At 69.2% G+C, this 55,594-nt stretch carries 54 protein-coding genes, 1 tRNA gene and 1 pseudogene (1 of these 56 cut by a window edge); 28 read left to right on the top strand and 28 right to left on the bottom strand.

All coding sequences use genetic code 11. The features are described 5' to 3' along the window. On the top strand, positions 1-841 hold the 3' portion of the coding sequence (dinB, locus tag ACFVV0_RS11430; protein ID WP_387062674.1) for a DNA polymerase IV. Its footprint begins 356 nt before the window's first position; 841 of the gene's 1,197 nt are visible here — the last part of the coding sequence; its start codon lies off the left edge, out of view; it ends in the stop codon at positions 839-841. A gap of 43 nt (positions 842-884) precedes the next feature. Here dinB and ACFVV0_RS11425 read toward each other — a convergent pair whose 3' ends face one another. The 6 genes from ACFVV0_RS11425 to ACFVV0_RS11400 form a co-directional block, all read right to left on the bottom strand. Continuing rightward, positions 885-1,706, bottom strand: coding sequence for an SDR family oxidoreductase (locus ACFVV0_RS11425; RefSeq protein WP_387062672.1), 822 nt, complete (start codon positions 1,704-1,706; stop codon positions 885-887). 41 nt (positions 1,707-1,747) lie between these two features. Beyond that, positions 1,748-3,466, bottom strand: a complete 1,719-nt coding sequence (locus ACFVV0_RS11420) for a SulP family inorganic anion transporter (RefSeq protein WP_387062669.1) — start codon at positions 3,464-3,466, stop codon at positions 1,748-1,750. Between the two features lie 109 nt (positions 3,467-3,575). Next, positions 3,576-3,641 (bottom strand) — tRNA-Arg (locus tag ACFVV0_RS11415). Positions 3,642-3,722: 81 nt separating this feature from the next. Then, positions 3,723-4,220: an HNH endonuclease gene (locus ACFVV0_RS11410; RefSeq protein WP_387062667.1), complete on the bottom strand. Its 498-nt coding sequence runs from the start codon at positions 4,218-4,220 to the stop codon at positions 3,723-3,725. Between the two features lie 391 nt (positions 4,221-4,611). Continuing rightward, a complete protein-coding gene (locus tag ACFVV0_RS11405) occupies positions 4,612-5,364 on the bottom strand; it encodes a C40 family peptidase (protein ID WP_387062664.1) in 753 nt (250 codons plus the stop codon). 444 nt (positions 5,365-5,808) lie between these two features. Beyond that, positions 5,809-6,501 carry a metal-dependent transcriptional regulator gene (locus tag ACFVV0_RS11400; RefSeq protein WP_387062661.1) on the bottom strand — a complete coding sequence of 231 codons (693 nt, stop codon included), beginning with the start codon at positions 6,499-6,501 and terminating at the stop codon, positions 5,809-5,811. Positions 6,502-6,621: 120 nt separating this feature from the next. Here ACFVV0_RS11400 and serC point away from each other — a divergent pair, with 120 nt between their 5' ends. Both serC and ACFVV0_RS11390 read left to right on the top strand, forming a co-directional pair. Further along, complete coding sequence (serC, locus tag ACFVV0_RS11395) at positions 6,622-7,740, top strand: phosphoserine transaminase (protein ID WP_387062658.1); 1,119 nt, start codon at positions 6,622-6,624, stop codon at positions 7,738-7,740. Positions 7,741-7,764: 24 nt separating this feature from the next. Then, positions 7,765-7,998 (top strand): DUF2530 domain-containing protein, encoded by a 234-nt coding sequence (locus ACFVV0_RS11390; protein WP_387062655.1) that lies wholly within the window; start codon positions 7,765-7,767, stop codon positions 7,996-7,998. A gap of 345 nt (positions 7,999-8,343) precedes the next feature. On the opposite strand, the pseudogene ACFVV0_RS11385 reads toward ACFVV0_RS11390, so the two are convergent. Together ACFVV0_RS11385 and ACFVV0_RS11380 are read right to left on the bottom strand one after the other, a co-directional pair. Next, positions 8,344-8,736: pseudogene (locus ACFVV0_RS11385) on the bottom strand (DUF3027 domain-containing protein); the annotation flags it as partial. Between the two features lie 58 nt (positions 8,737-8,794). Then, the gene (locus ACFVV0_RS11380; protein WP_387062652.1) at positions 8,795-9,175 is read right to left on the bottom strand and encodes a cold-shock protein; all 381 of its coding nucleotides are present in this window, start codon (positions 9,173-9,175) and stop codon (positions 8,795-8,797) included. Positions 9,176-9,231: 56 nt separating this feature from the next. Here ACFVV0_RS11380 and ACFVV0_RS11375 point away from each other — a divergent pair, with 56 nt between their 5' ends. The 4 genes from ACFVV0_RS11375 to ACFVV0_RS11360 all read left to right on the top strand — a co-directional run bounded on the left by ACFVV0_RS11375 (position 9,232) and on the right by ACFVV0_RS11360 (position 14,769). Then, a complete protein-coding gene (locus ACFVV0_RS11375; protein WP_387062649.1) occupies positions 9,232-9,534 on the top strand; it encodes a hypothetical protein in 303 nt (100 codons plus the stop codon). A 35-nt stretch (positions 9,535-9,569) separates the two neighbouring features. After that, complete coding sequence (locus ACFVV0_RS11370) at positions 9,570-11,459, top strand: helicase-associated domain-containing protein (protein WP_387062647.1); 1,890 nt, start codon at positions 9,570-9,572, stop codon at positions 11,457-11,459. Between the two features lie 119 nt (positions 11,460-11,578). Beyond that, positions 11,579-12,961, top strand: coding sequence for a DUF222 domain-containing protein (locus tag ACFVV0_RS11365; protein ID WP_387062644.1), 1,383 nt, complete (start codon positions 11,579-11,581; stop codon positions 12,959-12,961). Positions 12,962-13,125: 164 nt separating this feature from the next. Continuing rightward, positions 13,126-14,769, top strand: coding sequence for a DNA repair helicase XPB (locus tag ACFVV0_RS11360; protein ID WP_387062641.1), 1,644 nt, complete (start codon positions 13,126-13,128; stop codon positions 14,767-14,769). On the opposite strand, the gene ACFVV0_RS11355 is transcribed toward ACFVV0_RS11360, so the two are convergent. Genes ACFVV0_RS11355 through ACFVV0_RS11340 form a run of 4 tightly spaced genes read right to left on the bottom strand, consistent with a single transcriptional unit; the run spans position 14,766 to position 18,566 of the window. Next, a complete protein-coding gene (locus ACFVV0_RS11355) occupies positions 14,766-15,698 on the bottom strand; it encodes an aminoglycoside phosphotransferase family protein (protein WP_387062638.1) in 933 nt (310 codons plus the stop codon). The genes ACFVV0_RS11360 and ACFVV0_RS11355 overlap by 4 nt on opposite strands. Further along, complete coding sequence (locus tag ACFVV0_RS11350; RefSeq protein ID WP_387062636.1) at positions 15,685-16,440, bottom strand: pyrimidine reductase family protein; 756 nt, start codon at positions 16,438-16,440, stop codon at positions 15,685-15,687. The genes ACFVV0_RS11355 and ACFVV0_RS11350 overlap by 14 nt, the downstream gene beginning before the upstream one ends. Beyond that, positions 16,433-17,353: a dihydropteroate synthase gene (folP, locus tag ACFVV0_RS11345; protein ID WP_387062634.1), complete on the bottom strand. Its 921-nt coding sequence runs from the start codon at positions 17,351-17,353 to the stop codon at positions 16,433-16,435. Before folP ends, ACFVV0_RS11350 begins: the two co-directional genes overlap by 8 nt. Beyond that, positions 17,340-18,566 (bottom strand): NAD(P)/FAD-dependent oxidoreductase, encoded by a 1,227-nt coding sequence (locus ACFVV0_RS11340; protein ID WP_387062631.1) that lies wholly within the window; start codon positions 18,564-18,566, stop codon positions 17,340-17,342. The genes folP and ACFVV0_RS11340 overlap by 14 nt, the downstream gene beginning before the upstream one ends. A 146-nt stretch (positions 18,567-18,712) precedes the next feature. Between ACFVV0_RS11340 and ACFVV0_RS11335 the strand changes: the two genes are divergently transcribed. Both ACFVV0_RS11335 and ACFVV0_RS11330 read left to right on the top strand, forming a co-directional pair. After that, a complete protein-coding gene (locus ACFVV0_RS11335; RefSeq protein WP_301211982.1) occupies positions 18,713-19,405 on the top strand; it encodes a response regulator transcription factor in 693 nt (230 codons plus the stop codon). 44 nt (positions 19,406-19,449) lie between these two features. Beyond that, on the top strand, positions 19,450-21,159 hold the full coding sequence (locus ACFVV0_RS11330) for a sensor histidine kinase (RefSeq protein ID WP_387062628.1): 1,710 nt from the start codon (positions 19,450-19,452) through the stop codon (positions 21,157-21,159). 8 nt (positions 21,160-21,167) lie between these two features. Here the strand turns inward: ACFVV0_RS11330 and ACFVV0_RS11325 are convergent, their stop codons facing one another. The 6 genes from ACFVV0_RS11325 to ACFVV0_RS11300 all read right to left on the bottom strand — a co-directional run bounded on the left by ACFVV0_RS11325 (position 21,168) and on the right by ACFVV0_RS11300 (position 26,512). Beyond that, positions 21,168-22,259 (bottom strand): hypothetical protein, encoded by a 1,092-nt coding sequence (locus ACFVV0_RS11325; protein WP_387062625.1) that lies wholly within the window; start codon positions 22,257-22,259, stop codon positions 21,168-21,170. Then, positions 22,252-23,295, bottom strand: a complete 1,044-nt coding sequence (locus ACFVV0_RS11320) for a hypothetical protein (RefSeq protein ID WP_387062623.1) — start codon at positions 23,293-23,295, stop codon at positions 22,252-22,254. The genes ACFVV0_RS11325 and ACFVV0_RS11320 overlap by 8 nt, the downstream gene beginning before the upstream one ends. A gap of 154 nt (positions 23,296-23,449) precedes the next feature. Beyond that, positions 23,450-25,069 (bottom strand): chaperonin GroEL, encoded by a 1,620-nt coding sequence (gene groL, locus ACFVV0_RS11315; protein WP_387062622.1) that lies wholly within the window; start codon positions 25,067-25,069, stop codon positions 23,450-23,452. Between the two features lie 179 nt (positions 25,070-25,248). Next, positions 25,249-25,452 (bottom strand): cold-shock protein, encoded by a 204-nt coding sequence (locus tag ACFVV0_RS11310; RefSeq protein ID WP_387062619.1) that lies wholly within the window; start codon positions 25,450-25,452, stop codon positions 25,249-25,251. A gap of 206 nt (positions 25,453-25,658) precedes the next feature. Then, positions 25,659-26,201: a LytR C-terminal domain-containing protein gene (locus ACFVV0_RS11305; protein ID WP_387062616.1), complete on the bottom strand. Its 543-nt coding sequence runs from the start codon at positions 26,199-26,201 to the stop codon at positions 25,659-25,661. 14 nt (positions 26,202-26,215) lie between these two features. Further along, a complete protein-coding gene (locus ACFVV0_RS11300) occupies positions 26,216-26,512 on the bottom strand; it encodes a DUF3263 domain-containing protein (protein ID WP_387062614.1) in 297 nt (98 codons plus the stop codon). Between the two features lie 201 nt (positions 26,513-26,713). Here ACFVV0_RS11300 and msrB point away from each other — a divergent pair, with 201 nt between their 5' ends. Together msrB and ACFVV0_RS11290 are read left to right on the top strand one after the other, a co-directional pair. Continuing rightward, a complete protein-coding gene (msrB, locus tag ACFVV0_RS11295; protein ID WP_387062612.1) occupies positions 26,714-27,115 on the top strand; it encodes a peptide-methionine (R)-S-oxide reductase MsrB in 402 nt (133 codons plus the stop codon). 1 nt (position 27,116) lies between these two features. Continuing rightward, positions 27,117-27,668: a nitroreductase family protein gene (locus tag ACFVV0_RS11290; protein WP_387062610.1), complete on the top strand. Its 552-nt coding sequence runs from the start codon at positions 27,117-27,119 to the stop codon at positions 27,666-27,668. On the opposite strand, the gene ACFVV0_RS11285 is transcribed toward ACFVV0_RS11290, so the two are convergent. Genes ACFVV0_RS11285 through pdhA form a run of 5 tightly spaced genes read right to left on the bottom strand, consistent with a single transcriptional unit; the run spans position 27,652 to position 32,289 of the window. Then, on the bottom strand, positions 27,652-28,617 hold the full coding sequence (locus tag ACFVV0_RS11285; RefSeq protein ID WP_387062608.1) for a DMT family transporter: 966 nt from the start codon (positions 28,615-28,617) through the stop codon (positions 27,652-27,654). The two genes, ACFVV0_RS11290 and ACFVV0_RS11285, sit on opposite strands and share 17 nt — an antisense overlap. A gap of 52 nt (positions 28,618-28,669) precedes the next feature. Further along, positions 28,670-28,801, bottom strand: a complete 132-nt coding sequence (locus ACFVV0_RS11280) for a hypothetical protein (protein ID WP_387062605.1) — start codon at positions 28,799-28,801, stop codon at positions 28,670-28,672. Positions 28,802-28,817: 16 nt separating this feature from the next. Then, the gene (locus tag ACFVV0_RS11275; RefSeq protein WP_387062602.1) at positions 28,818-30,152 is read right to left on the bottom strand and encodes a dihydrolipoamide acetyltransferase family protein; all 1,335 of its coding nucleotides are present in this window, start codon (positions 30,150-30,152) and stop codon (positions 28,818-28,820) included. Further along, complete coding sequence (locus ACFVV0_RS11270) at positions 30,149-31,192, bottom strand: alpha-ketoacid dehydrogenase subunit beta (protein ID WP_387062599.1); 1,044 nt, start codon at positions 31,190-31,192, stop codon at positions 30,149-30,151. The genes ACFVV0_RS11275 and ACFVV0_RS11270 overlap by 4 nt, the downstream gene beginning before the upstream one ends. Next, positions 31,189-32,289: a pyruvate dehydrogenase (acetyl-transferring) E1 component subunit alpha gene (gene pdhA / locus ACFVV0_RS11265; RefSeq protein ID WP_387062597.1), complete on the bottom strand. Its 1,101-nt coding sequence runs from the start codon at positions 32,287-32,289 to the stop codon at positions 31,189-31,191. Before pdhA ends, ACFVV0_RS11270 begins: the two co-directional genes overlap by 4 nt. A 127-nt stretch (positions 32,290-32,416) precedes the next feature. Between pdhA and ACFVV0_RS11260 the strand changes: the two genes are divergently transcribed. The 4 genes from ACFVV0_RS11260 to ACFVV0_RS11245 all read left to right on the top strand — a co-directional run bounded on the left by ACFVV0_RS11260 (position 32,417) and on the right by ACFVV0_RS11245 (position 35,827). Then, positions 32,417-32,845 (top strand): Lrp/AsnC family transcriptional regulator, encoded by a 429-nt coding sequence (locus ACFVV0_RS11260; protein ID WP_387062594.1) that lies wholly within the window; start codon positions 32,417-32,419, stop codon positions 32,843-32,845. 137 nt (positions 32,846-32,982) lie between these two features. Beyond that, positions 32,983-34,167: a thiolase family protein gene (locus tag ACFVV0_RS11255; RefSeq protein ID WP_387062591.1), complete on the top strand. Its 1,185-nt coding sequence runs from the start codon at positions 32,983-32,985 to the stop codon at positions 34,165-34,167. Beyond that, positions 34,167-34,904 (top strand): enoyl-CoA hydratase/isomerase family protein, encoded by a 738-nt coding sequence (locus ACFVV0_RS11250; RefSeq protein WP_387062588.1) that lies wholly within the window; start codon positions 34,167-34,169, stop codon positions 34,902-34,904. Before ACFVV0_RS11255 ends, ACFVV0_RS11250 begins: the two co-directional genes overlap by 1 nt. Further along, the gene (locus ACFVV0_RS11245; protein ID WP_387062585.1) at positions 34,901-35,827 is read left to right on the top strand and encodes a 3-hydroxyacyl-CoA dehydrogenase family protein; all 927 of its coding nucleotides are present in this window, start codon (positions 34,901-34,903) and stop codon (positions 35,825-35,827) included. Before ACFVV0_RS11250 ends, ACFVV0_RS11245 begins: the two co-directional genes overlap by 4 nt. Here ACFVV0_RS11245 and ACFVV0_RS11240 read toward each other — a convergent pair. Beyond that, positions 35,805-36,206, bottom strand: a complete 402-nt coding sequence (locus ACFVV0_RS11240; RefSeq protein ID WP_387062583.1) for a PaaI family thioesterase — start codon at positions 36,204-36,206, stop codon at positions 35,805-35,807. The two genes, ACFVV0_RS11245 and ACFVV0_RS11240, sit on opposite strands and share 23 nt — an antisense overlap. 39 nt (positions 36,207-36,245) lie before the next feature. Here ACFVV0_RS11240 and paaZ point away from each other — a divergent pair, with 39 nt between their 5' ends. Then, positions 36,246-38,309: a phenylacetic acid degradation bifunctional protein PaaZ gene (gene paaZ / locus ACFVV0_RS11235; protein ID WP_387062581.1), complete on the top strand. Its 2,064-nt coding sequence runs from the start codon at positions 36,246-36,248 to the stop codon at positions 38,307-38,309. Between the two features lie 29 nt (positions 38,310-38,338). Here the strand turns inward: paaZ and ACFVV0_RS11230 are convergent, their stop codons facing one another. Continuing rightward, a complete protein-coding gene (locus ACFVV0_RS11230) occupies positions 38,339-38,983 on the bottom strand; it encodes a TetR/AcrR family transcriptional regulator (protein WP_387062578.1) in 645 nt (214 codons plus the stop codon). 81 nt (positions 38,984-39,064) lie between these two features. On the opposite strand from ACFVV0_RS11230, the gene paaA reads away from it, so the two are divergent. From paaA to ACFVV0_RS11195, 7 genes are all read left to right on the top strand, one after another. After that, positions 39,065-40,069: a 1,2-phenylacetyl-CoA epoxidase subunit PaaA gene (gene paaA, locus ACFVV0_RS11225; protein ID WP_387062575.1), complete on the top strand. Its 1,005-nt coding sequence runs from the start codon at positions 39,065-39,067 to the stop codon at positions 40,067-40,069. After that, a complete protein-coding gene (gene paaB, locus ACFVV0_RS11220; protein WP_387062571.1) occupies positions 40,069-40,383 on the top strand; it encodes a 1,2-phenylacetyl-CoA epoxidase subunit PaaB in 315 nt (104 codons plus the stop codon). Before paaA ends, paaB begins: the two co-directional genes overlap by 1 nt. A 14-nt stretch (positions 40,384-40,397) precedes the next feature. Next, positions 40,398-41,222, top strand: a complete 825-nt coding sequence (paaC, locus tag ACFVV0_RS11215) for a 1,2-phenylacetyl-CoA epoxidase subunit PaaC (RefSeq protein ID WP_387063551.1) — start codon at positions 40,398-40,400, stop codon at positions 41,220-41,222. Then, complete coding sequence (paaD, locus tag ACFVV0_RS11210; protein WP_387062568.1) at positions 41,219-41,713, top strand: 1,2-phenylacetyl-CoA epoxidase subunit PaaD; 495 nt, start codon at positions 41,219-41,221, stop codon at positions 41,711-41,713. The genes paaC and paaD overlap by 4 nt, the downstream gene beginning before the upstream one ends. A gap of 16 nt (positions 41,714-41,729) precedes the next feature. Further along, positions 41,730-42,818 carry a 1,2-phenylacetyl-CoA epoxidase subunit PaaE gene (gene paaE / locus ACFVV0_RS11205; RefSeq protein WP_387062565.1) on the top strand — a complete coding sequence of 363 codons (1,089 nt, stop codon included), beginning with the start codon at positions 41,730-41,732 and terminating at the stop codon, positions 42,816-42,818. 34 nt (positions 42,819-42,852) lie between these two features. Continuing rightward, positions 42,853-43,623 (top strand): enoyl-CoA hydratase/isomerase family protein, encoded by a 771-nt coding sequence (locus ACFVV0_RS11200; protein WP_387063548.1) that lies wholly within the window; start codon positions 42,853-42,855, stop codon positions 43,621-43,623. A gap of 78 nt (positions 43,624-43,701) precedes the next feature. Beyond that, positions 43,702-45,117, top strand: coding sequence for an LLM class flavin-dependent oxidoreductase (locus ACFVV0_RS11195; RefSeq protein WP_387062563.1), 1,416 nt, complete (start codon positions 43,702-43,704; stop codon positions 45,115-45,117). Between the two features lie 455 nt (positions 45,118-45,572). On the opposite strand, the gene ACFVV0_RS11190 is transcribed toward ACFVV0_RS11195, so the two are convergent. Beyond that, entirely contained in the window at positions 45,573-46,913 is a 1,341-nt protein-coding gene (locus tag ACFVV0_RS11190; protein WP_387062560.1) for a hypothetical protein, read from the bottom strand. 77 nt (positions 46,914-46,990) lie between these two features. After that, a complete protein-coding gene (locus tag ACFVV0_RS11185; protein ID WP_387062557.1) occupies positions 46,991-48,391 on the bottom strand; it encodes a peptidoglycan DD-metalloendopeptidase family protein in 1,401 nt (466 codons plus the stop codon). 229 nt (positions 48,392-48,620) lie between these two features. Here ACFVV0_RS11185 and lepB point away from each other — a divergent pair, with 229 nt between their 5' ends. Further along, positions 48,621-49,283, top strand: coding sequence for a signal peptidase I (gene lepB, locus ACFVV0_RS11180; protein ID WP_387063545.1), 663 nt, complete (start codon positions 48,621-48,623; stop codon positions 49,281-49,283). Between the two features lie 18 nt (positions 49,284-49,301). Here the strand turns inward: lepB and ACFVV0_RS11175 are convergent, their stop codons facing one another. Next, a complete protein-coding gene (locus tag ACFVV0_RS11175; RefSeq protein WP_387062554.1) occupies positions 49,302-50,255 on the bottom strand; it encodes a siderophore-interacting protein in 954 nt (317 codons plus the stop codon). 97 nt (positions 50,256-50,352) lie between these two features. Here ACFVV0_RS11175 and ACFVV0_RS11170 point away from each other — a divergent pair, with 97 nt between their 5' ends. From ACFVV0_RS11170 to araA, 4 genes are all read left to right on the top strand, one after another. Continuing rightward, positions 50,353-51,363 carry a LacI family DNA-binding transcriptional regulator gene (locus ACFVV0_RS11170; protein WP_387062551.1) on the top strand — a complete coding sequence of 337 codons (1,011 nt, stop codon included), beginning with the start codon at positions 50,353-50,355 and terminating at the stop codon, positions 51,361-51,363. Between the two features lie 164 nt (positions 51,364-51,527). Further along, positions 51,528-53,174, top strand: coding sequence for a xylulokinase (locus ACFVV0_RS11165; RefSeq protein ID WP_387062548.1), 1,647 nt, complete (start codon positions 51,528-51,530; stop codon positions 53,172-53,174). After that, the gene (locus ACFVV0_RS11160) at positions 53,171-53,875 is read left to right on the top strand and encodes an L-ribulose-5-phosphate 4-epimerase (RefSeq protein ID WP_387062545.1); all 705 of its coding nucleotides are present in this window, start codon (positions 53,171-53,173) and stop codon (positions 53,873-53,875) included. Before ACFVV0_RS11165 ends, ACFVV0_RS11160 begins: the two co-directional genes overlap by 4 nt. Next, on the top strand, positions 53,875-55,392 hold the full coding sequence (araA, locus tag ACFVV0_RS11155; RefSeq protein ID WP_387062542.1) for an L-arabinose isomerase: 1,518 nt from the start codon (positions 53,875-53,877) through the stop codon (positions 55,390-55,392). Before ACFVV0_RS11160 ends, araA begins: the two co-directional genes overlap by 1 nt. Positions 55,393-55,594: the final 202 nt, after the last annotated feature.

The following is a 55,594-nucleotide window of genomic DNA, read 5'->3' as shown; positions in this document are numbered from 1 at the left end:
GATCGCCATGCGATTGCGGGAGCGGGTTCGCGCAGAGGTCGGGCTCGCCATCTCGGTCGGGATCGCGCGGACCAAGTTCCTCGCGAAGGTGGCCAGTGCCGTGAGCAAACCCGACGGGCTGCTCGTGGTCGAACCCGACCGGGAACAGGAGTTCCTGCTCCCGCTCCCGGTGGAACGGCTGTGGGGGGTCGGCGCCGTCACCGCGGAGAAGCTGCACCGGCTCGGCATCCGCACCGTCGGTCAGCTCGCCGAGCTCGAAGAGGCAACGGCAGAGAGACTGCTCGGCAAGGCGACCGGCGCGCACCTGCACGCGCTCGCCCGGCTACGTGATCCGCGCCCCGTCGACACGACGCGGCGACGCGGGTCCATCGGCTCTCAGCGTGCGCTCGGAAGCCGTCCGCGCACGGGCGAGGAACTCGACGTCATCCTCACTCAGCTCGTCGATCGGCTCGCTCGCCGGCTCCGCGACGGCGACCGCACGTGCCGCACGATCGTGCTGCGGCTCCGCTACGGCGACTTCGCCAAAGCCACACGGTCACGTACCCTCGGCTTCCCGTCGGACCGCACATCCGTGCTGCTCACCATCGCCCGAGGGCTGCTCGCTACCGCTCAGCCGGAGATCGCGGAGCGCGGCATCACCCTCATCGGCGTCTCGCTGTCTCAGCTGGGGCGGTCCGACACCTTCCAGCCCGAACTGCCGATCGACTGGGGCGACGGGTCGCGCCTCGACACCGCGCTCGACGCCGTTCGCGATCGCTTCGGCGCAACGTCGGTCGCTCGTGCAGCGCAACTCGGACGCGATCCAGGCTGGTCGACTCCGCTACTGCCGGAACACGAATGACCCGAGCGACGAACTCGGACCGATCTGTCGTCGCCGTCGCGGCTCAGCCCTGTGATTCAACCGACAGGTGGTTCCACTTCTCCCAGGTCTCAATCCTGCTCGCGTAGTCGGCCTTGGCGATCGCGATCGGTCCTGTGCCGAAGAACACGCGCAACGGCGGTTCCGCAGCATCCACGAGCTCCAGCACCGCTCGACCGGTCGCGCCCGGATCGCCCGGGGACGAGACCCGCGCCTTCCGCGCTTCGGCCGCTTTCGCGCGATAGGTGTCGTACGCGGCCAGCGGGGTTGCGTGCTTCGCCGAGTCCCCTCCCCAGTCGGTCGAGAACGCCGCCGGTTCGATCAGTGTGACCTTGATTCCGAAGTCCGCGACCTCCTGCGCCAGTGCTTGAGTGAACCCCTCGAGCGCCCACTTCGCGCCGTTGTAGATGCCGATGTTCGGGAAGGCGCTGATGCCACCGATCGAGGAGACCTGCAGGATGTGCCCGTGGCCCTGCTCGCGCAGGAATGGCAGAGCGGCCTGAGTGATCCAGAGTGCACCGAAGACGTTCGTCTCGAACTGGTCGCGTGCTTCGCGCTCCGAGAGTTCTTCGATCATTCCGAACTGGCCGTACCCCGCGTTGTTGATGACGACGTCAAGGCTGCCGAACGTGTCATGCGCTCGCGCGACAGCGGCGAAGTCCGCATCCCGATCGTTGACATCCAACTCGATCGGAAGGAGGTTGTCGCCGTATTTCTCGGACAGGTCGTTGAGCGTCTCGAGCCTGCGCGCCGTCGCCGCCACCTTGTCGCCGCGGTCAAGCGCTGCGATCGCCCACTCCCTGCCGAAACCGCGGGAAGTTCCAGTGATGAACCAGTTTTTAGCCATGCTCCGAGCCTAAGACGTTCATCGGCGGTCTCGCCTGATGACTAGGTGTGGTCCCTGCGACGCCGTTCAGCGTCGGCCTGCTCCGCCTCGACCGCCCGGTGGATGTTGCCGTGGATGTGGTCGGCCCCGATCTGGTCGATCACACCGTCGCGTTCGAGCACGGCCCGGGGCGCCGGCTTCAGCCGGGTGAGACGGAGATCGACGCCGGCGTCTCGGGCGAGGGTGACGAGATCCGCCATCTTGGCCGCACCCTGGGAGTCGATGAAGTTGATCCCCCCGCAGTCGATCACGATCCCGGTCAGTTCGGGGTTGGCGTGGATGACCTCGCGCACGTGGTCCTCCAGGGCGTCGGCGGTGGCGAAGAAGAGGCCGCCGTCGAACCGGACCACGGCCACGCCGGGCAGAATCTCGTCGCCCGGGTGCGTGTCGACCTCGCGGAAGACCTGAGTTCCCCGCTCGCGACCGAGGGTCGGCATCTCCGGATGCGTGGCCACAGCGACCAGCCACACCAGCGAGAGGACGATCCCGATGATGACCCCCGCGAGCACACCGAACACCAGAGTTCCGAGAAGTGCGACGATCGCGATCCAGAAATCGACCTTCTTCACCCGGAAGAGCCGCCGCATCTCCGGAAAGTCCATCATCCCCATGACGACGGCCTCGATGATCAGCGCCCCGAGCACCGCCTTGGGCAGGTTCGAGAAGAGCGGCGCCAGGAACAGCAGAGTGAGCAGCACCGTGACACCCGAGGTCAGAGAGGCCAGCCCGGTCTTCGCACCGGAGCGGTCGTTCAACGAGCTCGCGGACAGGCTGGTGGAAACGGGCATCCCCTTGAACAGTCCCGAGCCGATGTTGGCCAGCGACTGTGCAACGGACTCCTGGTTGATGTCGATCTGGTAGCGGTGCTTCGCGGCGAACGTGCGCGCATCCCCCGCCGTCTGCGAGAAGCCGATCATGACCAGCGCCACCGCAGCGAGGGCAACGGTGCCGGCGTGATCCCACATCAGCTGGAGGTTCGGAACCTCCAGCGAGGGCAGCCCCCGCGGCACATCCCCGACCAGCCCCACACCCTTGGCCCCGAGGTCGAACAGGGCCGACGCCACCAGCCCACCCACCACCAGCACCAGCGCGCCGGGAACCCGTGGAGCGATCGCCCGGAGCCCGAACACAACGACCAGCGAGATGATGCCGACAAGCACCGTCGTGCGGTGCGCTTCGTTCAGGCTGCCGATCCAGGACCACAGTTCCTGGATCGGGTTGGAGCCGGTGACCTCGGTTCCGGTGAGCTTGGGGAGCTCCCCGATCACGACGTCGATCGCCGCGCCGAAGAGGAAGCCGGTGACCACGGCGCGGGAGAGGAACTGCGCGATCCAGCCCATCTTGAAGACGGCAAGAAGCAGAAACAGGATGCCCGAAGCGAGCGTGATCCCGGCGACGAACGAGGCGACATCCTGCTCCCCCGTGATGTTCGCCGCGAGCACGGCGCTCGCTGCCACCGCCGCCAAACCGGAGCTGGGGCCCATCGAGATCTGACGGGAGGTTCCGAAGACCGCGTACAGGATCGCGCCGGCCGCGGCCGCGTACAGACCGTTCTGCAGCGGAATCCCCGCGATGCCGGCGTACCCAAGGTTCTTCGGGACGATGAGGGCGGCGACAGTGACACCGGCGATCAGATCGCCGCGCAGCCACGAGCGGTCATAGGAACGGAGCTGGCCGAGGATCGGAACCCGAGTGGGGCCTCGTCGCTTCGCCTTGGTCATGCGCCAGTCTTGCGCAGGTCGCGGGGTTGCGCCAGGGGCGGGTGGACTCGAGGGCGGCTCGTGGCCGGATCCGTTGACTCGTTCGAACAGCGCTGCGCGTGAGTCCCGGTTCCCTGGAGGGACTCGAACCCCCAACCCTTTCCTTAGGACGGAACTGCTCTTCCATTGAGCTACAGAGGCTGACCCCGCCTACTCTACCGAACCTTCCGTGGGCGCACGGCGGCACACGGCACCGCAACGCCCCGCAAAACGCGGCCTACGCAGCGGGCGCCAGAAAGTCCTGCCACTCGGGCTGCGCCGACTCCACGCCACGCACGACCCACGACGCGTCGTGCGGCACGCGCGGGGTCAGGCGCAGGGACCAGCCCATCTCGGCCGGGGTGCGGTCGCCCTTCACGTTGTTGCAGCGGAGGCAGCAGGCGACCAGGTTCTCCCAACTGTCCGCGCCGCCGCGGGAGCGGGGCTGCACGTGGTCGATAGTGGTCGCCGTCTTGCCGCAGTATCCACAGCGGTGGGAGTCACGGCGCAGCACCCCACGGCGGCTGACCGGAACGGTGCGGCCGCGGGGCAGGCGCACGTAGCGGGTGAGGAGGATGACGGACGGTCTCTCGTAGCTGTCGCTGATGCCCCACACGGGGTGGTCCGGGTCGATGGCCACGACGGTGGCCTTCTGATTCATCACCAGCACGAGCGCTCGCTTGAACGAGACGACCGCGAGCGGTTCGTAGCCGGCGTTGAGGACCAGAGTTCTCATCTCAGACCTTCCTGCGGAAGCGACGGGGAAAGAAAAAGGGCACTGTCCGTGTGGACAGCGCCCTGCGAAGAGACGGCATGGAAGTGGCAGGCCACGAAATGGTGGCGGCAGGCAAGAAAGTCTTGACGGCGGGAGGCGAAAAGGCCGCGCTCGGTCGCGGCGGTCACCCTGGTGACCGTCGGGGTGACGCTGGGTGGTGTACCCATCGGTTCTCCCGGAACATCGAACGGTTCAGTAGGGCACGGTGCCGTATCTCACCGTGTCAAGGCATCAGAGTAACGCAGAATCGGCGCGCCACATATTCGAGGCGCGCCGAACGCGGTGGTGGGTGGGCAGAGTTCACGTGCTGTTCGCCGGATGCTGGGCCGGCTCACAGCGTGACGATCCCGACTCAGATCCCCAGACGGACGACGTAGAAGTCGCTGGTCCAGATCGGACGGATCGAGACGCTTCGACCGGTGACAGGCGCATCCATGATGTTGCCGTTGCCGGCGTAGAAGCCGTCGTGGCCGTTCATGATGATGACGTCACCGGGGACGGCGTCGTTGATCGAGATGCGCTTGCCCATCGCGGCCTGGCCCGACACGGAGTGCGGCAGGGAGATCCCGAACTGGGCGTACACGAACATGATGTAGCCCGAGCAGTCGAAACCGGCCGGAGTCGAACCGCCGAAGACGTACGGCGTTCCGATGTACTGCTGGGCGACCGAGAACACCTGCGCGAGGCTGAAGTTCGGGTACGGCGGGTTCGCCAGGAAGTCGGAGACGGAGGGGCCGGAGTAGCCCTTCGCATAGCTGGTGAGCGAGACGGCGGCGCGCTGGCGAGCGGCTTCGGCTGTCTTCTGCAGTGCGAGCTGCGCCTCGGTGGTCGCGCTGGCGGCGTCGCGGGCGACGGCGGCGGCGGCCACGGTCTGCGGCACCTCGACGCTCTGCGACTGGGCCTTCTTCATGCCGTCGATCGCGGAGGACTTGAACTGTGCCGCGTCGGCGCCCGTCGGGTTGAACGCGTAGGCGGGGATCGCCATGGTGGCGATGAGTCCGGCGGCGAGGGTCATGACTGCGACGTTGATCACGCCGCCCTTGACCTTCTTCTTGCTACCGGGAGCTTTCGGCGCTGAGGCCTTCGCCGCTGAGGCCTTCGTCACCGACTGCGTGCGCTCACTGACCGCACTGCTGGAGGACGAGCCTTCAGCACCGGATGCGGTGGCTGAGACACGCGATACCTTCGACGGCGCGCGGCGCGACTCCTCGGCCTCGCGCGCGGCGCGGAGCGAACGTCGGGAGACGATGTCGCTGCTCGGGGTCGAATGTGGGGTCTGGGGGGTGTTCGGGGCGCTCTCTTTAGAGCCGGGAGTACCTAATGGGGCCAAGGTGTAAACCTCCTGCGCTCCAACAGCACTAGGTAGCTGCCCCGTCCTGGATGCTTATAGCTTCGGCTTCGCGAGTCAAGAGACGGAGGTGGGGGGTGGAGCGTCTCGACTCGGGTTCTGTGGGCCGGCTTCTGGCCCGACGAACTCGTTAGAGACTACGGGACACCCTTCGGTTTGTCACATCCCTTTTCGGGTTACTTAACAAATCGGTAACGGAATTCAGACGGCGACGAAGATGTGCGCCGCGAGCTCGTTGGGCAGTTCGAGGCCGGTTTCGTAGCCGTCGATCTGCACGATCACATAGGATCCCGCCGAGGAGAAAGTGCCGGTCGATCCGGGAAAAACACCGGCCTGCTTGAGCTGGAGCAGCAGCTCGGGATCGACCTGCGCCGGCTCGCCGAGTCGACGGATGCTGGCAGTCACCCCAGAGTCGCGACCTTCAACCAGGTCTACAAGGTTGACGAGCCCCTCGGTGGTGGGTGTCGTGTCAACCTCGCCCAGTTCGTCCAGACCCGGGATGGGGTTGCCGTACGGCGACACCGTCGGGTGCCCGAGCATGGTGAGCAGTTTGCGCTCGACCTGCTCGCTCATGACGTGCTCCCAGCGGCAGGCCTCCTCGTGCACGTACTCCCACTCGAGCTCGATGACGTCGCTGAGGAGTCGCTCCGCCAGGCGGTGCTTGCGCATGACGTGGACGGCCTTGCGACGGCCGTCGCCGGTGAGCTCGAGGTGCCGGTCGCCGGAGACGACGACGAGACCGTCCCGCTCCATCCGCCCGACCGTCTGGGAGACGGTGGGACCGGAGTGACCGAGTCGCTCGGAGATGCGCGCACGCAGGGGGACGATGTTGTCCTCCTCCAGCTCCAAAATGGTGCGAAGGTACATCTCGGTCGTGTCGATCAGATCGGTCATGGACCCCTCCACTTTGCGTGCGCGCGATACGTCGTAGAGCCTACTTGCTGGCGATGACAGCGCGGTGCAGGCCCGCTGGGCCGAACGGCCCCCTGGTGTAACAGCCAATAGACTCTCGATATGCCGGATGTGACCATTCCCACTGACCTGTTGCCCGCCGACGGACGATTCGGCTGCGGGCCGTCCAAGGTCCGTCCCGAGCAGTTGGCCTACCTCGCCGGGGCCGGTGCGGAGCTCCTCGGCACCTCGCACCGCCAGGCGCCGGTGAAGAACCTGGTCGGCCGCGTTCGTGCCGGACTCGGCGACCTGTTCCGCCTCCCCGACGGCTACGAGGTCGTGATCGGCAACGGCGGCTCCACCGCGTTCTGGGATGCCGCAGCCTTCTCCATCATCGAGAACCGCAGCGAGAACCTCGTCTTCGGCGAGTTCGGCGGCAAGTTCGCCGCGGCGGCCAAGGCCCCGTGGCTCGAGGCCCCACACGTCATCGAGGCACCGGCGGGGTCACGCAGCGAGCCCGAGGCGGTCGCCGGCGTCGACGTGTACGCCTGGCCGCACAACGAGACGTCGACCGGCGTCATGGCTCCGGTCCGCCGCGTCCATGGCGACGACGGTGCCCTCACCGTGATCGACGCGACCAGCGCGGCCGGTGGCGCCGACTTCGACGTGACCGAGTCCGACATCTACTACTTCGCCCCGCAGAAGAACTTCGCTTCCGACGGGGGCCTCTGGCTGGCGCTGTTCTCGCCGGCCGCCATCGAGCGGGTCGAGCGCATCGCCGCGAGCGGGCGCTACATCCCCGAGTTCCTGAGCGTGAAGAACGCGATCGACAACTCGCGACTCGACCAGACCCTCAACACGCCTGCCGTCGCCACTCTGGTGCTTTTGGAGAACCAACTCGAGTGGATGAACGCCAACGGCGGACTCGCCTGGGCCTCCGCGCGCACGGCCGAGTCGTCGAACGCGCTGTACACCTGGGCCGAGGGCGTCGACTATGCGACGCCGTTCGTCACGAATCCGGAGCACCGGTCGCAGGTCGTGGTCACGATCGACTTCGACGACCGGATCGACGCCGCCGCGGTCGCCAAGACCCTTCGCGCGAACGGCATCGTCGACACCGAGCCGTACCGCAAGCTCGGCCGCAACCAGCTGCGCGTCGCGACCTTCACCGCGATCGAGCCGGATGACGTGCGAGCCCTCATCGGCTGCATCGATTACGTCGTGGAGCGTCTCGGGTCCTAGAACCCGAACCGACAGGAGCGACGGATGCGACTCTGGCTGCGCGACAGCGAGCGACGGCCCGACCCGGTGCCCGCGAAGACGGACGACCGGAAGGCCGTGCTCGTCGGGCTAGGCCTGTGGGTGGTCGCCCTCGTCGTCGTGCTCGTCTTCGGACGCCAGCTCGCCGACGCCGGTGACGGCTGGTGGCTCTGGACGGTCATCATCGGACTCGTCCTCGGCCTGGTCGGCCTCGTCTACCTCAGCGTCAAGCGCCGCTGACTCGTCGTCGGTGTCGTCGCTGACGTCGTCGAACTCGTCGTCGATCGCTGCCGCCTCTTCGGCCGGCAGGTCGAGCGAGAGGTCGTCGTCGGTCTCGTCGTCGTAGGACGCGTCCGCGGACTCGATGTCGACACCGTCGATGTCACCGGCGTGAAGCGCGTGCACCTCGTCGTCATCGTCGTCATCATCGTCGTCGTCATCGTCGTCCGACTCGTCGTCATCGGACTCGTCGTCGTCCGATTCCTCCGACTCGTCGTCGAAGTCGTCGTCCGACTCCTCGTCGTCGTAGTCGTCCGCATCCTCGTCGTCCGACTCGGCCTCGGCGGCTTCCGCCGCGTGCAGGAGCTCCTGCGACGCCTGGTAGTCGGCGAGCCGCTCCGACCACGGGGTCCAGTCGGGCGCGAGCAGGGAGCGGTCGCCGGGCATCAGCTCAGCTTCGAGCACGGTCGGCGCCGACTCGTCGTCGATGCGGGACACGGTGACGGTCCAGTTCCAGCCCGGGTAGCCGGGCAGCGTGCACTCGAAGAGCAGCGAGAGCACGTGCTCGCCCTCGACGAAGTAGCCCGCGGGCTGTCCCACCGTCGAAGCGGGCGTGATCTCGAGCAAGGCTTCACGAGCGAGGCCCACCGACGCGAGCAGCACGTCGTCGGGCACGGCTGCGACGGCCGGCTCGGCCGCAGCGTCGGGCTCTGTCGCAGCATCAGGCTCGGCCGCAGCGTCGATCTCAGCCGCGACCATCGTCGCGCTCTCGTCTTCAGCGCCCTCGGCGGGCGCCGTCGGGTCAGTGGATGCGGTGTCAGGCATCCAGATCGTCCGCGACCCGGCGCAGCACAGCGGCGATCTTGGCGCCGTGCGCCTTGTCCGGGTACTTGCCCCGCTTGAGGTTGCCGCCGATGCCGTCGAGGAGCTTCACCAGGTCTTCGATGATGATCGACATGTCGTCGGCCGACTTGCGGCTCATCTTCGCCAGGCTGGGCGGCGTGTCGAGCACGCGCACCGAGAGGGCCTGCGCACCGCGCTTGCCGTCGGCGATGCCGAACTCCAGTCGGGTGCCCGCTTTTACCACGGTGCCGGCAGGCAGTGCCGAGGCGTGCAGAAAGACTTCCTGGCCGTCATCGGAGCTGATGAAGCCGAAACCTTTCTCGTCGTCGTAGAACTTGACCTTGCCGGTTGGCATGGGAACCTCGTTTCACATGGGGGATCGTGTGACCAACCTCAATTATCCTTGATTTCGTGACCCAGCAGACCCCACCGGCGACAAGCCGCATCCAGCGCATCCTCTCTTACATCATCGCCGCGCTCGTCGTGGTCTCTCTAGCGTGCATCGCAGCCATCCTGATCGGCACCGCGCTCGGCGGTTTCGCGGCTCAGGGTTCGGGTCAGGGGCTCTGGCCGGCCGTGTTCCTGCTGCCGTTCCTGGCACTCCCGATCGCCATCGTCCTGATGATCGTCCTCTTCGTCATCACGGCCCGCCAGCGCACCAGGGCGGCGAAGGAGGGCGGTCCCGTCACACCTCCGGCCAAGGGCAAGCGCTAGGAGCCGGACGCCGTCGAGGCGCCGGTGACGCCGTCATGACCAACACACTCGCACTGGCCGCACGCCTGCGCGCGATGCCCGACGACGCTCTCATCGCCGCGCTCCGCTCCCGCACCTATCGTCGATCCGGCATCACCGACTTCTTCGACCTCGCCGACGCTCTGCTCGACCACGACTCGATCCAGCGTGCGCTGTCGGGGCTGGACCGCCCCACGCTCGCCGTTCTCGTGGTGCTGGGTCGCGCATCCGGGAGCCCTGCTTCAGGGTCGGACGCCGACGCCGTCGCCGCCCTTCTCGCAGGTTCGCCGGCGACTCCCCGATTCGAACGCGCGGATGCCACGGCCGCGCTGGATCGCCTGGCGTCGGCGTTGCTCGTGCATCCGGACGACGGCGGATTCTCCGTCTACGATGCCGTGAGCGATCAGCTGGCGGCCTGGCCGTCGTCGGGGCTGCCGGCTCCGGATGCGATCGTCGCCACTCCTGCGCCGCCCGCTCTGGCCTCGGTGCCCGACACCGAACGCCGGTTCACCGACCGCCTCGCCGCCGAGCGCGCGTTCGAGGCCGTCGCCGCTGTCTCCGAGCTGCTCGCAGAACTCGTGCGCGAGGGAGCTCGGGAACTGCAGAAGGGCGGCCTCGCGCTCCCCGCGACCAAGCGGATCGCCGGAGCGCTCGCCCTGGACGTCTCGGCGGTTCCGACCGTGGTCTCCGTCGCGGCCCGCGCTGGGCTCATCGCTCAGGACGACTCCGTGTGGCTGCCGACCGAGGAGTCGTCCGCCTGGCTGCACTCGGCGACCATCGACCGCTGGCGCGCACTGGCCGCCTCCTGGCGGAGCACGCTGCCGGAGGACCTTCGCGGCATCCTCTCCGACAGGTCCCGCGCGGCCTGGGGCGAGAGCCTGCGCGAGTACGTCGCCTGGCTCTACCCGGCCGGGCAGGAGTCGGCCCAGCAGCGCGTGCTCGCATTCACGCGCGACGCCGACTGGCTCGGCATCACCGCCCACCACGCACCGAGCACGGCGGGCACCGCCCTCGTCGAACGCGGAGCGGATGCGGCTGCTCAGACGATCGGCGGGCACTTCCCCGCCGAGGTCGACAAGGTCTACCTGCAGCACGACCTGACCGTGGTCTCCCCCGGACCGCTCGAGCCCGAGATCGACGCACGGCTCCGGAGCATGGCGGACGTCGAGAGTCGGGCGCTGGCATCCACCTTCAGAGTGTCGGCCGCGAGCATCGGCCGGGCGATCGCGGCCGGCGAGACGGCGGAGAGCATCCGGAGCTTTCTGGCCTCGATCTCGCTCACCGGAGTCCCCCAGCCGCTCGACTACCTGATCACCGATGCGGCCGAGCGGTACGGACGTGTACGCGTGCGTGATCTCGCCGAACTCGGCGAGCCGGACACCCGGATGCGCGCAGCCGTCGTCTCCGCCGACCCGGTCCTCCTCACCACCATCGCAGTCGACCAGGCGCTCAGCTCGCTGGGACTCACCAAAGTCGCGCCCGACCGGCTCGAGAGCCGCTTCGGTCGCGACGTCGTCTTCTGGGCTCTCAGCGACGCGCGGTACCCGGTAGCGGCCGAGGATGCGGGAGGGGACGTCGTCAGCCTGCGCCGGCACCGTGTCGCGCGGCTCACCCGCGAGCGCTCCGCCGATCCCGCCGTCGACCTGATCGCCCGCCTGCGCGAGGCGGAAGTCGTCGAAGACGGCACCACCCAGGAGCAGTGGCTGGCGCGCCAGCTCGACCTGGCGATCCGCGCCAAGCAGACGGTGTTCGTGGAGGTCGCCATGCCGGACGGCCGCACGGTCGAGTACCTGCTGGAACCGACGGGCGTCGGCGGCGGACGGCTGCGCGGGAGGGACAGAGCAGCCGACATCGAGCGGACGCTGCCGCTGTCGAGTGTGCAAGGGTTGCGGCCCGGCGAGGAGTGACGCGGGCGAGTGACGTTCCTCCACAGGTGGGATGATTTGAGAGTTCTCCACAGGTAAATGGCTGGTCAGGGGTCGTTTTGTCGGGTTGGAATGTCGGTGGGTCGTGGTGGACTTGAGTCATGACCACCACTCCTGCCACCCCCGCTGACCCGGTTGCGGTGTTGCGGGATGCGCTGGCCCCGTTCACCACACCCGCTCGGTTGGGGAGGGACGAACTCCTCGCCCTGCTGACCGTGCTCGGTGATGTGCAGGCGGTGTTGGATGCGGTGAAGCTGCGGGCCGCCGGGGAGTTGGTGGCCCGGTCGGTGCTGGCCGGGGAGGAGAACCCGGTGACCCGGTGCGGGCACTCCTCGCCGGCGGTGTTACTGGCGGAACGGTGGCAGATCCCGGTCCCCGCCGCCCGACAGTACTGCCTGGTCGGGGACGCCACCGCGCCCCGGATGAGTCTGGCGGGCGAGGTGCTGCCGGCGACGTTCCCAGTGTTGGCGGCCGCGGTGTCCGCACCCGTCGACACTCCCCCTGTCGGGTGGGTGAGTGTGGAGCAGGCGGCCGTGATCGTCCGCGAACTCCAGAAAGCCGCACCCGGATGCACAGTTAGTGACCTTGCCTGTGGTGAACGAGTTCTCGTGGAGCACGCGCCGAGTCTGACCGTCACCGACCTCCGTACCCTCGCCGGGCAAGTCCGGGACCGGCTGGACCAAGACGGAATCCTGCCCCGGGAGCACCGACAACGACAACGCCGATCGTTGACGATCAGCACCACGAGTGATGGGATGACCCACCTCGACTGGTATCTGGACCCGGAATCCGCCGGGTACGTGATCACCGCCATCGACACCCTCGTCGGACACGAACTCCGAAAAGTACGCTTCCACGATGCAGGCGCCGCCACCGACACCGTTGGTGGTGACGTGCCGGAGTCTCGGAGTATGGCCCAGATCCGGTCCGACACTGCCGTCGACGTATTCCGCCACCTTGCCACCTGCACCGCAACCGGATTGAACAGCAAGCCACCGGTCACGGTGATCGTGCGCATCCCCCTGGACACGTTGCAGTCGGGAATCGGTGCCGGCGAGATCGACGGGATCCGTACCCCGGTTAGCGCCGGCACGGTGCGGCGGATGGCCGCCGACGCCCACCTCATCCCCACCATCCTCGGCACCGACAGTGAGGTCCTCGACCTCGGCCGCAGCCATCGCCTCTTCACCCGGGCACAGAAACTCGCCCTGGCCGAACGCGACGGGGGTTGTGCCTGGAGCGGCTGCCCCCACCCGCCCAGCTACACCGAAGCGCACCACATCAGGTGGTGGGACAACCACCACGGCCGCACCGACCTGAGCAACGGGATCCTGTTATGCAGCCGCCACCACCATCGCATCCACCACGACAACTGGGATATCCACGTGGACGACAACATCCCCTACTTCACGCCACCACCACACATCGACCCCCACCAAACACCACGACCCGGCGGACGAATACGAATACCCCACGCCGCATGACTGACGAACGCCCGGGGAGGATCCGAAGGCCTGTGCTGAAAGGACCGGGGCGCTCCCGCGCCGTATTCGAGTACTCGTCGGCGAAAGCGCCGCCCGTGCAGAAGGGGTCGCGCGGGTTCACGGTCACAGGGGTTGGCCTCGTGCTGGGCGTAGACTCAACGGTTATGTCTGATGGCCCCCTGATCGTCCAGAGCGACCGCACCGTACTCCTCGAGGTCGCGCATCCGGCGGCAGAGGATGCTCGCCACGACCTGGCGGTGTTCGCGGAGCTCGAGCGCGCGCCCGAACACATCCACACGTACCGCATCACACGGCTCGGACTGTGGAACGCGAGAGCAGCCGGACACACGGCGGAGGACATGCTCGCGACTCTGGAGCGGTACTCGAAGTTCCCGATCCCGCAGACGGTCTCGGTGGACATGACGGAGACGGTCGCGCGCTACGGCCGCCTGGTCATCGAACGCGACGACGAGGGCGCACTGGTGCTCCGCTCGCAGGATCTCGCGGTGCTCACGGAGGTGGCCGGAGCGAAACGGATCTCGCCGCTGCTGCTGGAGCGACGCGACGACACGACTTTCGCGGTGGAAGCGTGGGCTCGCGGTCAGCTCAAGCAGGAGCTGGTGAAGCTGGGCTGGCCTGCGGAGGACCTCGCCGGCTACACGCCCGGGACTCCGCATCCGATCGACCTGGTCGAAGACACGTGGAAGCTGCGCGACTACCAGCACAAGGCGGTCGACAATTTCTTCGACGGCGGCTCGGGCGTGGTGGTACTGCCGTGCGGTGCGGGCAAGACGCTCGTGGGGGCGGGTGCGATGGCGACGGCGAAGACGACGACGCTGATCCTGGTGACCAACACGGTCTCGGCGAGGCAGTGGCGCGACGAGCTGATCAAGCGCACGACGCTCACTGCGGAGGAGATCGGCGAGTACTCGGGACAGGTGAAGGAGGTCAGGCCGGTCACGATCGCGACCTACCAGATCCTCACGGCCAAGCGAAAAGGCGAGTATGCACACCTCGCGCTGCTGGATGCGATGGACTGGGGCCTCGTGGTCTACGACGAGGTCCACCTCCTGCCGGCGCCGGTGTTCAAGCTCACGGCCGAACTGCAGGCCAGACGCCGGCTCGGCCTGACGGCGACACTGGTGCGCGAGGACGGCCGGGAAGGCGATGTGTTCAGCCTGATCGGACCGAAGCGCTTCGACGCGCCGTGGAAGGAGATCGAGGCCCAGGGCTTCATCTCCCCCGCGGCCTGCTACGAGGTGCGCATCGACCTGCCCCAGTCCGACCGGCTCAGCTACGCGGCCGCGGCCGACGACGAGCGTTACCGGCTGGCGGCGACGGCTCCGGCGAAACTGGATGTGGTGCGACAGCTGGTCGCACGGCACGCGGGCGAGCGCATCCTCGTGATCGGCCAGTACCTCGACCAGATCGGCGAACTCGCGGAGGCGTTGAACGCGCCGTCGCTCACGGGGGCGACCCCGGTCGACGAGCGTGAACGGCTCTACCAGGAGTTCCGCGTGGGGACGACGCCGGTGCTGGTGGTGAGCAAGGTGGCCAACTTCTCCGTCGACCTCCCCGAGGCGACGGTGGCCATCCAGGTCTCCGGATCGTTCGGGTCACGTCAGGAGGAGGCGCAGCGTCTCGGCCGACTCCTGCGACCCAAGGAGTCGGGCCTGTCGGCGAACTTCTACACGCTCGTGTCGCGTGACACGGTCGACCAGGACTTCGCACAGAACCGCCAGCGCTTCCTCGCGGAGCAGGGCTACAGCTACACGATCCTCGACGCTCACGCGCTGGCGGCGGCCTAGGCCAGCCCTGCCCCGGCGCCACCGCCAGTTGCCGTCCCGTCGCCGCCGACCCCGCGGGCTTCGGCGAAGAGGCGATCGAGGGTGCGACGCGACTCGGTCCCGACCGCCGCGGCAGGATCATCCGGCAGGGTGATGAGGGCCTTCCACAGTGCCCAGCCGCGAGCGCGGTCCCAGGTGTCGTCGTCGAGGTCGACGGCACGGCGGAAGGCGTCCCGCACGGGCCGGTCGAAGAGGGTCCACGCCAGCACGAGGTCGCACGCGGGATCGCCGACACCGGAGGTGCCGAAGTCGATCACGGCGGAGAGCCGGCCGTCGCGCACGAGAAGGTTGCCGACGGCGATGTCCCCGTGGAACCAGACCGGGTCCGTCGCCCAAAGCGACGAGACGGCCCGTGCCCAGATCCGTCGGGCAAGGGGGCCGTCGATCGCGTCGCCGAGCCGCTCGATCGCCTGCACGGTCTCGTCCTCGTAGACCCGGGGCGGCGCGCCGCGGAAGAAGTTGTGCTCGCCGGGCGCCGGACCGTCGACAGCATCCGCCCCTCTCAAGGCCACCAGGAAGGCACCGACGTCGTAGGCGAAGGTGACCGCGTCCCCGATGCCCGCCGTCGCCGCGGGGCGTCCGTCGAGCCAGCGATACACCGACCAGGGAAATGGGAAGTCGGACGAGGGGGCGCCGAGCGCGACGGGCTCGGGGATGGGCAGTGGAAGCTGCGGGGCGAGCACGGGCAGCCAGCGCTGCTCTTTCTCGACCTGCTGGGCGTACCAGGCGCCGGTCGGCAGGCGCACGCTCAGCGCATCCCCGAGCCGGAAGGTGCTGTTGTCCCAGCCGTTCAGCTCGACCGGCCGGATGGGCAGCTCCCGCCACTCGGGAAACTGGTCGTCGACGAGACGCCGAGCAAGCGCGGCGTCGATCTGGTCACGCGCGAACATAGCGCAGCAGCAGGGTGTCACCGGCGACGAGCGTGTGAGCGAGGTGCAGATCAACCGGGTTGATCGGCGACGCGCCCGCGGCGATACGAGTGGCGGGACCCGACTCCAGTCGCGGACTCACGGTCAGGCAGAGCTCGTCGACCTCCCGTGCGGCGATGAGGTCGCCGAAGGTGTGCGGTCCGCCCTCGCAGTGGATGCGGCCGAGACCGCGGTCGGCGAGCGCCCGCACCAGCACCCCGGCCTCCACTCTCTCGCGGCCGCAGACGAGCACGTCGGCGACCTCGGCGAGCGCCTCCCGGGCCAGCGGCTGCGACAGCTCGGTGGTCAGCACGATGGGGCGCTCGGGGGCCTCGGTGAAGATCGGGCTGGCCGGGTCGAGGTCGAGGCTCGCCGAGACGATGGCGAACGCCGGATGCGGGGTGAGCCCGTGCGCGGTGCGCGAGCGCTCGGCGGCCGCATCCACCCGCATGGCGCTGTACCCCTCAGCGCGGACGGTGCCCGCACCGACGACGACGACGTCACAGAGGCGCCGCAGAATGCCGAACACCCGCTTGTCCGCTGCGTCCGACAGTCCGCCCGACAGCCCCTGATGGGTGGCTGCGCCGTCGGCACTGGTCACGAAGTTGACCCGCACCCAGGGCAGGTCGTCCGCACCGTGGGAGTATAGGGCCTCGATCTCGGCGTCGCCGAGCCCCTCCTGCGCGGGCAGCGGGTAGAGCTTGGTGATGGCGGGGTCAGTCATTGACGTCTCCCATGTTGTGCCGCAGGTGCGCGGGCTCGCGCAGCCCGAGGATGGCCTCGGTCATCCGGGTGGCCGCGACGGAGGCCGCGACGTCGTGCATCCGGATGATGCGGGCGCCGTTGACGATGGAGATCACGGCCGCGGCGATGGACCCCTCGAGTCGGTCGCTGCGCTCCGCGTCCAGGGTCTCGCCGATGAAGTCCTTGTTCGACACGGCGGCGAGAGTCGGGTAGCCCAGGTCGGCGACGACGCGCAGACGCCTGGTCAGCTCGAGCGAGTGCAGGGTGTTCTTGTTCAGGTCGTGGCCCGGGTCGACGATGATGCGCTCCTCCGGGATGCCCGCGGCGATCGCCCGCTCGGCGCGCTCGGCGAGGAAGGCGGCCACTTCGGCGGCGACGTCGGTGTACTGCGGGCGCGGATACGGCGTGCGCGGCGCTGCGAGGCTGTGCGTGATCACGAGTGTCGCCTCGCTGTCCGCGACGACGGGCAGCAGGTCCGGGTCGCTGAGGCCGGTGGTGTCGTTGACGACGGTCGCTCCCGCTTCGATGGCGAGCCGCGCGACGGCGGAGTGGAACGTGTCGACGGAGATGACCACATCCGACCCGGCCCGCAGTTCGGCGATCACGGGCACGACGCGGTCGGCCTCTTCGTCGACCGGGATGGGGGAACCCGGTGCGAACGGCGCACCCCCGATGTCCACCCAGTCGGCACCGGCATCGACGGCCTCGAACGAGGCGGCAACCGCCCGGTCGAGGGCGAACGTCCTGCCCCGATCGAAGAACGAGTCCGGCGTGCGGTTCACGACGGCCATGACCGCGACGCGACGCGAGAAGTCGAAGGTGCGGGCGCCGATGGTGCGAACGGGGATGCGGAGGGGCGGCAGGTACGGCAGAGACGGTTCAGAGGCTGTCAAGGCTCACACTCTCGTCGCTGAGCCGGGCGCGGTCGACACGAACGCCCTCGCGGATCAGCCGCTGCACCTTGTCGTTCACGTCCCAGACGTTCACATTCATGCCGGCGACCACACGGTCGCCGCGCAGCCAGAATGCGATGAATTCGCGCGCATCCTTGTCGCCCCGGAAGACGACGTCGGCTTCCTCCGCGAGCGGCGCATAACCCGAATACTCCATGCCCAGATCGTATTGGTCGGAGTAGAAGTACGGGATCTCGGTGTACACGGCCCGCTCGCCGAGGATCGCCCGCGCGGCGACCTGTCCGCCCGCGATGGCATTCGCCCAGTGCTCGTTGCGCAGGTGCCGTTCGATCGCCGGCAGATAGGGGTCGGCGACGTCGCCGACCGCGTAGACGTCTTCGATGCTCGTGCGCATGCCGGCGTCGACGAGGATGCCGTTGCCCAGCGTGAGACGCGACCGCTCGGCGACCGCGGTGTTCGGCGTCGCGCCGATCCCGACGACCACGATGTCGGCCGGCAGGCGCTCGCCGGCGCCGGTCACCACCTCGCGTGGACCGTCGTCCGTGCCGTCGATCGCGACCACCGAAGCCCTGTTGCGGAACTCGACACCGTTGTCGCGGTGCAGCTTCTCGAACACCCCGCCGAGTTCGGTCCCGATCGCCTTGGACAGCGGGACCGCCGAGCTCCCCACCACGGTCACCTCGTTGCCGTAGCCACGGGCGGCGGCGGCGACCTCGAGTCCGATCCAACCGGAGCCGACGACGACGACGCGGCGGCCCCCGATGGCCAGAGCGGCCCGCAGCCATTCGCTGTCGCCGAGGGTTCGCAGGGTGTAGACGGCGCCGTGTCCCGCACCGGGAACGGTCAGCCGACGCGGCGAGGCGCCGGTCGCGAGCACGAGACTGTCGTAGGTGATCCGCGCACCGCCCGCGACGAACAGCTCGTGCGCGCCGGGGTCGAACGAGCCGGCGACGGTCTCGGGCAGGAACTCGACCGCGTTCTCGGCGTACCAGGCTTCCGGATGCACGAACGCAGCATCCCGGTCGGCCTCGCCCTTCAGGTACTCCTTCGACAGTGGCGGCCGGATGTACGGGTGATGGGGCTCGGCGCCGAGCAGCAGGATGCGCCCCTCGAATCCGCGCTCGCGCAGTTCGGTGGCGGTCGTCGCCCCGGCGAGACCCGCTCCGACGATGACGACGGTGGGCTTGGTCATGGCGTCCTCCTGAGCGTGGTTCGCGCCGACGTGTGCGGCTGCTCTCCCAGCATCCACTCTTCGCACGGCGGGCGCCAGATCCTCACACCAACTGCACACCGATCACTCACAGAAAAGATTCAGCCGACGCGCAGATACTGGTCTGCATGAACGCCGGACCTCGCATTCTCATCGTCGACGACGAGCCCAACATCCGCGACCTCCTCACCACCAGCCTCCGCTTCGCCGGCTTCGCCGTGCGTGCCGTCGGCAACGGTGCCCAGGCGATCTCAGCGGTCCTCGAAGAGGAACCCGACCTGATCATCCTCGACGTCATGCTGCCGGACATGAACGGCTTCGGTGTCACCAAGCGCCTCCGTGGCGCCGGATACACCGCACCGATCCTGTTCCTCACGGCGAAAGACGACACCGAAGACAAGATCACAGGTCTCACGGTCGGCGGCGACGACTACGTCACCAAGCCGTTCAGCCTCGACGAGATCGTCGCCCGAATCAAGGCCATCCTGCGCCGCACGATGCAGGCGGACGAAGACGCGGTCATCCGCGCCGGCGAGCTCACGATGGACCAGGACACCCACGAGGTCTTCGTCGGCGACACCGCCATCGAGCTCAGCCCGACCGAGTTCAAGCTGCTGCGCTACCTGATGCTCAACCCGAACCGCGTGCTGAGCAAGGCGCAGATCCTCGACCACGTGTGGGAGTACGACTTCAACGGCGATGCCGGAATCGTCGAGTCGTACATCTCGTATCTGCGCCGCAAGGTGGATGCGCACTCGAGCGAGCCGCTCATCCAGACAAAGCGCGGGTTCGGGTACATGCTCAAGGCCGCCAAGGCCTGAGTCCACATCCCCGCCCCAGCTAGCTTCCGTAAACTGACGGCCTGATGCACGCACGCCTACTCGATCGTTGGAACGCGATCTCCCTGCGCACCAAGATCACCGGGGTGACGGTGCTGATGCTGACCCTCGGTCTGCTCGTGACCGGGATCGGCACGATGACCATGCTGAAGCCGGTGCTCCTCAGCCAGCTCGACGCACAGCTGAATGCGGCATCGCAGCCGAACAACCTGAACTCGTACCTGTACTCGTCGACGTCCAGCGGGGACAAGATCGCGTCCGACGGCAGCGCCTCGCCGTACTTCGCGGTGCTCTACGACTCCGACGGAACGATGATCCGGTCGAACTGGGGCAACATGCCCGAGGCGCGACGGCCCAACGTGCCCGAGGAACTCACCCTGGTGAAGGGCAAAGAGCTCAGCCAGAAGGCGTTCGACCTCTGGAGCGTCGACAAGCACACGCAGTACCGCGCGCTCGCGCAGACGGTCACGCTGACCACGCCCGCAGGTTCGCTCGGAACCGCGATCGTCGCGACCTCGACCGGTCAGATCGACACGGTGATGGCGAGCTTCCTCGCGATCTTCCTCGGGTTCGGCGTGATCGTCGTCATCGTCGGCGCCGGGCTGACCAGGATGCTGGTGACCACGACCTTCGCGCCGTTGCGCGGTGTGGAGGAGACGGCCGCCGCGATCGCCGACGGCGACTTCAGCCAGCGCCTCGGCGGCGCGACCCCGAACACGGAGGTCGGACGCCTCAACCGCTCCCTCAACACGATGCTGAACCGCATCGATCGAGCCTTCAACGACCGCGCCAAGACGATCGAGCAGATGCGACGATTCGTGGGCGACGCCAGCCACGAACTGCGCACCCCGCTCGTCTCGGTGCGCGGCTATGCCGAGCTGTACCGGATGGGCGCCCTGCAGAGCCCCGAAGACGTCGCCCAGGCGATGGACCGCATCGAGAAGGAAGCGATCCGGATGGGCGTCCTCGTCGAGGACCTCCTCGAACTCGCGCGGCTCGATGAGACGAAACCCCTCGACCTCAAGCCGGTGGACCTCGTCCCGATCGCGCGCGACGCAGCGATGGATGCGATGGCCGGCTCCCCGGGACGCGAGGTGTCGGTGGTCGTGCCCGACCCCATCCTGAGCGCCCACCAGGAGACCGACGAGCTCAGCCTCGACACGGTGCCCATGCAGCTCAGCGACCAGCCGTCCCGCGCGGCCAACGCCACGGGCCCGATCGCGTTCGCCGGGGCAACGCTCGCCCGCTTCCGCGGGCGACGCCCTCGCCGCGGAACGACCGCAGCGCCCGTTCTGACCGAAGAGAAGGTGCTGCTGCCGGCGGTGCCCGCTGCCGACCCCGCGATCGTGATGGCGGAGGAGAACAAGATCCGTCAGGTCGTCACCAACCTGATGGGCAACGCACTCCGCTTCACCGCCAACGACAGTCCCATCGAGATCGTCGTGCAGGTCAACCACGAGACCGAGCGGGCGGTCCTCGAAGTTCGCGACCACGGTGAGGGCATCCCCCCGCAGATCCGCGAGAAGATCTTCCAGCGCTTCTGGCGTGCGGACACCTCCCGCACCCGGGAGACCGGCGGCAGCGGACTCGGCCTCGCCATCGTCTCCTCGATCATCGCCGCCCACAACGGCACCGTCGAGGTCGTCGAGACCGAGGGCGGCGGGGCGACCTTCCGCATCGCACTCCCCCTGGCCGAGTCGACGTCAGCGCCGAAGCCGGTCAACCCGCAGGCGTAGGTCGCGCGTCAGGCGTAGGTCGCGCGCAGCCACTCGACGAACGCTCTGCAGTGCCGCTCGGCGTCCGGAGCGGCGTGGGCGGTGACTGTTACCCAGTCGTTCCCGACCAGCGCGTAGAGCTCGAACCACGGGTACTCGGATTCAGGGTTCGGCGTGCGACCGAATTCGGTGACGGACGGATTCTGGCGCGCGAGCTTCGCCAGTTCGCCGAAGAGGCGTTTCCCGTCAGGGATCACGACCGCCCACGTCATCCCGAAATACGGCTTGAGCGACGACTCGTAGCTGCATCCGCTGCTAGCAGTCGTGAACCGCACCGCAGATTGGAGGCCGAACCCTACTTCTCCCGCCCAGAAGACTGCTTCAGGAACTTCGAAGCTCCGCGCCACCGCCGATGCGTATGCCTCCGTGGAACAAGCGTCCACGATGGCATTGTGCACGGAAACGGCTGTTGGCTCCGGGAGTGCGGCAAGCGCAGTCACTGCATTCTGAACTGCGTCGTGAAAAGCGCGCTCGGTCATGGCACCGCTCGGACTGCTGGCATCAGCTGTTAGCCACCAGTTTCCGACGAGGACATTGGTGCTGCAGGAATCGCCGAGACAGCGTCCTTCGAGCGACTCGCCGCCGACGTACGCTGCTCCTGGCGTCGCCGACCTCGGGCGAAGGCTGTTCCACGCCGCCTGGGCGAGCGGCAACACTGAGAGCCCGAACACCGGCTTCGTTTCGCCGCCCCCGATCCCCGTCCATTCCGTGCCCGGCTGACCCCAGACACAGGTGGCGCCATGGGCGGCCTGGATCGCGAAATTCGTCAACCAGCCGTCCAGCGTGCCCGCTGCAGCCGCGAGGTTCGGATCGACAGTGCCGACCGTCGAGCCGAGGAGCGTGCTGACGTCGTCGACGGAGAGGAGTGCGGAACAGTCCACGCCCGACAGCGGCGGGAGCGGCGAAGGTGTCGCTGCGGGAGCGGGCACCCCGGTGTTCGGTCCCGCCTCAGGCGTGCTGACCGGAGCTGTGCATGCGCTCAGCAGGACCAGCGCCGCCGCCGAGGCCAACACAGCCAGGTACGCCTTCGTGTTGATTCTTCGTCCCTCTGATTCAGGCATAGGTCGCGCGCAGCCACTCGACGAACTCTCTTGACTGCCGCTCCGCGTCCGGACTGGGATAGCTGAAGATCGTGACCCAGTCGTTCCCGACGAGCGCGTAGAACTCGTTCGAGAGGTTGTCGGAATTGTCGTTGCCAGTGACCCGATTGAACTCGGTCACGGTCGGCTTCTGGCCGGCAAGCCGTGCGAACTCGCCGAAGGTGCGCTTCGCATCCGGGACCACCCACGCGGACATCAGGAATCCGCCTGACCCGTCGAGCGACGGCTGGAAGGCGCACCCTCCCGTCACCGTGGCGTACCAGACCGCGGATGCCATGCCGAACTGATACTCGCGCCCCATGAACGATGCCTGCGGTACATCGAAGCTCTGTGTCACTGCTGCGGCGTACTCGTCGGACACGCAGGCATCCACGATGGCGTTGTGGACCGACACCGCTGCCGGCTCCGGCAGGGCGAGCAGCGCGGTCACCGCCTTCTGCACCTGATCGTGGAAGGCGCGCTCGGTCATGACCCCCTTCGCGCTGGACGCGTCTGCGGACAGCCACCAGTTTCCGGCGAGGACATCGGTGTGACACGTGCCGTCGGCGCAGCTGCCGCCGAACGATTCACCGCCGACGTACGCTGCACCGGGAGCGCCGCCTTCTGGCCGGAGTTCGGCCCAGGCCGCCTGCGCATGCGGCAGAGCATGGAGGGCGAACACCGGCTCTTGCTGGCTGCCGTAGTGCCAGGTCCACTCCGTGCCCGGCTCACCCCAGACACAGTTCGCGCCCTGCACGGCTTCGATGGCGTAGCCCGCCAGCCATCCGACGCTTTTGCCGGTCGCAGCCGCGAGGTTCGGATCGACCGTGCCGACCGTCGAGCCGAGGAGCGCGCTGACGTCGTCGTCCGAGAGGAGCGCAGAGCAGTCGACACCCGACGGAGTCGCCGAAGGGGTGGGAGTCGCGCTCACCGACGGCGGTTGCGCAGCCGGCGCACCGCCTCCCGCCGAGCATCCGCTCACGGCTAAAAGTGTTACCGCCGCCCCCACGACAGCCATGTATGCCTTCTTGTGCATATTTCCCCCCGATGTGTGATTGCAGGCTCAGCATATCCATCGCGTGCCCCCGCAATTACAACGAATTACAACGAAAAGAGGGCGCCTCCCGAAGGAGACGCCCTCTTGTGAATCGCTAGGACTCAGCAGGCAGTGCCTAGAAGTCCATGCCACCGGTCGGGTCGCCGACCGGAGCCGGGTTCTTCTCCGGCTTGTCGGCGACGACGGCCTCGGTGGTGAGGAACAGACCGGCGATCGACGCTGCGTTCTGCAGAGCCGAGCGGGTGACCTTCACCGGGTCGTTGATGCCGGCAGCGAGCATGTCGACGTACTCGCCCGTGGCGGCGTTGAGGCCGTGGCCCACCGGGAGGTTGCGGACCTTCTCGACCACGACGCCGGCCTCGAGGCCTGCGTTGATGGCGATCTGCTTGAGCGGAGCCTCGATGGCGACACGAACGATGTTCGCGCCCGTAGCCTCGTCGCCCTCGAGCGACAGCTTCTCGAAGGCGGTCTTGCCGGCCTGGATGAGGGCGACGCCACCACCGGCGACGATGCCCTCTTCGACGGCGGCCTTCGCGTTGCGCACGGCGTCTTCGATGCGGTGCTTGCGCTCCTTGAGCTCCACCTCGGTCGCGGCGCCGGCCTTGATGACCGCAACACCGCCGGCGAGCTTCGCCAGGCGCTCCTGCAGCTTCTCACGGTCGTAGTCGCTGTCGGTGTTCTCGATCTCCTTGCGGATCTGCGAGACGCGGGCTGCGATCTGCTCGGGCTCTCCGCCGCCTTCGACGATGGTGGTCTCATCCTTGGTGATGACGACCTTGCGAGCCGTGCCGAGCAGGTCGAGGGTGACGTTCTCGAGCTTGAGACCGACCTCCTCGGAGATGACCTGGCCGCCGGTGAGGATCGCGATGTCCTGCAGCATGGCCTTGCGGCGGTCGCCGAAGCCCGGAGCCTTGACGGCGACGGACTTGAAGATGCCGCGGATCTTGTTGACGATCAGCGTGGCCAGGGCCTCGCCGTCGACATCCTCGGCGATGATGACGAGCTGCTTGTTGGCCTGGATCACCTTGTCGACGATCGGCAGCAGGTCTTTGATGCTGGAGATCTTCTGGTTGGCGATGAGCACGTAGGCGTCTTCGAAGACGACTTCCTGGCGCTCGGGGTCGGTGACGAAGTACTGCGACAGGTAGCCCTTGTCGAAGCGCATGCCCTCGGTCAGCTCGAGCTCGGTGCCGAAGGTGTTCGACTCCTCGACGGTGACGACACCCTCCTTGCCGACCTTGTCGATCGCCTCGGCGATGATCTCGCCGATGGTGGTGTCGCCGGCGGAGATGGATGCAGTTGCAGCGATCTCCTCCTTGGTCTCGACCTCCTTGGCGTTCGCGATGAGCTCGTCGGTGACGGCCTTGACGGCCTTCTCGATGCCGCGCTTCAGCGTGATGGGGTCGGCGCCGGCGGCCACGTTGCGGAGGCCCTCCTTGACGAGCGCCTGAGCGAGAACGGTCGCGGTGGTGGTTCCGTCACCCGCGACGTCGTCGGTCTTCTTGGCGACCTCCTTGACGAGCTCGGCACCGATCTTCTCGTACGGGTCGTCGAGCTCGATCTCCTTGGCGATCGACACGCCGTCGTTGGTGATCGTGGGGGCGCCCCACTTCTTCTCGAGGACGACGTTGCGGCCGCGCGGGCCAAGCGTCACCTTCACGGTGTCGGCCAGGATGTTCAGGCCACGCTCGAGGCCGCGGCGCGCTTCCTCGTTGAAAGCAATGATCTTTGCCATGGTTGTTTCTCGTCCCTCCCGGACGTCTGCGAAAGATGCGAATAATTAGCACTCGATCAGATGGAGTGCTAAAGAGATTCTGGCACTCGTGGCAGCCGAGTGCAAGGCGAGCGCATCCTGGACGCAGACGAGCGCCGCCCCACGGAGGGACGGCGCTCGTTCTCGGTTGGTTGCTGGTGCTACGCCGGACGAACCGACTCGGCCTGCGGGCCCTTCTGGCCGCTCCCGACTTCGAACACGACTGCCTGGCCCTCTTCGAGAACCTTGTAGCCGCTCATGTCGATCGCGGAGTAGTGAACGAAAACGTCCTGTCCCCCACCATCGACGGTGATGAATCCGTAGCCCTTCTCAGCGTTGAACCACTTCACGGTTCCGTTCGCCATGCATTACTCCCATTGCTGTGTTTCCTCGCTCCGGCCGGTCCACCAGCGCGTTGAATCCAGATACTAATGCTTTCAATGCATGTAATCACGGGTCATTTCGGCATTCCGACGCGAAATGTCGAGATTTCGTCCGAAGTTAAACAAGCGTGTAACAAAGCTGCACGGAGGGCGCCACGAGGTGGCGCCACACCGGCGGTACCCCGGCGCTACCCCGCGTAGTCGCCGCCGACGACCACGGTGAGGTCGGCGCCGGTGGCCACGTAGTCCTGCGTGACGGCCACCTTCGCGCCGGGAAGGGACTGCGCGAGACCGAGCGCGGCAGCCTCGTTCTTCGGGTCGGAGTAGTAGACCATCGTCTGGGCCAGCGTGTTGTCGCTCGCGTTCGCGCGCGAATCCACTTTCCAGCCGGCTGCGACGAGCTTGTCGCCGACGGTGTTGGCGAGCCCGCTCGTGGTCGTGCCGTTCAAGACGAAGACGCTGAGGTTCGGGTCGACGGTCGGGACGATCGTGGGAGTGGGTGTCGGCGTGGGCGTCGGCGAGGCCGAGGTGGTGTTCCCCTGGAACGAGATGCTCCCGTTGACGAGGGACAGTCCGAAGATCCCGAGCCCGACGAGGACGACCGTGGCGAGGGCCGCCCAGGCGAAACCGATCCAGCCGCGCCCCTTCGGACGCGGGGTGCGGTGGGCGCCGACCCGCGACAGATCGTCGGGGATCGTGTCGAAACGGTCCTTGGGATACTTCTCAGCCATCGTGTGCGTGGTCCTCAATCGTCGGACGTGAGCGTCCGGGTGCTCCTCGCGGCCATCCGCGCGTCGCGAAGACGCTGCAGCCGTTTGACGAGCATGGGGTCGTGGTGCAGGGCGGCGGGCGAATCGATCAACGCCCCGAGCAGCTGATAGTACCGTGCCGCCGAGAGACCGAACTCTTCGCGGATGGCCTGCTCCTTGGCGCCGGCATGCCGCCACCACTGCCGTTCGAACGCGAGGATCGACCGATCCCGCTCGCCGAGGCCGTCATCCGGGTCGGAGGACGACGGCCGGTCGTCTGCCGCGTTCGCCATCCTCACCCCTCCTGTGCCTGGACGAACCGAGTCGGCCCGCGTTCGCGGCCATCCTATTTGCCCGAATCTGTGTGTTGTCCCAAGCCGGCGGCACGTCGCGCGCAGCGTAACGCAGCGATACAGACCGATGTCGCAGCAGAAAGAGGGAACAGGCTCGCACCCCGCGCCGTTTAGGGTTGTGTCTGACGAAAGGGACACGCGATGAACTACGACGTCACCAAGAGCAACGACGAGTGGCGGGAAGAGCTCAGCCCCGAACAGTTCGCAGTGCTCCGCGAGGCCGCCACCGAGCGACCGTGGACCGGCGAGCTGCTCGACGAGGGCCGGGCGGGCCTCTACACCTGTGCGGCGTGCGGCGCCGAGCTGTTCAAGTCGGGCACCAAGTTCGACTCCGGGTGCGGCTGGCCGAGCTTCTACGAGTCGGTGCGCCCCGAGGCGGTGCAGCTGATCGAAGACACCAGCCTCGGCATGGTGCGCACGGAGGTGCGCTGCGCGAGCTGCGGTTCGCACCTCGGACACGTGTTCGACGACGGTTTCGGCACGCCGACCGGCGACCGGTACTGCATGAACTCGATCTCCCTCAACTTCACCCCCGGCGAGTAGCGTGAGCCGGATCGTCGACGCGGTCGCCGCCCGCCGCTCGTATTCGCGGGTGACCGAGGCGGCGCCGACCCACGAGGAGCTGCTGCCGCTGGTGGCGGCCGCCGGCCGTGTCGCCGACCACAGCGCCCTGCACCCCTGGCGGGTGATCGAGCTGCGCGGCGACGCGCGGCGGCGTCTCGGCGACGCCTTTGTGAAGGATGCGCACGCGAGCGGTCACGACGCGGAGAAGCTCGCTTCGAAGCCGCTGCGCTCCTCGCTGCTGCTCGCCGTGGTGTCCGTGCGCACGAAGAGCGACAAGGTGCCCGGCTGGGAGCAGGATGCTGTGGCTTCGGGTGTGGCGCACATCCTGAGCCTTCTGCTCCACGAGGCGGGCTGGGGCGTGATCTGGCGCACCGGTCACCACACGCGCGCCAAGTCGGTGCACAAGATGCACGGGCTGAAGAAGAACGAGCGCCTGCTCGGCTGGCTCTACGTCGGCGGCATCCCCGAGGGCTCCCGCGAAGGCCACCGCAAGACCCTTGACGGGGAGCGCTACCTCACGACGCTGGAGTAGTCCGCCGGTTCCAGCGCACGCTGGCGACGGCGACAGCGACCAGGGCGAGAATCGTCCCGCCGACTGTCGACCAGGCGATCGGATGCGCACCCGGCGCGAGCGCGTCGAGCAGCAGCGCCGCGATGAGCTGTCCGGCGACGGTGGCGAGCCCGAGGACGAGCACGCCGGTTACCCGCACGAGCAGGGCGGCGCCGGCGATGAACACGCAGCCGATCGCGCCGCCCAGGTAGAGCCACGGCTCGGGGGGCAACGATCCGGGCCAGCCCACGAACGCCGAGTGCACGAGCATCAGCACGAGGAGCACGGCTGTTCCGACCACGAAGTTGACGAAGGTCGCGGTGAGCGCGCTCTGCGCGGTCACGCGCACCTGTCCGTTGACGGCCTGCTGCCAGCCGAGGCCGAGGCCGGCGAGGAGCGGGAGCACGAGCATCCACGCGGGAACACTGCCGCCGAACTGGGCGGAGACGGCCCAGATCACGGCGACCAGGGCGAGCCCGGCGCCCGTCACCCGCGCGGGCGTGAGCTCTCGGCGTCCGCCCGGGCCGAGGCCGACGCGGTCGAGCACCAGGCCGCTGACGGTCTGTCCGGCGACGATCGCCACGGTGAACAGGGCGACGCCGAGAACGGCCGCGGTGAGACCCTGCGACAGCACGAGGAAGGCTCCCGCGGCGCCGCCGCAGACGTACCACCAGCGCAGTTCGTGGGTGCGCAGCGCATCCCTCACCCGGGTCAGCCCGCGGCGCCCCGTCGGCGAGACGGCGAGTGCGACCGAGAGGATGACGAGTCCGGACCCGAACGAGATGAGGGCGGCCGCGAATCCGTCGTCGATCCGGCGCCCGAGCTCACCGTTGATGCGGGACTGCACGGCGACACCGGCCCCGCAGAGGATCGCGAACACGATCGCGAGCCAGATGGGGATTCGACGTTTAGCCGGTGGGGTCGGGGTCACCGATCAAGCCTAGAGCCCCGACTCGAGGCCGGGTCACGGCGACCCGGCACAGTTACGGGGCCGGGGCCTCGCCGTCGGTGGGCTCGGGTTCGGGGAGCCAGTCGAGGTTCTCCTCGGGAGCCACCTGCTTCTCTTCCCTGAGATCGTGGTCGGCGTCTTCGCTTTCCGGCTTCTTGTCGCTCATGGCCGACACACTACGCTCAGGCGGGCGGGGCGTCAGCAAGCAGGGTGAGGGGCGATTCGACGGCATCCGCGACGTCGCGCAGCATGCCCGCCGCGACCCCTCCGTCGGTGACGCGGTGGTCGAAGACCAGCGAGAGCTGAGCGATCCGCCGCGGCACGACGACACCGTCGACCACCCACGGACGCTCGATCATGCGGCCGACCCCGAGGATGGCGACCTCGGGGTGGTTGATGATCGCCGCGCTGCCGTCGACGCCCAGGCTGCCGTAGTTGTTGATCGTGAACGTGGAGCCGCTGAGCTCGCCCGGCGACAGGGACCCCTCCCGCGCGAGCCGGGTGAGGCGGTCGAGCTCGGCGTCGAGCTCGCGGATGGTCATCCGGTCGGCGCGACGGATGACCGGCACGACGAGGCCGCGCGGCGAGTCGACCGCGAACCCGAGGTTGACTCCTTCGAAGGTGTCGAGACCGGCGCCGTCGGCGGACACCCGGCCGGCCAGGGCGGGGAAGCGAGTGAGCGCGGCGAGCGTGAACCGGGCGACGAACGCGAGCAGCGACGGGTGCCGTTCGCGGTCTCCGAGACGGATGCGCTTGCGGGCGTCCCACAGGTCGGTCGCGTCGACGTCCACCCACACCGTCGCTTCGGGGATCTCCGAGCGGCTGCGGGTCATGTTGGCCGCGACGGTGCGGCGGAACAGGCTGAACGGCGTGCTGGCGGCGACGACGAGGCCCGTGCGCGGGTCGGCCGAGCCGGCCGGCGCGGACTCGGGCTCTGCACCGGGCATGGACTGCGGAACCGCGGTCGCAAAGGCGGCTTCGACGTCTTTGCGGGTGATGACACCGCCAGTTCCGGAGGGGGTCAGCGTCGAGAGGTCGATACCGTGGGTGCGCGCGAGCGTTCGCACCACGGGCGAGATCACCGGGACGACGGACGTGGAGGTCGCAGCGACCGTCGCGATGACCGTCGCAGTGGCCGCCGCGCGCGACCGGCGGCGTCTGCCCGTGAAGTCGCTCTCGGTCGTGCCGTAGCCGACGAGCACATTCCCTGAGCCGCCGGAACGGGCGGCGCCATTGCTGGCAGTGTCGGCACCGCTATCGGCCGCGCGGTCCGGCGATTCCTCGACCACTTCGATGAGCGGCGCACCGACGGCCAGCGCCTCGCCCTCTTCGCCGTGCAGCGTCTCGACGACGCCGGCGAACGGCGACGGCACCTCGACGACGGATTTCGCGGTCTCGACCTCCGCGATCGGCTGGTCGACCCGCACCGTGTCCCCGACCGACACGAGCCAGCGCACCAGCTCGGCCTCGGTGAGTCCCTCGCCGAGGTCCGGCAGCGTGAAGATCTTGGCGGTCATGATTCGACCACCGGCACGTCGTCCCACTGGAGGTCGTCGACGGCGTCCAGGATGCGGTCGACGCTCGGCAGGTAGTACTTCTCCAGTTTCGGCGGTGCGAACGGTGTATCGAATCCGGTCACTCGGCGCACCGGCGCAAGCAGGTGGTGGAAGCAGCGCTCGGAGACGCGCGCGGCGATCTCGGAGGCCACGCTCGCGAATCCGGGGGCCTCGGCGATCACGACCGCTCGGCCCGTCGAGCGCACCGCGTCACAGACGGTCTCGTCGTCGAACGGGACGAGGCTGCGCAGATCGAGCACCTGCAGGCTGCGTCCCTCCGCCTCGGCGGCCTCGGCTGCGGCGAGCGCGACGGGAACGGACGGTCCGTACGCGATGAGGGTCGCATCCGTGCCCGCCCGGGCGATGCGTGCCCTGCCGAGCTGCGGGATAGGCGCGGTGACGTCCACCTGGCCGGTCGCCCAGTACAGCTTCTTCGGCTCGAGGAAGACGACCGGATCGGGGAACGCGATGGCCGCGCGCAGCAGGCTGTACGCATCCTGAGGCGTGGCCGGCGAGACGACCGTGAGACCGGGGGTGTGCACGTAGTACGCCTCCGACGAGTCGGAGTGGTGCTCGACGCCGCCGATGCCGCCCGCGTAGGGGATGCGGATGACCAGCGGCAGCCGCACGGCGCCCCGTGTGCGATTGCCCATCTTGGCGACGTGGTCGACGATCTGCTCGAACGCCGGGTAGGCGAAGGCGTCGAACTGCATCTCGACGACGGGCCGCATCCCGTTCATGGCCATGCCGACGGCCGTGCCGACGATGCCCGCCTCGGCGAGCGGGGTGTCGAAGCAGCGCTGGTCGCCGAAGCGGGCGGCGAGGCCGTCGGTGACGCGGAAGACTCCGCCGAGCACACCCACGTCCTCGCCGAACACGAGCACGGCAGGGTCGGTTTCGAGCGCGTCGGCGAGCGCGCGGTTGATGGCCTGCGCCATCGTCATGGTGATGGGCGCCGGCGTGGTGTCGGGGGTGGCCGGTGCGTCGTGCATGAGCGTCATCGAGTGCCCTCCTGGTCGGCGCCGTCGGATGCGAGCTCGGCGGCGAGCATCGCTGCCTGCTCCCGCAGTTGCGGGGTCGGGGTCTCGTAGACGTAGGCGAAGAGGTCCTCCGGATGCGCCTCCGCCTCCGCGTTGACAGCAGCACGCAGGTCGCTGGCGACGCGTTCGGCCTGTGCGTGGATCTCGGCGTCGTCGCCGTCGGTCAGCGCGCCGTTCGCCCGCAGCCAGGTGCGGATGCGCGCGAGCGGGTCGCGCTCCAGCCACGGCTTCACCTCGTCGTCGCTCCGGTAGCGGGTGGCGTCGTCGGCGTTCGTGTGCGACTGGATGCGGTAGGTGACCGCCTCGACGAGCGTCGGCCCTCCCCCGGTGCGCGCCGAGTCGACCGCTTCGCCGAGCACGGAGAGCAGAGCGGCGAGGTCGTTTCCGTCGACGCGCTGCCCGGGCATCCCGTAGCCGATCGCCTTGTGCGCGATCGACGGGGCCGCGGTCTGCCTGCTGAGCGGCACGGAGATGGCGTAGCCGTTGTTCTGCACGAGGAAGACGACCGGCAGGTGGAAGACCGCGGCGAAGTTGAGGGCCTCGTGGAAGTCGCCCTCACTGGTGGCGCCGTCGCCGCAGAGGGCGAGCACGACGGTGTCTTCGCCGCGCATCCTGGCGGCGTGCGCGAACCCGACGGCGTGCAGCAGCTGTGTGGCGAGCGGAGTCGCCTGCGGTGCGACGTGGTGCACGGTCGGGTCGTAGCCGGAGTGCCAGTCGCCGCGCAGGAGCAGGAACGCTTCGAACGGGTCGACACCGCGGGCGATGACGGCGACGGTGTCGCGGTAGGTCGGGAAGAGCCAGTCCTGATCGCTGAGCACCATCGCGGCGGCGACCTCGCACGCCTCCTGCCCGTGCGACGACGGGTAAACGGCGAGACGTCCCTGTCGCACCAGGGCGTTGGCCTGGTCGTTGAGGCGGCGGCCGAGCACGAGGTGACGGTAGCCCTCGGCGATCCGGTCGGTCGACGGAATGGGATAGTGGGCGTCCTCGTGGGACCCGCCGTGCTGGTCGATGAGGCCCACGGGGGTTTCTCGGGGCAGCAGATCGATGGCGTGCATCCATTCTCCTTTGAAAGACGTCGCTCTTTCTCAGGATGACTTCGCTGGACCGGGTTTGCTAGAGCTGCGCGAGTTTCGAGACATTCCCTTGCCCAGGGCCTCTTTCGGCGACAAACTGTCTACCACCATGGACGACATCGACTCGAGGATCATCGAAGCTCTGCGCGCCGACGGGCGGGCCTCGATCACAGCGGTCGCAGAGGCCGCGCACGTCTCGCGCGCGAACGCCTATGCGCGCCTCTCCCGGATGCTCGACGACGGGGTGATCACGGGATTCACGGCGAAGGTCGATCCGGTGCGCTCGGGCCGGGGATCGTCGGCGTACGTGACGCTGCGGGTCGAGCAGGCGAGCTGGCACGAGTTGCGGGACCGGCTGCGCGGCATCCCCGAGGTGGAGCATTTCGCCCTCGTGGGCGGGGACTTCGACGTGATCCTGCTGGTGCGGGCGCGCGACAACGAGGATCTGCGGCGGCTGGTGCTGGAGACGCTGCCGGGCATCCCGTCGGTGCGCGATACGAAGACGTCGCTCATCTTCGAGGATCACGACACTCGCTGACACTCGCTGACGCGATGCCCCGCGGCGAGTTGTGGCGAGCGGCGGGGTCTGCGAGGATGACTTTCTGAACGTTCGTTCGGTAAATACGCCGATCGGCCGATCACGTGTGTGGACCGAGACCGTCGAGGGAGACGAGCATGACGGAGGCGTACCTGGTAGGCGGGGTCCGCACCGCTGTCGGCCGGTACGGCGGGGCTCTCGCGGGCATCCGACCCGACGACCTCGCGGCCCTCGTGGTCGCCGAGGCCGTACGCCGGGCGCGCGTTGATGCGCAGACGATCGACGAGGTCATCCTCGGTGCCGCCAACCAGGCCGGCGAGGACAACCGCAACGTCGCCCGCCTGAGCGTGCTGCTGGCGGGGCTGCCGGATGCGGTGCCCGGCGTCACGGTCAACCGGCTCTGCGCATCCGGTCTCTCGGCGGTCACCATGGCCGCGCAGAGCGTGCGGGCCGGGGACGCGGACGTGGTGGTCGCCGGCGGGGTCGAGTCGATGACCCGCGCGCCCTGGGTTCAGGCGAAGCCCGAGAAGGCGTTCGCCAAGCCCGGAGCGCAGTACGACACGTCGATCGGGTGGCGTTTCACCAATCCGCGGTTGACTGCTCGGGAGAAGGCGACGTTCTCGATGCCGGAGACGGCGGAGGAGGTGGCCCGGCTCGACGGGATCACCCGCCAGGATGCGGACGCCTTCGCCCTCGAGAGCCACCGCCGGGCGGCGGCCGCCACCGACGCGGGCCGGTTCGCCGACGAGATCGTGGCCGTCGACGGCGCCCGCGGCCCCGTCACGGTCGATGAGGGGATCCGGCGCGACACCAGTCCGGAGGCGCTGGCCGCGCTCAGACCGGTGGTCGCCGGCGGCAGCGTCGTCACGGCCGGCAACTCGTCCCCGCTCAACGACGGCGCCTCGGCGCTCGTGGTCGCGAGCGCCGAGGCCGTGGAGCGCTACGGACTGATCCCGCGCGCTCGGGTGGTGGTCGGCACCAGCGTCGGGCTGCCTCCGGAGATCATGGGGCTCGGTCCCGTGCCCGCCACCGAGAAGGCTCTCGCGCGCAGCGGGATCGACCTCGCCGACATCGGCAGCGTCGAGCTCAACGAGGCTTTCGCGAGCCAGGCTCTCGCGTGCATCCGCCGGCTCGGCCTCGACCAGGGGCGGGTGAACGCGGACGGGGGCGCCATCGCACTCGGTCACGCGCTCGGCTCGAGCGGGTCGCGGTTGCTCGTCACGCTGCTCGGGCGTATGGAGCGCGAAGACTCCCGCTACGGGCTCGCGACGATGTGCGTCGGCGTCGGACAGGGTTCCGCGATGATCCTGGAGCGGGTGTGATGCCGGCCCTGCTGATCGAGATCCTCGGCGACCGGATGGTCGTCACGCTCAACCGCCCCGAGGTGCGCAACGCGATCGACCAGGCGATGGTCGACGAGCTGCACGAGGTGTGCGAACGGCTGGAGCGCCAGCCGCGCATCCTCATCCTCGCCGGCGCGGGCGGCGTCTTCGCGTCGGGAGCCGACATCGGCGAACTCCTCGAACGGCGGGCGGCGGATGCGCACCGCGGCATCAACGCCGGCCTCTTCGTGCGTATCGCGGCCCTCCCGATGCCGGTGATCGCCGCACTGGACGGGTACGCGCTCGGCGGCGGAGCGGAGCTCGCCTACGCGGCCGACTTCCGGATCGGAACGGCGCGGCTGCGCATCGGCAACCCCGAGACCGGCCTCGGGATCATCGCGGCCGCGGGCGCCCTGTGGCGGCTCCCCGAGCTGGTGGGTGAGCCGCTCGCGGCGGAGATCGTGCTCGCCGGACGCATCCTCACCGGCGAGGAGGCCCTCGCCGTTCACCTCGTCACCGAGCTGCACGAGCCGAATGCGCTGCTCGCCGCCGCCCACGCGCTGGCCGACCGCATCGCCGCCAACGACGTCCTCGCGACCCAGTACACGAAGGCGGTGCTGCACGCCCGGCGCGACGAGCATCCACGTGCCGAGCAGGAGGCCCAGGCCGAACTCTTCGAGTCGCCGGAGAAGGTGCGGCGGATGACGGAGTTCCTGCAGCGGAGGACTGAGCGGTGACGGAGAAGGCCGGGACGGGAGCGGGCACGGGGACGGGCGCGACCGCCGTTCCCGAGCGGGTCGGCGTGATCGGGGGCGGCCGGATGGGCTCCGGAATCGCGCACGCGTTCCTGCTCGCCGGAGCGCACGTCACGGTCGTCGAGCGCGACCCGGATGCGGTCGGCGCGGCGCGGGAGCGCATCCGGCGCTCGGTCAGGGCGAGTGTCGAGCGCGGCCGCGCCGAACCGACGAGCGCTGTGGAGGTCTCGACGGACTGGGACGGTCTCGGCCCGTGCGGACTGGTGATCGAGGCCGTGCCCGAAGACCGTGCGCTGAAGTCGGAGGCGCTGCAGCGGGCCGAGAGCCTGCTCGGCGACCGTGCTGTGCTCGCCACGAACACGTCGTCGATCTCGATCGACGAACTGGCCGGCGGGATCGCCCGGCCGGGGGCCTTTCTCGGCCTGCACTTCTTCAACCCGGTTCCCGCGTCGTCCCTCGTGGAGGTCGTGTTCGGCACGGCGACGGCCCCCGACGTGATCGGACTGGCGCAGGGCTGGGTCGCGGCGATCGGCAAGACGGCGGTGACCGTGCGGGACTCCCCCGGGTTCGCATCCTCGCGGCTCGGCGTTCTGCTCGGGCTCGAGGCGATCCGGATGGTCGAGGAGGGTGTCGGGACCCCTGCCGACATCGACGCGGCGATGGTGCTCGGGTACGGGCATCCGGTCGGTCCGCTGAAACTCAGCGATCTGGTGGGGCTGGATGTGCGGCTCGGCATCGCCGAGTACCTGCGCGACCGCCTCGGTCCGCGCTTCGAACCGCCCGAGCTGCTGCGGCGGATGGTCGCCGACGGGCACCTGGGGCGCAAGTCCGGGCGCGGCTTCTACGAGTGGCCGGACGCCGGGTCCGAGGCCCCCGGCGCGGCTACCGCTCCGGGGAATCGATGATGAGGTTCGTGATGCGCGCCGTGCAGATGCGGCGGCCCTCCTCATCCGTCACCACGATCTCGTGCGAGGCGATCGTGCGGCCGAGCTTGATGGCCGTCGCGACGCCGGTGACGAGTCCGCTCCGCGCAGACGCGTGGTGCGTCGCATTGATGTCGACGCCGACCGCCGTGCGTCCCGGCCCCGCGTGGATCACCGCCGCCCATGACCCGAGCGCCTCGGCGAACGCGACCGACGCGCCGCCGTGCAGCAGCCCGAACGACTGGCGATTGCCCTCGACCGGCATGGTCGCCACGACGCGTTCCGCGGACTGCTCGAGGATGCGCACACCCATTTTCTCGTCGAGCTCGCCGAGCTCGATCGTCCAGTCGCCGTCGGCCATGCGCACAGCATACCCAGCCGGCACCGAGGAGGTTTCGCGATGACGCTGCAGAGCATCCTGCCCAGCTATGTAAGAGGTACGTGGTGGACGCCCGACACGGACGCGGGTGCCGTCGAGGTGCGGGATGCCTCCACCGGCGCACTGGTCACCCAGGTGAGCACGGCCGGGCTCGACCTCGGGCGTGCGCTCGACTACGCGCGCACGGTGGGGCAGGCGTCGCTCGGTGCGCTGACGTTCCACCAGCGTGCGATGCTGCTCAAGCAGCTGGCGCAAGCGCTCACCGCGCGCAAGGACGAGCTGTACGAGCTCTCGAGCCGCGCCGGTGCGACGAAAGCCGACTCGTGGGTCGACGTCGACGGCGGCATCGGAGTGCTCTTCACCTATTCGTCGAAGGGGCGCCGCGAGCTGCCGAACTCGCAGGTCTACGCCGACGGACCCGCCGAGAACCTGTCGAAGGACGGTTCCTTCCTCGGCCAGCACGTCTACACCCGGCTGCCGGGGGTGGCCGTGCAGATCAACGCGTTCAATTTTCCGGTGTGGGGGTCGCTCGAGAAATTCGCGCCGGCCTTCCTCGCCGGGATGCCGACCGTCGTGAAGCCGGCGACGCCGACCGGATATGTCGCGGAGGCCTTCGTACGCATCCTCGTCGAATCCGGGCTGCTGCCCGAGGGATCGCTGCAGCTGATCTCGGGGAGCGTTCCCGACCTGTTCGACCATCTGCGGCTCGGCGACCTCGTCGGATTCACCGGCTCGGCGTCGACGGCCGAGAGGCTGCGTTCGCACGACTCGGTGCAGACCGGCGGCGTGCGGTTCACCAGCGAGACCGACTCGATCAATGCGTCGGTGCTCGGCGCGGATGCGGTGCCCGGCTCCCCCGAGTTCGACGCGTACGTCAAGCAGCTCGTCGTAGAGCTGACCTCGAAGGCCGGCCAGAAGTGCACGGCCATCCGCCGAGCGATCGTGCCGTTGCCGTTCGTCGGCGAGGTGATCTCCGCGGTGCAGTCGCGGATCGAAGAGCGGGTCGTGGTCGGGGATCCGCGGGCGGACGGCGTGACGATGGGACCCCTGGCCTCGCAGGCGCAGCGCGACGAGGTCCTGCGGCAGGTCCTCCGGCTCGTGGATGCGGGCGGCGAGCTCGTGATCGGCGGACTCGACCAGCCCTCCGTCGTGCGTGCGGACGGCACCCGCGGCACAGCGCCCGAGGGCGCGTTCGTCACCCCGCTCGTGCTCCGGTTCGCGGATGCGGAAGCCGAGGAGGTGCACACGGTCGAGGCGTTCGGGCCGGTCGCGAGCATCCTCGGCTACTCGGACACGGCGGATGCGGCCCGGCTCGTCGCACGCGGCGGCGGATCGCTCGTGACCAGCGTCGCCACCCACGACACGGGGATCGCACGCGACCTGGTCATGGGCCTCGCGCCCTACAACGGGCGCGTGCTGGTGCTCGATCGCGACGATGCTCGAACCTCGACCGGCCACGGCTCCCCGGTTCCGCACCTCGTGCACGGCGGGCCGGGACGCGCCGGCGGCGGCGAAGAACTGGGCGGAATCCGCGCGGTGCTCCACCACATGCAGCGCACGGCATTGCAGGGCTCGCCCACGATGCTGACCGCGATCACCGGAGTCTGGCATCAGGGCGCAGCGGTGCAGGAGGGGGCACCGCATCCGTTCCGCAAATCGCTGGCCACGCTCGCGATCGGCGACCAGCTGCTCTCCGAGCCCAGGGAGGTCACGCTCGAGGACATCGAGCACTTCGCCGAGTTCACGGGCGACAGGTTCTACGCCCACATGAACGAGGAGGCGGCGGCCGCGAATCCGTTCTTCCCCGGCCGGGTGGCGCACGGGTACCTGCTGGTGTCGTTCGCGGCCGGGCTGTTCGTCGACCCGGACGTCGGTCCGGTGCTCGCGAATTACGGGCTGGAGAACCTGCGGTTCGTGACGCCGGTGTCACCTGGGGACAGCATCCGGGTCGCCCTCACTGCGAAGCAGATCACCCCGCGCGAGACCGACGACTACGGGGAGGTGCGGTGGGATGCCCTGATCACCAACCAGCACGACGCCGTCGTCGCCACGTACGACGTGCTCACTCTCGTCGCGAAGTCCTGATTCGCGTCATTCACCTCATCGAGGGAGGGTCAGCGGGGAGTGCGGAGGCCGTCGAGGGCGAGGGCGAGGATGTCGTCGGCGAGGTCGGCGGGTGACTCCGGGCCGTCCGGGCGGTACCACTCGACGATGGAGTTGATCATGCCGAAGAGGAGGCGCGAGACGATTCCGGGGTCGATGTCCGCACGCAGGGAACCCTCGTCGCGGGCTTCGACGACGAGTGCGGAGACCGCGCGGTCGAAGGCGCGGCGGCGGGCGAGGGCGGCGCGTTCCACCTCGGTGTTCCCGCGCACGCGAAGCAGGAGCGTGACGTACGGCACCTTGGCGGTCAGCACGTCCACGGCGCCCCGCAGCACGTAGGCGAGGCGGTCCGCGGCGCGGCCGGTGGTGGCGCCGGGCTCGCGGAGCACGCCCTCGAGGCCGTCGAGTGCTTCGTCGACGGCCAGTTCGAGCAGCTCGTCCTTGGAGGAGACGTGGTGGTAGATCGCCGACTTGGAGAGGCCGAGACGGTCGGCGAGCATCCCGATGGAGGTGGCGTCGTAGCCGTGCTCGTTGAAAGCGGCGACGGCGACCTCAAGGATGCCGCGCTGGTCGTAGCCGGGGCGTCCGCGACGCAGGGCGCGTTCGGCCGCGGGCGCGGCAGCGGGCGTCTCGATGGCGGTGGTCTTCTCTGGCATGTCGCCTCCAGTGTGGCATGCGCCCGCCCCGTCGGGATATACTTACCGAACGATCAGTCGGTAATTCGAGGAAGGTCGACGATGACCACCGCAACCGCGCGCACGGACGCGCCAGAAGCCCAGCACCAGGGGCAGCAGCGCTTCGACGAGCTCATCGGCTCCGACTCCCGGGTGGAGCCGCGCGACTGGATGCCCGACGACTACCGCAGGTCGCTCATCCGGCAGATGTCGCAGCACGCCCACTCCGAGATCATCGGGATGCAGCCGGAGGCCAACTGGATCACGCGCGCCCCCAGCCTCAAGCGCAAGGCGATCCTGATGGCGAAGGTCCAGGACGAGGCCGGTCACGGCCTGTACCTCTACTCCGCCACGCAGACCCTCGGCATCACGCGCGACGAGATGACCGAGCAGCTGATCGCCGGCAAAGCCCGCTACTCCTCGATCTTCAACTACCCGACGCTCAGCTGGGCCGACATGGGCGCGATCGGCTGGCTGGTCGACGGCGCCGCGATCTGCAACCAGGTTCCGCTGTGCCGCGCGTCGTACGCCCCCTACGGCAGGGCGATGGTGCGCATCTGCAAAGAGGAGTCCTTCCATCAGCGGCAGGGGTTCGAGATTTTGCTCCAGCTGATGCGCGGCACGCCTGCGCAGCAGGCGATGGCCCAGGATGCGGTCGACCGCTGGTACTGGCCCTCGCTGATGATGTTCGGCCCGCCCGACGACGACTCGCCCAACTCCGCGCGCTCGATGGCGTGGAAGATCAAGCGGTTCTCGAACGACGACCTGCGTCAGCGGTTCGTCGGGATGCTCGTGCCGCAGGCCGAAGCGCTCGGGGTGACCCTGCCCGACCCCGACCTGCGCTGGAACGAGGAGCGGCAGGCGTACGACCTCGGCCCGATCGACTGGACCGAATTCCAGGAGGTGCTCGCCGGCCGCGGGCCGTGCAACGCGCAGCGGATGCAGCGTCGCCGCGACGCCCACGACGAGGGCCGTTGGGTGCGCGAGGCGGCTGCGGCCTATGCCGCCGCGGAGGCCGACCGCGCCGAAGAGGCCCGTCGCGCCGAACAGACGGGAGCGGTCGCCTGATGTCGGCCCCCGGCACGCCCGACGCCGCGCATCCGGAGACCTGGCCGCTCTGGGAGGTCTTCGTGCGGTCGAGTCGCGGTCTCAGCCATGTGCACGTCGGCTCGCTGCACGCGCCCGACGAGACGATGGCCGTGCGCAATGCGCGAGACCTCTATACCCGTCGCAGCGAGGGCGTCTCGATCTGGGTGGTCCCCTCCGATGCGATCACCGCGAGCGATCCGGATGCGAAGGGCTCGTTCTTCGAATCCCCCGCCGGCAAGAACTACCGGCACGCCACGTACTACACGGCGAGCGAGGGGGTGAAGCACCTGTGACCGACGACCCCGGCATGGACGCCGTCGAGGCGGCACACGGTCACGTCGAACTGACCGCGGTCAGGCTCTCCGACGAGTTCGTCACGAGCGACGCGAAGGCGAGCGAGGACGTCGCCGAGTACGCCCTCTGGCTCGGCGACGACTCCCTGATCCTCGCCCAGCGCCTCGGCGAGTGGATCTCCCGCGCCCCCGAGCTCGAAGAGGATGTCGCGCTCGCGAACATCGCGCTCGATCTGCTCGGGCACGCGCGTTCGCTGCTCCGCTACGCGGGCAGCGCATCCGGGCGCAGCGAAGACGACCTCGCCTACTGGCGCGACGAACACGAGTTCCGGTCGGCGCACCTGTTCGAGCAGCAGAACGGCGACTTCGCGCACACGATCGTGCGGCAGTTCGCCGTGTCGCACTACATGTTCGAGCTCTACGCGCGGTTGCGCGCCTCCGCCGACCCGGTGCTCGCGGCGATCGCGGCGAAGGCGGTCAAGGAGGTCGACTACCACCGCGACCACGCCGACCAGTGGATGCTGAGACTCGCGCTCGGCACCGACGAGTCGCGCCGCCGTCTGGTCACCGCCCTCGCCGACCTGTGGCCGTCGGTGGACGAGCTGTTCGTTGACGAGCCCCTGAACGATCGGCTCGAGGACATCGCGCCACGGCCGTCGAGCCTGCGGCCGGCGTTCGACGCGAGCATCGAGCCGGTGCTCCGCCGGAGCGAACTGGAGCTGCCGGCGACGTTCGTCGCTTCCGGAGGCGGTCGTCGTGGGCAGCACTCCGAGTACCTGGGGCCGCTGCTGGCCGAGCTGCAGGTGCTCGCTCGACAGCATCCGGGAGCCAGCTGGTGACCGGCCACTTCGCGGACGCGACACGAGCGTGGGACACGGCCGCCGCGGTCATGGACCCGGAGGTCCCGGTGCTCACGATCGACGACCTGGGCATCCTGCGCGAGGTCACGGTCACCGACGACGGCGTCGAGGTGGTCGTGACTCCGACCTACAGCGGCTGCCCCGCGATGGACGCGATCCGTGAGGATGTCGTGCACGCTCTCGCCGACGCGGGATTCGGCAACGTCACCGTGCGGCTCACGCTGTCGCCCGCCTGGACGACCGACTGGATCAGCGATGCCGGAAAGGCGGCACTCGAACGCTTCGGGATCGCCCCGCCGACCGGGCGCGCGGCCGTCACCGGCCCCGTGGGGCTGCGGCTCGCCGTGAAGTGTCCGCACTGCCAGTCGCTCGACACCCGTGAGCTCTCCCACTTCGGGTCGACAGCGTGCAAGGCGCTCTACGAGTGCCGCGCATGCGGTGAGCCGTTCGACTATCTGAAGCCCTTCTGATGCGGGAGGAGCTCTAGTGCCCCGCGCCCGCTTTCACACACTCGCGGTCGCCGAGGTGCGGCCCCTGACCTCGGCAAGCGTCGAGGTCACCTTCGCCGTTCCGGACGACCTGCGCGGCGAGTACGACTACCTGCCGGGCCAGCACGTCGCGTTGCGCGCGACGGTCGGTGGTCACGAACTGCGGCGCAGCTACTCGATCTGCCGGCCGCCGACGCCGGGCAGCATCAGCGTGGCGATCAAGCGGGACCTCGGCGGGGCGTTCTCCACCTGGGCGACGAGCGAGCTGTCCGCGGGCGACCGGATCGACGTGATGAGTCCGCAGGGCACGTTCACGACCGACCTCGGCGCGCTCGACGGCAAACACGTGGTCGGTGTCGCGGCCGGCTCGGGGATCACGCCGCTCATGTCGCTGGCGCACAGCATCCTCGCCGCGTCGGACACCAGCCGCTTCACGCTCGTCTACACGAACCGCACGGCGATCGACGTGATGTTCCTCGACGAGCTCTCCGACCTGAAGGACCGGTACCCTGCCCGGCTCGCACTGCACCACGTGCTCTCGCGGGAGCAGCGGTCGGCCCCCCTGCTGTCGGGCCGGATCGACGAAGAGCGCCTGCGCCGGATGCTCGACCTGCTCATCCCGCCGGCCACCGTCGACGAGTGGTTCCTGTGCGGACCGTTCGAGCTCGTGCAGCTCTGCCGGGATGTGCTGGAGTCGCTGGAGGTGCCGCGCACGCGCATCCACTTCGAGCTGTTCACGACCGGTGAGCCCGGGCAGGTCACGGGCGATCACGGCCGCCCGGTGATCGCGCACGAGGGCGACAGGACCGTCGAGATCGAGTTCTCGCTCGACGGCCAGACGTCGACCGTGACCACGCCGGTCGACGCGAACGAGTCGGTGCTGAACGCCGCGCTGCGCGTACGACCGGATGTGCCCTTCGCGTGCGCCGGTGGCGTGTGCGGCACCTGCCGGGCGCGACTGGTGTCTGGAGATGTGCGGATGACCGAGAACTACGCGCTCGAGCCGGAGGAGCTGGAACGCGGCTACGTGCTCACGTGCCAGTCGCATCCGCTGACCGACAGGGTGGTGGTCGACTATGACGTCTGAGAGCACCACGGAGGAATCCACGGAGGAGACCACGATGATCGACCTCGCCATCGCCGACGGGATCGCCCGCATCACGTTGAATGCGCCGTCGAAACTCAACGCGCTCGACGAGCCGGCGCTGCGCGACCTCGATGCAGCGTATGCGACCGCCGAAGCGGCGGGAGTGCGGGCCCTCGTGCTGCGCGGCGAGGGACGCGCGTTCTGTGCCGGGCGCGACATCGCGGGGGTCGATCCTGCCACCGATGACGTGAGGGGCATCCTCGACGATCTGGTCACCCCGCTCCTGCGGCGGATCAGCGCCTTTCCGGCGCCGACCTTCGCAGCCGCACAGGGGGCGTGCCTCGGCATCGGGCTGGGGCTGCTGATGGCGACGGACGTCGTGTACGTGGCCGACTCGGCGAAGATCGGCTCACCGTTCGCTGCGCTCGGCGCACTGCTCGATTCGGGCGGCCACTCCCTCTTCGTCTCACGGCTGGGAGCACACAAGACGCTTGACCTGGTCTATACCGGTCGGCTCATGTCGGGTACCGAGGCGGTCGAGTCCGGACTATTCAGCCGGGTGCTCCCCGCCGCCGAGCTGCAGGACACGGTGGATGCGGCCGCCGCGGCCGCCGCATCCGGGGCCACTGCCGCTCTTGTCGCGTCGAAGGCGATCGTGCGCGCCCTCCGCGACGAGCAGCTCGCGCTGTGGGACTCGGTCGCCGCCGAGAACGCCGCCCAGGCGGCCCTGCGTGACACGGCCGACTACCGTGAGGGATTCCTCGCCTTTCAGGAGAAGCGGCCGCCCCGTTTCACCGGGCGCTGACGTCGCCGGGCACTGACCGCGTTACGGCATGTTGCGTTCCGGATGCGTGGCCCGTCCGCGTGCCGCATCCTGGACCATATGACCCGTCAGATCCGTTTCAACGCGTTCGACATGAACTGCGTCGCCCACCAGTCCTCCGGCATGTGGCGCCACCCCGACGACCAGGCCTGGCGGTACAAGGACCTCACCTACTGGACCGAGCTCGCCAAACTGCTCGAGCGCGGGGCGTTCGACGGCATCTTCATCGCGGACGTGCTGGGCACGTACGACGTGTACGGCGGCTCGAACGAGGCGGCCATCCGGCACGGTGCCCAGGTTCCCGTGAACGACCCGGTGCTGCTCATCTCGGCGATGGCGCTCGTGACGGAGCATCTCGGATTCGGGGTCACCGCTGGGACCGCGTACGAGCATCCGTACCCCTTCGCCCGCCGCATGTCGACGCTGGACCACCTCACGAACGGCCGCGTCGGCTGGAACGTCGTGACCGGCTACCTGCCGTCGGCCGCGCGGAACATGGGCAATGAGGACCAGCTCGAGCACGACGACCGCTACGACCACGCCGATGAGTACCTCGAGGTGCTGTACAAGCTGTGGGAGGGTTCGTGGGAAGACGACGCCGTCATCCGCGACCGCGAGACCGGGGTCTTCACCGACCCGGCCAAGGTGCACGAGATCGGACACAAGGGCAAGCACTTCACCGTGCCCGGAATCCACCTCAGCGAGCCGAGCGTGCAGCGCACGCCGGTGATCTACCAGGCCGGTGCATCGAGCCGCGGGATCGGTTTCGCCGCTGCGAACGCGGAGGCCATCTTCGTCGCCGCCTCCACGAAGGAGGGCCTGAAGGCGACCGTCACGAAGATCCGCGACGGTCTGGAGGCTGCGGGACGAGACCGCTACGCCGCCAAGATCTACACCCTGCTGACGATCATCACCGACGAGACCAGCGAGAAGGCCCAGGCGAAGTACGAGAACTTCCTGGATTACGCCAGCCCCGGGGGCGCCCTCGTGTTCATGTCGGGCTGGATGGGCGTCGACCTCTCGAAGTACGACCTCGACGAGCCGATCGGCAACGTGAAGAGCAACGCCATCCAGTCGGTGGTCGCCAACTATCAGCGCGCCAACGAGGACGGCAGCGAGTGGACCGTGCGGGACATCGGCCGCCTCGGCGCGATCGGCGGCCTGGGCCCGTTCATCGTCGGCTCGGGCTCCGAGATCGCCGATCAGCTGCAGCAGTGGGTGGAGGACACCGACGTCGACGGCTTCAACCTGGCCTACGCGATCACGCCGGGCACCTTCGAAGACGTCGTCGAGTTCGTCATCCCCGAGCTGCGCAAGCGCGGTGCCTACCCCGAGGACTACGTGCCGGGCAGCCTCCGTCACAAGCTGCACGGCGCCGGCGACCGGCTCCCGGCCGACCACAAGGGCTCGCGCTATCGCGTGGGCGCCGCGGCGAGCACCGTGAACGAGACGGCCGCAGGCTCGACCGCACGCTAGGCCGCACAGGACTGGACTGTACGTTCTACCTATCGCCGCCTGTCATGCAGCGGGACAATCGATCCCAAGGCGGCATATTCTGGCTTCGAATACGTGCCGACCGGCCCGGCGCCTGACGCGAGGGTAACGCGTGGGCGCCGAGGCTTGTCCGTCTTCTTCGCCACTCGCGCGCTGCGTCTTTCTTCGCCCGCCCGCGCACAATGAGGGGTCGCAACACGCCGCCTCGCGATGCCGCGCCCGGATGAGGGGTGCGGCCACCCCCCCCGGCCGGGCCCGGCGGGCGCGCGCGGGGGCGCCGCCACCGAAACAGCCGGCCCAGCCCCGCCCGCCCCGCGCCCCCGGCGGCGGAGGGGGGCGCGCCCCCCGGCGGCGGGGGGGGGGGGGGGGCCGGGCCCCCCCCCCACCCCTCATTCAGACACGGCGACCGGCGAGAAGCGCCGGGCACGCGCCGCGGGTCAGGAGACGCGGGCGGAGAGCAGCCGGTTGACCGCGGCGAGCGGGATCGGCAGCCAGGATGGGCGGTGCCGCGACTCGTAGGTGACCTCGTACACGGCCTTGTCCAGTTCGAACGCATCGAGCAGCGCCGCGTGGTCGGCGACGGCGGACCCGGCGACAGCGGCGTAGCCGTCGAGGTAGGACTGCCGCGCCCGTGCAGCCCAGGCGGACACCTCGATGGGCGGGTCGCGGCGGGCGAGCGATCCGGCGACGTAATCGAAGGAGCGGAGCATCCCGGCGACGTCCCGCAGGGGCGCATCCGGAAGCGCTCGCTCGGCCAGCGGACGCAGGGGCTCGCCCTCGAAGTCGATGAACTGCCAGCCACGCTCAGCCGAGAAGAGCACCTGACCGAGGTGCAGGTCGCCGTGGATGCGCTGCAGCAGCAGATTCTGCGACTGCGCCGCGAGCTCGTACACCGCGGCGATCTCCGCCCGCGACGCAGCGATGACGGGAACCTCGGTGCTGGCGATGGTAAGTCGCTGGAACATGCCGTCGAGCGCGAGCGCGACATCCTCTCGCATCGCCGGCTTGGTCGGCAGCACCGCGGCCAGCTGTGTATGCAGTTCGGCTGTTCCGGCTCCCAGCGCGAATGCCCGCTCCTGGAAGTCCTCACCGCGCTCCGCCGCGCTCACCGCGAGCTCCCAGCCGTCTTCGGCGCCGGTCAGAAAACTCTGCACGAGGGCGAGCTCACCGGATGCACGGCCCAGCCCGTCCGGCCGCGGCCAGCTCCCCGACACCCAGCCGTGCAGCTCAGGCGTGCGGCGCGATCCGCCGGTGGTGAGTGCCGCCAGGGTGGAGACGTCGGGATTCGCCCCGTCCTGAACCACGCGGAAGACCTTGATCAGCACGAGAGTCCCGTCGTCGAGCTCGCCGACGATCGAGGTGTTCGACTGCTCCCCCGTGAGCCTGCGCGAGGAGTGCAGAGTGAGCGGGTCGCCGATGCGGTGACCGCGAGCGGACGCTGCGCCGCCCTCCGTGCGTCCGATGCCGGCGATCAGCTCGACGAGCGACGACACGTAGGCCTCATCGGCCGGTCCGTCGTAGAGCTGACGGCCGCCCGCCTCGCCGATGTACGCTGCGGGATCGCCCTCACGGCCGACCCTGGCCACGACCGGCACCTGGTACACGCGCGGCAGCCTCGGGGCGTCGTCGGCGAAGAAGTGGGTGATCGCGCGCGCGCCGTCCGGCGCGGGTTCGGCTTCGAACGAGGCGAGCAGGCGCAGGCGTGGTTCGACGCTCTTCGTCGAGTACCAGCGCTGGAGCCGCATCCATGACCCGACGAGCTCGGTGAGTTCGGTCATGTCTGCAACCTACGCCCAGGATCGCGGAATGGCCCAGAGACTCTGGGACAGCACCCAGGGTCCCGACGGCAGCGGAGTCAGTGCCCGCCGAGCGCCACCCCGCGTGCGGCCATGAACGGCAGCGGATCGATCTGCAGCCCGGCGATCCGCACCTCGAAGTGCAGGTGGCAGCCGGTCGAGGCGCCGGTGGTTCCGACGCTGGCGATCTGCTGTCCGGCGGCCACGGCCTGGCCGGCGGTCACCGCGAGGCCCCCGTCGACGATGTGGCCGTACGCGGTCTGCACGCCGCCGCCATGGTCGATGAGCACGAAGTTGCCGTAGCTTCCGTTCCAACCGGCCTCCACGACGACTCCCGCGCTCGCGGCGAAGATCGGGGTGCCGCAGCTCGCACCGATGTCGTCGCCTGCGTGGAAGACGGCGGTTCCCGCCGGGCGGGAGGGGCGGGGTCCGAAGACGTCGGTCAGGGTTCCGTGAACCGGCAGCGCCCATCCGGAGGCGTCGGCCGGCACGCTCAGCAGCGCCTGCCAGCCCACATCCGCCAACTGCAGCGTGGGCAGCTCGTCCAGGGCGCTGGCCGCGGCATCGACCTGGGCTTGAGCGGTGGCGACCGCCGACTCGCTCGCCCCGACGTCCACACCGGCGGCCGTGCCGGCGGCGGCGCTCGCCTGGTCGCGCAGCTTCTCGGCCGTTCTGGCATCGGCCGAGGCCTCTTTCATGGCCGCGCCGACGGATGCGCTCGCGCGGTTGAAGCGGTCGACGGCGCCGAGTTTCTGCAGCAGATCGCCGGGCGAGGCGAGGGCGGACGCCAACGGGTCGGCCGCCAACGATCTCGTGTCGTGCGCACGAAGGAGGGCGACGGCGGACGCCGCGGAGGCCGCGGCCGTCTTCTCGGCGGCGGCGGCGTGCTTCGCGAGCATGTCCGCGGCCGCCTGCGCCCGATCCTTCTCGCGCTGGGTGCCGCGAGCGGTGTCGGTCGCCGTGGTGAGCGTCTCTTGGGCGTCCGCCAGACGGCTGGCGAGCTGCGCCGCCTCCACCACCTGTGCGCGATCGAGAGTGAATCCGCTGGAGAGCACCGGGGAGGGGGCGAGCGGGATGTCGTCGGTCGGAACGGGGACCGGCGCCGGCGTGGGCGTGGGCGAGTCGGTCGGGGTCGGCGTCGGAGTCTGCGTCGGAGTTTGCGTCGGGGTCGGGGTCGGCGTCGGCGTCGGGGTGTCTGTCGGCTCAGGGGTCGGGGTCGGAATCAGCGTCGCGGTCGGATCGGGACTGGGCACCGGAACCTGGGTCGGAGCCTGCGACGGCTGCGGTGCCTGTGTGCGCTGCGGATCGGGCGTGGGCGTCTGCTGCGCGCATCCGGAAGCCCCGCCGGAGCAGTCATCGGCGAACGCCGCGGACTGAGCACCGAGTGACAGACCGGCCACCAGCACGGCGACGGCGCAGAGCCGGGTAGCGCGGCGCGGTCCTCCGCGTCGTGACTCCATTTCTGGACGCTCGAACCGGTTCGGCATGGTCACGCGTTTCTCCCGACGGGGCGCCGGGAGTCTCGTTCTTTGATGGTCTCACCGGCAGGTTGGCGAAACAAGGGAATGCCTGTCACCCGTTAGGGAGTCGCATGCATCTCCCAGCATCCACCCGGTACCGTGTACGACTGTGACCGAGACTGCCGCCACGCCCCGCCGCCGCCGCCGTGGCGGGAAGAAGGCCACCTGGATGACCCTGCTGCGCGACGTCCTGGTCATCTTCGTCGTGGCCGTGCTCGTCTCGTTTCTGATCAAGACGTTCGTCGCCCGCTCCTTCTACATCCCGTCGGGATCGATGGAGAACACGCTGCAGATCAACGACAGGATCATCGTCAACGAGCTGCAGCCCAAGGTCTTCCCGCTGCAGCGCGGCGATGTCGTCGTGTTCAAGGATCCGGGCGGCTGGCTGCCTGCGCAGCCTCCGGTCGCGACCAACCCGCTCTCCGCGGTGCTCGACTTCGTCGGCCTCAGCGCGTCGGACAGCGACCAGCACCTCGTGAAGCGCCTGATCGGACTGCCGGGAGACACGATCACCTGCTGCAACGCCCTCGGCCAGATGAGTGTGAACGGCGTTCCGCTCAAGGAGCCGTACGTCCTGCTGCCCGCCGGCGTCGAGGCCGTGTCCCGTGACGACTTCTCGGTGACCGTGCCACCCGGCAAGATCTGGGTCATGGGCGACAACCGCTACAACTCGGCCGACTCCCGGTACCACCAGAACGACCCCGGCAAAGGGTTCGTGCCGCTGGATGACGTGGTGGGCCGGGCGTTCGTGCTCAGCTGGCCCGTCAGCCACTGGACGTGGCTCGACGATTATTCGAATACGTTCAGCGGCGTGCAGAACGCGAAGGGCTGAGGCCGGCCCCGCCGGGAATCAGCCCTGGCTCTCGGACTTGCCGAGCCGCCAGTACCCCATGAACGCGACGCGACCGCGGTCGACGCCGTTGTGCGTGACCAGCAGTCGGCGGATGGTCTTGACGGTTCCCGACTCGCCCGCGATCCAGGCGTACAGCCCGCTCGGGGCGTGCTCCGGCAGCTCCCACAGCGTCTCGACGTCGATGTCGATGTCGTCGAGCGACTGCGCACGCGCCGCTGCGGCCGCGTCGACGGTCTCCGGATGCTCTGCCACCCAGCGCTCGACGGCCGGCACCAGCGCGCAGCCGTTCGCGCCACCGGCGCGGTCGAGCCAGGTGACCGAGAACTGCCCGGGCAGCTCGAGCGGAAGCCGGTCGGCCGCATCCGGAACCTCGATGAAGGCGTGCACCCGGCGATCGGCGGGCAGCGATTCGAGGATGGACGCGATGGCGGGCGCGGCGGTCTCGTCACCGACGAGCAGCAGGTCGGTCGCGTCGCCCGGGTTCCAGTCGATGCCCTGGGCGGAGTCGATGCTCCGCGCATCCGGTCCGACGATGATCACCTCGTCACCCTCGGCCGCGGAGGCGAGCCAGCGTGCGGCCGGACCGCCGTCGCCGTGAGCGACGAAGTCGACCTCGAGCCGCCGCGCAACTTGGTCGACGCCGCGCACCGTGTACGTGCGGATCGGGCAGCGTTGTTCGTCGGGCAGGGAGCGCCACTGACCGTACCAGTCGCCCGAAGCCAGCGATTCGTCGTCGTCCACGCCGAGGCCGGAGAGTGAGCCGTCCTCGAGCGGGAACACGATCTTGATGCGCTGGTCGAGGCGGTCGGTGCCGAAGATGTCGAAGTCGGGAGACTCGAAGGTGATTCGCGTGAAGTGCGGCGTCAGCTGGACGACCGTGGCGACCTGTGCCCGGTACGGACGATACGCGGGGCAGGCGATCTTGACGATCGGCGACGCGACGAGACTCACACAGGCACCTTCCACTCCCCGGCTGAACTTAGGTAAGGCTACACTAACCATCGCGTCGGGCGCCTCCGGGATTCGTCGCGGCCATTATGGTGAGACCGTGGACAGCTCGGAGAAGAAGGCCGGAGTGCGAGAGGTCGCCGCCCTGGCGGGAGTGTCGCGACAGACGGTCTCCCGGGTCGTGAACGACCACCCCAGCATCCGGGACAGCACCAAGCTGCGCGTGCTCGCCGCCATGGAGGAACTGCAGTTCCGGCCGAACAGGGCGGCACGGATGCTGTCCACCGCACGCTCGAACACGATCGGCATCCTCGCACTGTCGTCCTCGGCTCTGTACGGGCCGGCGAGCAGCATCGACGCGGTCGAGAGTGCGGCCCGCGACGCCGGATACTTCGTGGCGATCGCCCACCTCGCGTCGATCGACGGCGACGAGATCGAGGCCGCACTCGACCACCTGATGGCCCAAGCGGTCGAGGGGATCGTCGTGGTCGCTCCCCAGCGTCGGGTGCTGGATGCGATGCGCGATGTGGCGATCGTCGTCCCGTCCGTGACGCTCCACGGCGCCGAGGACGCGGACGGAGCGGACGGCGTCTTCGTCGACCAGACGGAGGGGGCGCGGATGGCCGTGCGGCACCTCGCCGGGCTCGGTCACCGGGTGATCGCGCACCTCGCCGGACCCCAGGACTGGGCCGAGGCCGGTGCGCGCCGCGACGGATTCCTGCAGGAGGCCGACGCCGCCGGCCTGCGCGCGGTCGTTTCGGCTCCCGGTGACTGGACCAGCGCATCCGGGTACCGCATCGGCGCCGAACTGCTGACGGACCCGGCGATCACCGCCGTGTTCTCCTCGAACGACCAGATGGCGCTGGGCGTTCTGCACGCGGTGCGGGTCAGTGGCCGCGACACACCGGGTGACGTCAGCGTGGTCGGTTTCGACGACATCCCCGAGGCCGCGTACTTCGCCCCGCCTCTCACCACGGTGCGCCAGGACTTCGCGGAGCTCGGGCGCACCTGCGTCGGCCGCCTGCTGGCCGCCATCGAGCAGCGTCCGGTGCCGGCAGACCCCGTCATCCAGCCTCAGCTCATCGTGCGCGCCTCCACCGGGCGCGCCTGAGCGTCGTGAGCCGCTGAGTCGCGCCGGATCGACCTTCGTCGCGACCGGGAGGGTCGATTTGGCGCGACTCACGCACGGGCCCCGACTTGACACCGGCCGCCCGTGACGTCGTATGCTCGACGGAGACACAATTTGTGACCGGTCACAACGAGGTGAGGACGACTATGGCTGCCGACGGCTCCGACGTACCAGCGCGCGGGCGCGACGCACGCGACGCCATCGCGAGCGGGCGCACCACCCTCGGCATCGAGCTGGGGTCGACGCGCATCAAGGCCTGCCTGGTCGACGCCGCCGACCCGTCGACGGTGCTCGCGGTCGGCTCCCACGAGTGGGAGAACGAGTACAGCGACCGGATGTGGACGTACTCCCTCGACGCCGTCTGGTCGGGGCTGCAGGCCGCATACGCCGACCTGGTCGCCGACGCGGAACGCCGCCAGGGTGTGCGGCCCGAGACCTACTCCGCCATCGGCGTCTCCGCGATGATGCACGGCTATCTGCCGTTCGGCGCCGACGACGAGCTGCTCGTCCCCTTCCGCACCTGGCGCAACACCACCACCGGCCCCGCGGCGGCGGAGCTGACCGAGCTGTTCGACCTGAACATCCCGTTGCGCTGGTCCATCGCCCACCTGCACCAGGCGGTCGTGGACTCCGAGCCCCACGTCGGGCAGGTGACGTTCCTCACCACGCTGGCCGGATACGTGCACTGGCGCCTCACCGGCCGCAAGGCCATCGGCGTTGGCGACGCGTCCGGGATGTTCCCGATCGATCCGGCGACCGCGGACTACGACGCTCGGCTCGTCGAGCGCTACGACGGACTCGTCGCCGCACGGATGCCGGACTTCCGCCTTGCGGACCTCCTGCCCGAGGTGCTGGTCGCGGGGCGGTCCGCCGGTGAGCTGAGCTCGGACGGCGCAGCGCTCCTCGACCCGACCGGCTCGCTGCGCCCGGGGATCCCGTTCTGCCCGCCGGAAGGCGACGCGGGCACCGGGATGGTGGCGACGAGCGCGATCGCCCCGCGCACCGGGAACGTCAGCGCAGGAACCAGCATCTTCGCGATGGTCGTCCTCGAACGTCCTCTGGCGAACATCCACCACGAGATCGACATCGTCACCACGCCGGCGGGTGATCCGGTCGCCATGGTGCACTGCAACAACGGGGCGAGCGAACTCGCGGCGTGGACGGGCCTGTTCTCCCGATTCGCGGCGATCACCGGCGCTCCCCTCGAAGCGGATGCCGTGTACGACGCTCTGTTCCGCGAGGCGCTCGACGGCGACGCCGATGCCGGGGGCCTGCTCGCATACAACTACCTCGCGGGAGAGCCGATCACAGGCCTCGATGAGGGCCGCCCGCTCGTGGTCCGAACGCCGGACAGCCGGCTCACGCTGGGCAGCTTCATGCGGGCCCAGCTGTACGGAGTCTTCGGCACGCTCGCCCTCGGGATGCGCGTGCTCGCAGACGAGGGCGTCGCTCTGGACCGGATGTTCGCCCACGGCGGGATGTTCCGCACCGCCGGAGTGGCGCAGCGCTTCCTCGCCGGCGCACTCGATGCCCCCGTGTCCGTGTCGGAGACAGCATCCGAGGGCGGCGCCTGGGGCATCGCCGTGCTGGCCGCATACCTCTTCGGCTCGGCGGACTCCGACCTCGACGGCTTCCTGCAGGAGAGGGTCTTCGGCGGGTTCGAGCTCGAGACGACGGAACCGCATCCCGACGATGTCGCGGGATTCGGCGCCTACCTCGAGCGCTACCGCGCCGGCCTGGCGGTCGAACGCGCCGCCGTCGAGTCGATCGCACCGAAAGGAACCGCATTGTGACCAGCGACCTCGAAACACCGCAGGTCAGGGCCGTCCGCGAACAAGTGGCGGCACTGCACGGCGAACTCACCCGCAACGGGCTCGTCGTCTGGACGGGCGGCAACGTCTCCGGCCGGGTGCCGGGCGCCGACCTCTTCGTGATCAAGCCGAGCGGTGTCGACTACGACGACCTCGCGCCCGAGAATATGATCCTCTGCACCCTCGACGGCGCGGTCGTACCGGGGTCGCTCGGGAGCGAGCGGTCGCCATCGAGCGACACCGCGGCGCACGCATACGTCTATCGCCACCTGCCCGAGGTCGGCGGTGTGGTGCACACGCACTCGACCTATGCCACCGCGTGGGCTGCCCGAGCCGAGCCCATCCCCTGTGTCATCACAGCGATGGCCGACGAGTTCGGAGGCGACATCCCGGTCGGACCGTTCGCGATCATCGGCGACGACTCCATCGGCCGGGGCATCGTCGCGACACTCACCGGCCACCGCTCGCGCGCCGTCCTCATGCAGAACCACGGCGTCTTCACCATCGGCCGCGACGCCCGCGACGCCGTCAAGGCCGCCGTGATGGCGGAGGACGTGGCCCGCACCGTGCACATCGCGCGTCAGGGCGGACCGCTCGTCCCCATTCCTCAGGAGGCTATCGACAGCCTCTTCCACCGCTACCAGAACGTCTACGGGCAGAGCCCGGAAGGAGCCATCAGCTGATGCCGAAACCCACCACCACCCTCGACCACTACGAGGTCTGGTTCCTCACCGGCAGCCAGCACCTGTACGGTCCCGAGACGCTCCAGCAGGTCGCCGACCAGTCGCGGGCGATCGCCGACCAGCTCGCCGCGTCGCAGGATGTGCCCGTGCGCGTCGTGTGGAAGCCCGTGCTGACCGACGCCGACGCGATCCGCCGTATCGCCCTCGAGGCCAACGCGGACGACTCGGTCATCGGTCTCATCGCATGGATGCACACCTTCAGCCCCGCGAAGATGTGGATCGGCGGACTCCAGGCGCTCCAGAAGCCGCTGCTGCACTTCCACACGCAGGCCAATGTGGAGCTGCCGTGGGCGGAGATCGACTTCGACTTCATGAACCTCAACCAGGCCGCGCACGGCGACCGCGAGTTCGGCTACATCGCATCCCGCCTCGGAGTGGCACGCACGACCGTCGTCGGACACGTCAGCGACGCCCGCGTCACCGCCCGCATCGGTACGTGGATGCGCGCAGCCGCCGGATGGGCCGCCGTGCGCTCCCTGAAGCTCGCCCGCTTCGGCGACAACATGCGCTTCGTCGCCGTGACCGAGGGCGACAAGACGGAGGCCGAGGTGCGCTTCGGCGTCCAGGTGAACACGTGGAGTGTCAACGAGCTCGCGGATGCGGTCGCAGCCGCCTCCGAGGCCGACATCGACGCCCTCGTGGCCGAATACGAAGAGCTGTACGACGTCGCGCCCGAACTGCGCGCGGGCGGCGAGCGCCACCGGTCCCTCCGCGACGGCGCCGCGATCGAGCTCGGCCTGCGCTCCTTCCTGGAGGCGGGCGACTTCGGGGCGTTCACGACCAGCTTCGAAGACCTGGGCTCGCTCACGCAGCTCCCCGGCCTCGCCGTGCAGCGGCTCATGGCCGACGGCTACGGTTTCGGCGCCGAAGGCGACTGGAAGACGGCCGTCCTGGTGCGCGCAGCGAACGTGATGGGTGCCGGCCTGCCGGGCGGGGCATCCCTCATGGAGGACTACACCTACGACCTCACCCCGGGCGCGGAGGTCATCCTGGGCGCCCACATGCTCGAGGTCAGCCCGACGCTCACGAGCAGCACACCGACCCTGGAGGTGCACCCGCTCGGCATCGGCGGGAAGGACGACCCGGTGCGGCTCGTCTTCACCGCCGACCCGGGTCCTGCCGTGGTCGTCGCCCTCAGCGACATGCGCGACCGCTTCCGCCTTGTCGCCAACGTCGTCGAGGTCGTCGCGCCCACCGCCGCCCTGCCGAAGCTCCCGGTCGGCCGTGCAGTGTGGAAGCCGGCACCCGACTTCACGACCTCGGCCACCGCCTGGCTCGAAGCGGGCGGAGCACACCACACGGTCATGTCGACCGCTGTCGGCGTCGAGGCGTTCGAGGACTTCGCCAGGATGGCCGAGAACGAACTGGTCATCATCGACGAGTCGACCACGCTCCGCGAATTCGCCAAGGAGCTCCACTGGAACGCGGCCTACTACCGCCTCGCCCGCGGTATCTAGCCCTCCGGTCGTACCCGAACTCGCGCAGCTCGCGCAGCTTGCGCAGCACCGAGTCGCGGGGGGGGGGGGGGGGGGGGCGGGGGGGGGGGGGGGGGGGGGGCGGGGGGCGGGGGGGGCCCCCCCACCTCTCCCGGCGCGGCGGGACCGCCCCGGACCCGCCCGCCCCAGCCCCGGTCGGCGCCGACGAGGCGCTGACCGTGCT

The organism is Leifsonia sp. NPDC058230 (assembly GCF_042882245.1).
In the GTDB taxonomy this organism is placed as follows: Bacteria; Actinomycetota; Actinomycetes; order Actinomycetales; family Microbacteriaceae; genus Leifsonia.
Note: the sequence above shows the minus strand (reverse complement) of the source record. Positions and strands in the feature narration are given on the sequence as shown.

What these genes read in the sequence shown, in the direction of transcription:
- ACFVV0_RS11240 (WP_387062583.1), bottom strand. Translation starts at nt 36,206, where the DNA reads ATGGCCGACGGCGACTGGACGATCGAGCTCGGCGAGCTCGACGAGAAA.
- ACFVV0_RS11330 (WP_387062628.1), top strand. Translation starts at nt 19,450, where the DNA reads ATGCACGCACGCCTACTCGATCGTTGGAACGCGATCTCCCTGCGCACC.
- ACFVV0_RS11305 (WP_387062616.1), bottom strand. Translation starts at nt 26,201, where the DNA reads ATGGCTGAGAAGTATCCCAAGGACCGTTTCGACACGATCCCCGACGAT.
- ACFVV0_RS11365 (WP_387062644.1), top strand. Translation starts at nt 11,579, where the DNA reads ATGACCACCACTCCTGCCACCCCCGCTGACCCGGTTGCGGTGTTGCGG.
- ACFVV0_RS11300 (WP_387062614.1), bottom strand. Translation starts at nt 26,512, where the DNA reads ATGGCGAACGCGGCAGACGACCGGCCGTCGTCCTCCGACCCGGATGAC.
- ACFVV0_RS11280 (WP_387062605.1), bottom strand. Translation starts at nt 28,801, where the DNA reads ATGAGCGACAAGAAGCCGGAAAGCGAAGACGCCGACCACGATCTCAGG.
- ACFVV0_RS11335 (WP_301211982.1), top strand. Translation starts at nt 18,713, where the DNA reads ATGAACGCCGGACCTCGCATTCTCATCGTCGACGACGAGCCCAACATC.
- groL (WP_387062622.1), bottom strand. Translation starts at nt 25,069, where the DNA reads ATGGCAAAGATCATTGCTTTCAACGAGGAAGCGCGCCGCGGCCTCGAG.
- paaZ (WP_387062581.1), top strand. Translation starts at nt 36,246, where the DNA reads ATGACGCTGCAGAGCATCCTGCCCAGCTATGTAAGAGGTACGTGGTGG.
- paaC (WP_387063551.1), top strand. Translation starts at nt 40,398, where the DNA reads ATGGACGCCGTCGAGGCGGCACACGGTCACGTCGAACTGACCGCGGTC.
- ACFVV0_RS11360 (WP_387062641.1), top strand. Translation starts at nt 13,126, where the DNA reads ATGTCTGATGGCCCCCTGATCGTCCAGAGCGACCGCACCGTACTCCTC.
- ACFVV0_RS11340 (WP_387062631.1), bottom strand. Translation starts at nt 18,566, where the DNA reads ATGACCAAGCCCACCGTCGTCATCGTCGGAGCGGGTCTCGCCGGGGCG.
- ACFVV0_RS11270 (WP_387062599.1), bottom strand. Translation starts at nt 31,192, where the DNA reads ATGACGCTCATGCACGACGCACCGGCCACCCCCGACACCACGCCGGCG.
- ACFVV0_RS11410 (WP_387062667.1), bottom strand. Translation starts at nt 4,220, where the DNA reads ATGAGAACTCTGGTCCTCAACGCCGGCTACGAACCGCTCGCGGTCGTC.
- ACFVV0_RS11355 (WP_387062638.1), bottom strand. Translation starts at nt 15,698, where the DNA reads ATGTTCGCGCGTGACCAGATCGACGCCGCGCTTGCTCGGCGTCTCGTC.
- ACFVV0_RS11350 (WP_387062636.1), bottom strand. Translation starts at nt 16,440, where the DNA reads ATGACTGACCCCGCCATCACCAAGCTCTACCCGCTGCCCGCGCAGGAG.
- ACFVV0_RS11320 (WP_387062623.1), bottom strand. Translation starts at nt 23,295, where the DNA reads ATGGCTGTCGTGGGGGCGGCGGTAACACTTTTAGCCGTGAGCGGATGC.
- ACFVV0_RS11310 (WP_387062619.1), bottom strand. Translation starts at nt 25,452, where the DNA reads ATGGCGAACGGAACCGTGAAGTGGTTCAACGCTGAGAAGGGCTACGGA.
- ACFVV0_RS11255 (WP_387062591.1), top strand. Translation starts at nt 32,983, where the DNA reads ATGACGGAGGCGTACCTGGTAGGCGGGGTCCGCACCGCTGTCGGCCGG.
- ACFVV0_RS11250 (WP_387062588.1), top strand. Translation starts at nt 34,167, where the DNA reads ATGCCGGCCCTGCTGATCGAGATCCTCGGCGACCGGATGGTCGTCACG.
- ACFVV0_RS11195 (WP_387062563.1), top strand. Translation starts at nt 43,702, where the DNA reads ATGACCCGTCAGATCCGTTTCAACGCGTTCGACATGAACTGCGTCGCC.
- ACFVV0_RS11185 (WP_387062557.1), bottom strand. Translation starts at nt 48,391, where the DNA reads ATGGAGTCACGACGCGGAGGACCGCGCCGCGCTACCCGGCTCTGCGCC.
- ACFVV0_RS11425 (WP_387062672.1), bottom strand. Translation starts at nt 1,706, where the DNA reads ATGGCTAAAAACTGGTTCATCACTGGAACTTCCCGCGGTTTCGGCAGG.
- ACFVV0_RS11390 (WP_387062655.1), top strand. Translation starts at nt 7,765, where the DNA reads ATGCGACTCTGGCTGCGCGACAGCGAGCGACGGCCCGACCCGGTGCCC.
- ACFVV0_RS11400 (WP_387062661.1), bottom strand. Translation starts at nt 6,501, where the DNA reads ATGACCGATCTGATCGACACGACCGAGATGTACCTTCGCACCATTTTG.
- pdhA (WP_387062597.1), bottom strand. Translation starts at nt 32,289, where the DNA reads ATGCACGCCATCGATCTGCTGCCCCGAGAAACCCCCGTGGGCCTCATC.
- msrB (WP_387062612.1), top strand. Translation starts at nt 26,714, where the DNA reads ATGAACTACGACGTCACCAAGAGCAACGACGAGTGGCGGGAAGAGCTC.
- lepB (WP_387063545.1), top strand. Translation starts at nt 48,621, where the DNA reads ATGACCCTGCTGCGCGACGTCCTGGTCATCTTCGTCGTGGCCGTGCTC.
- serC (WP_387062658.1), top strand. Translation starts at nt 6,622, where the DNA reads ATGCCGGATGTGACCATTCCCACTGACCTGTTGCCCGCCGACGGACGA.
- ACFVV0_RS11275 (WP_387062602.1), bottom strand. Translation starts at nt 30,152, where the DNA reads ATGACCGCCAAGATCTTCACGCTGCCGGACCTCGGCGAGGGACTCACC.
- ACFVV0_RS11260 (WP_387062594.1), top strand. Translation starts at nt 32,417, where the DNA reads ATGGACGACATCGACTCGAGGATCATCGAAGCTCTGCGCGCCGACGGG.
- ACFVV0_RS11230 (WP_387062578.1), bottom strand. Translation starts at nt 38,983, where the DNA reads ATGCCAGAGAAGACCACCGCCATCGAGACGCCCGCTGCCGCGCCCGCG.
- araA (WP_387062542.1), top strand. Translation starts at nt 53,875, where the DNA reads ATGCCGAAACCCACCACCACCCTCGACCACTACGAGGTCTGGTTCCTC.
- paaB (WP_387062571.1), top strand. Translation starts at nt 40,069, where the DNA reads ATGTCGGCCCCCGGCACGCCCGACGCCGCGCATCCGGAGACCTGGCCG.
- ACFVV0_RS11325 (WP_387062625.1), bottom strand. Translation starts at nt 22,259, where the DNA reads ATGCCTGAATCAGAGGGACGAAGAATCAACACGAAGGCGTACCTGGCT.
- ACFVV0_RS11190 (WP_387062560.1), bottom strand. Translation starts at nt 46,913, where the DNA reads ATGACCGAACTCACCGAGCTCGTCGGGTCATGGATGCGGCTCCAGCGC.
- ACFVV0_RS11165 (WP_387062548.1), top strand. Translation starts at nt 51,528, where the DNA reads ATGGCTGCCGACGGCTCCGACGTACCAGCGCGCGGGCGCGACGCACGC.
- ACFVV0_RS11420 (WP_387062669.1), bottom strand. Translation starts at nt 3,466, where the DNA reads ATGACCAAGGCGAAGCGACGAGGCCCCACTCGGGTTCCGATCCTCGGC.
- ACFVV0_RS11370 (WP_387062647.1), top strand. Translation starts at nt 9,570, where the DNA reads ATGACCAACACACTCGCACTGGCCGCACGCCTGCGCGCGATGCCCGAC.
- ACFVV0_RS11200 (WP_387063548.1), top strand. Translation starts at nt 42,853, where the DNA reads ATGATCGACCTCGCCATCGCCGACGGGATCGCCCGCATCACGTTGAAT.
- paaA (WP_387062575.1), top strand. Translation starts at nt 39,065, where the DNA reads ATGACCACCGCAACCGCGCGCACGGACGCGCCAGAAGCCCAGCACCAG.
- ACFVV0_RS11380 (WP_387062652.1), bottom strand. Translation starts at nt 9,175, where the DNA reads ATGCCAACCGGCAAGGTCAAGTTCTACGACGACGAGAAAGGTTTCGGC.